This window comes from Kitasatospora sp. NPDC032121 (assembly GCF_055580145.1).
Map to the genome: position 1 here is coordinate 499138 of NZ_JBVILX010000002.1, position 56522 is coordinate 555659.

Annotated in this window: 51 protein-coding genes and 1 tRNA gene (2 of these 52 only partly in view); 32 read left to right on the forward strand and 20 right to left on the reverse strand. The window is 73.8% G+C overall.

What is annotated here, in order from left to right; translation table 11 throughout:
- The 6 genes from ACZ5OX_RS08125 to ACZ5OX_RS08150 all read left to right on the forward strand — a co-directional run.
- On the forward strand, window positions 1-198 hold the 3' end of the coding sequence (locus ACZ5OX_RS08125) for a DUF5063 domain-containing protein (RefSeq protein ID WP_449788472.1). The gene continues 558 nt to the left of window position 1, outside the view; the window shows 198 of its 756 coding nt (coding positions 559-756); its start codon lies off the left edge, out of view; its stop codon occupies window positions 196-198.
- A 385-nt stretch (window positions 199-583) separates the two neighbouring features.
- The gene (locus ACZ5OX_RS08130; RefSeq protein WP_316522622.1) at window positions 584-1864 is read left to right on the forward strand and encodes an aspartate kinase; all 1281 of its coding nucleotides are present in this window, start codon (window positions 584-586) and stop codon (window positions 1862-1864) included.
- A 60-nt stretch (window positions 1865-1924) separates the two neighbouring features.
- Window positions 1925-2992: an aspartate-semialdehyde dehydrogenase gene (locus ACZ5OX_RS08135; RefSeq protein WP_465629212.1), complete on the forward strand. Its 1068-nt coding sequence runs from the start codon at window positions 1925-1927 to the stop codon at window positions 2990-2992.
- Window positions 2993-3263: 271 nt separating this feature from the next.
- Complete coding sequence (locus tag ACZ5OX_RS08140) at window positions 3264-3809, forward strand: SigE family RNA polymerase sigma factor (RefSeq protein WP_392868345.1); 546 nt, start codon at window positions 3264-3266, stop codon at window positions 3807-3809.
- Window positions 3802-5085 carry a hypothetical protein gene (locus tag ACZ5OX_RS08145; RefSeq protein ID WP_465629213.1) on the forward strand — a complete coding sequence of 428 codons (1284 nt, stop codon included), beginning with the start codon at window positions 3802-3804 and terminating at the stop codon, window positions 5083-5085. Before ACZ5OX_RS08140 ends, ACZ5OX_RS08145 begins: the two co-directional genes overlap by 8 nt.
- Before the next feature lie 106 nt (window positions 5086-5191).
- Entirely contained in the window at window positions 5192-5971 is a 780-nt protein-coding gene (locus ACZ5OX_RS08150) for an SURF1 family protein (RefSeq protein WP_465629214.1), read from the forward strand.
- A gap of 26 nt (window positions 5972-5997) precedes the next feature.
- Here the strand turns inward: ACZ5OX_RS08150 and ACZ5OX_RS08155 are convergent, their stop codons facing one another.
- The gene (locus tag ACZ5OX_RS08155) at window positions 5998-6651 is read right to left on the reverse strand and encodes a hypothetical protein (protein ID WP_465629215.1); all 654 of its coding nucleotides are present in this window, start codon (window positions 6649-6651) and stop codon (window positions 5998-6000) included.
- A complete protein-coding gene (locus tag ACZ5OX_RS08160; RefSeq protein WP_465629216.1) occupies window positions 6648-8516 on the reverse strand; it encodes a S9 family peptidase in 1869 nt (622 codons plus the stop codon). The genes ACZ5OX_RS08155 and ACZ5OX_RS08160 overlap by 4 nt, the downstream gene beginning before the upstream one ends.
- 544 nt (window positions 8517-9060) lie before the next feature.
- On the opposite strand from ACZ5OX_RS08160, the gene ACZ5OX_RS08165 reads away from it, so the two are divergent.
- Window positions 9061-9318, forward strand: a complete 258-nt coding sequence (locus ACZ5OX_RS08165) for a helix-turn-helix domain-containing protein (protein ID WP_465629217.1) — start codon at window positions 9061-9063, stop codon at window positions 9316-9318.
- Between the two features lie 202 nt (window positions 9319-9520).
- Here ACZ5OX_RS08165 and ACZ5OX_RS08170 read toward each other — a convergent pair.
- From ACZ5OX_RS08170 to ACZ5OX_RS08180, 3 genes are all read right to left on the reverse strand, one after another.
- Window positions 9521-9594, reverse strand: a tRNA-Pro gene (locus ACZ5OX_RS08170).
- A 100-nt stretch (window positions 9595-9694) separates the two neighbouring features.
- The gene (locus tag ACZ5OX_RS08175; protein ID WP_392914264.1) at window positions 9695-10639 is read right to left on the reverse strand and encodes a metallophosphoesterase; all 945 of its coding nucleotides are present in this window, start codon (window positions 10637-10639) and stop codon (window positions 9695-9697) included.
- A 171-nt stretch (window positions 10640-10810) separates the two neighbouring features.
- Window positions 10811-12097, reverse strand: coding sequence for a helix-turn-helix domain-containing protein (locus ACZ5OX_RS08180; RefSeq protein WP_465629218.1), 1287 nt, complete (start codon window positions 12095-12097; stop codon window positions 10811-10813).
- Window positions 12098-12838: 741 nt separating this feature from the next.
- On the opposite strand from ACZ5OX_RS08180, the gene ACZ5OX_RS08185 reads away from it, so the two are divergent.
- On the forward strand, window positions 12839-13300 hold the full coding sequence (locus tag ACZ5OX_RS08185) for a GatB/YqeY domain-containing protein (protein ID WP_465629219.1): 462 nt from the start codon (window positions 12839-12841) through the stop codon (window positions 13298-13300).
- 130 nt (window positions 13301-13430) lie between these two features.
- Here ACZ5OX_RS08185 and ACZ5OX_RS08190 read toward each other — a convergent pair whose 3' ends face one another.
- Window positions 13431-15794 (reverse strand): transglycosylase domain-containing protein, encoded by a 2364-nt coding sequence (locus ACZ5OX_RS08190; RefSeq protein WP_465629220.1) that lies wholly within the window; start codon window positions 15792-15794, stop codon window positions 13431-13433.
- Between the two features lie 424 nt (window positions 15795-16218).
- Here ACZ5OX_RS08190 and ACZ5OX_RS08195 point away from each other — a divergent pair, with 424 nt between their 5' ends.
- Window positions 16219-16542, forward strand: a complete 324-nt coding sequence (locus ACZ5OX_RS08195; RefSeq protein ID WP_195911063.1) for a WhiB family transcriptional regulator — start codon at window positions 16219-16221, stop codon at window positions 16540-16542.
- Between the two features lie 174 nt (window positions 16543-16716).
- On the opposite strand, the gene bagB is transcribed toward ACZ5OX_RS08195, so the two are convergent.
- Both bagB and bagA read right to left on the reverse strand, forming a co-directional pair.
- Window positions 16717-17889 carry an ATPase BagB gene (gene bagB, locus ACZ5OX_RS08200; RefSeq protein ID WP_465629221.1) on the reverse strand — a complete coding sequence of 391 codons (1173 nt, stop codon included), beginning with the start codon at window positions 17887-17889 and terminating at the stop codon, window positions 16717-16719.
- The gene (gene bagA / locus ACZ5OX_RS08205; RefSeq protein WP_449788459.1) at window positions 17886-18959 is read right to left on the reverse strand and encodes an ATPase BagA; all 1074 of its coding nucleotides are present in this window, start codon (window positions 18957-18959) and stop codon (window positions 17886-17888) included. Before bagA ends, bagB begins: the two co-directional genes overlap by 4 nt.
- Window positions 18960-19171: 212 nt before the next feature.
- Here bagA and ACZ5OX_RS08210 point away from each other — a divergent pair, with 212 nt between their 5' ends.
- From ACZ5OX_RS08210 to ACZ5OX_RS08230, 5 genes are all read left to right on the forward strand, one after another.
- Window positions 19172-19330: a DUF4177 domain-containing protein gene (locus tag ACZ5OX_RS08210; protein WP_094743074.1), complete on the forward strand. Its 159-nt coding sequence runs from the start codon at window positions 19172-19174 to the stop codon at window positions 19328-19330.
- The gene (locus tag ACZ5OX_RS08215; protein ID WP_465629222.1) at window positions 19327-19794 is read left to right on the forward strand and encodes a RidA family protein; all 468 of its coding nucleotides are present in this window, start codon (window positions 19327-19329) and stop codon (window positions 19792-19794) included. The genes ACZ5OX_RS08210 and ACZ5OX_RS08215 overlap by 4 nt, the downstream gene beginning before the upstream one ends.
- A gap of 116 nt (window positions 19795-19910) precedes the next feature.
- The gene (locus ACZ5OX_RS08220) at window positions 19911-20777 is read left to right on the forward strand and encodes an NUDIX hydrolase (RefSeq protein ID WP_449808644.1); all 867 of its coding nucleotides are present in this window, start codon (window positions 19911-19913) and stop codon (window positions 20775-20777) included.
- A 198-nt stretch (window positions 20778-20975) separates the two neighbouring features.
- Window positions 20976-21149 carry a hypothetical protein gene (locus tag ACZ5OX_RS08225; RefSeq protein ID WP_449788456.1) on the forward strand — a complete coding sequence of 58 codons (174 nt, stop codon included), beginning with the start codon at window positions 20976-20978 and terminating at the stop codon, window positions 21147-21149.
- Window positions 21146-21979, forward strand: coding sequence for an MBL fold metallo-hydrolase (locus tag ACZ5OX_RS08230; RefSeq protein WP_465629223.1), 834 nt, complete (start codon window positions 21146-21148; stop codon window positions 21977-21979). Before ACZ5OX_RS08225 ends, ACZ5OX_RS08230 begins: the two co-directional genes overlap by 4 nt.
- Window positions 21980-22034: 55 nt before the next feature.
- Here ACZ5OX_RS08230 and ACZ5OX_RS08235 read toward each other — a convergent pair whose 3' ends face one another.
- Window positions 22035-22709 carry a Crp/Fnr family transcriptional regulator gene (locus ACZ5OX_RS08235; protein WP_030288117.1) on the reverse strand — a complete coding sequence of 225 codons (675 nt, stop codon included), beginning with the start codon at window positions 22707-22709 and terminating at the stop codon, window positions 22035-22037.
- 242 nt (window positions 22710-22951) lie between these two features.
- Window positions 22952-23740: an alpha/beta fold hydrolase gene (locus tag ACZ5OX_RS08240; protein WP_465629224.1), complete on the reverse strand. Its 789-nt coding sequence runs from the start codon at window positions 23738-23740 to the stop codon at window positions 22952-22954.
- A 157-nt stretch (window positions 23741-23897) separates the two neighbouring features.
- Between ACZ5OX_RS08240 and ACZ5OX_RS08245 the strand changes: the two genes are divergently transcribed.
- Window positions 23898-25550 carry an FUSC family protein gene (locus ACZ5OX_RS08245; RefSeq protein WP_465629225.1) on the forward strand — a complete coding sequence of 551 codons (1653 nt, stop codon included), beginning with the start codon at window positions 23898-23900 and terminating at the stop codon, window positions 25548-25550.
- Between the two features lie 42 nt (window positions 25551-25592).
- Window positions 25593-26093, forward strand: coding sequence for a MarR family winged helix-turn-helix transcriptional regulator (locus ACZ5OX_RS08250; protein WP_392914273.1), 501 nt, complete (start codon window positions 25593-25595; stop codon window positions 26091-26093).
- A gap of 23 nt (window positions 26094-26116) precedes the next feature.
- On the opposite strand, the gene ACZ5OX_RS08255 is transcribed toward ACZ5OX_RS08250, so the two are convergent.
- Window positions 26117-26287, reverse strand: coding sequence for a hypothetical protein (locus ACZ5OX_RS08255; protein WP_465629226.1), 171 nt, complete (start codon window positions 26285-26287; stop codon window positions 26117-26119).
- A 171-nt stretch (window positions 26288-26458) separates the two neighbouring features.
- On the opposite strand from ACZ5OX_RS08255, the gene nth reads away from it, so the two are divergent.
- From nth to ACZ5OX_RS08275, 4 genes are all read left to right on the forward strand, one after another.
- A complete protein-coding gene (gene nth / locus ACZ5OX_RS08260; RefSeq protein ID WP_392868237.1) occupies window positions 26459-27337 on the forward strand; it encodes an endonuclease III in 879 nt (292 codons plus the stop codon).
- Window positions 27334-28107, forward strand: a complete 774-nt coding sequence (locus ACZ5OX_RS08265) for an NUDIX hydrolase (protein WP_465629227.1) — start codon at window positions 27334-27336, stop codon at window positions 28105-28107. The genes nth and ACZ5OX_RS08265 overlap by 4 nt, the downstream gene beginning before the upstream one ends.
- Before the next feature lie 46 nt (window positions 28108-28153).
- Window positions 28154-29341: a MarP family serine protease gene (locus ACZ5OX_RS08270; RefSeq protein ID WP_392914276.1), complete on the forward strand. Its 1188-nt coding sequence runs from the start codon at window positions 28154-28156 to the stop codon at window positions 29339-29341.
- Window positions 29342-29606: 265 nt separating this feature from the next.
- Window positions 29607-30308, forward strand: coding sequence for a metal-dependent hydrolase (locus ACZ5OX_RS08275; RefSeq protein WP_465629228.1), 702 nt, complete (start codon window positions 29607-29609; stop codon window positions 30306-30308).
- 156 nt (window positions 30309-30464) lie between these two features.
- On the opposite strand, the gene ACZ5OX_RS08280 is transcribed toward ACZ5OX_RS08275, so the two are convergent.
- The 7 genes from ACZ5OX_RS08280 to ACZ5OX_RS08310 form a co-directional block, all read right to left on the reverse strand.
- Window positions 30465-30674 (reverse strand): hypothetical protein, encoded by a 210-nt coding sequence (locus ACZ5OX_RS08280; protein WP_392868227.1) that lies wholly within the window; start codon window positions 30672-30674, stop codon window positions 30465-30467.
- Window positions 30675-30886: 212 nt separating this feature from the next.
- Window positions 30887-32002, reverse strand: a complete 1116-nt coding sequence (locus ACZ5OX_RS08285) for an alpha/beta fold hydrolase (protein ID WP_465629229.1) — start codon at window positions 32000-32002, stop codon at window positions 30887-30889.
- Between the two features lie 300 nt (window positions 32003-32302).
- Window positions 32303-32779, reverse strand: a complete 477-nt coding sequence (locus ACZ5OX_RS08290) for a phage holin family protein (RefSeq protein WP_402409487.1) — start codon at window positions 32777-32779, stop codon at window positions 32303-32305.
- 209 nt (window positions 32780-32988) lie between these two features.
- On the reverse strand, window positions 32989-34494 hold the full coding sequence (gene nhaA, locus ACZ5OX_RS08295; protein ID WP_465629230.1) for a Na+/H+ antiporter NhaA: 1506 nt from the start codon (window positions 34492-34494) through the stop codon (window positions 32989-32991).
- 413 nt (window positions 34495-34907) lie between these two features.
- The gene (gene acs / locus ACZ5OX_RS08300; RefSeq protein ID WP_465629231.1) at window positions 34908-36866 is read right to left on the reverse strand and encodes an acetate--CoA ligase; all 1959 of its coding nucleotides are present in this window, start codon (window positions 36864-36866) and stop codon (window positions 34908-34910) included.
- 242 nt (window positions 36867-37108) lie between these two features.
- Window positions 37109-39541: a SulP family inorganic anion transporter gene (locus ACZ5OX_RS08305; protein ID WP_465629232.1), complete on the reverse strand. Its 2433-nt coding sequence runs from the start codon at window positions 39539-39541 to the stop codon at window positions 37109-37111.
- Window positions 39542-39999: 458 nt separating this feature from the next.
- On the reverse strand, window positions 40000-41007 hold the full coding sequence (locus ACZ5OX_RS08310) for an ATP-binding protein (protein WP_392868212.1): 1008 nt from the start codon (window positions 41005-41007) through the stop codon (window positions 40000-40002).
- Window positions 41008-41221: 214 nt separating this feature from the next.
- Here ACZ5OX_RS08310 and ACZ5OX_RS08315 point away from each other — a divergent pair, with 214 nt between their 5' ends.
- Window positions 41222-42112 carry a Fic family protein gene (locus ACZ5OX_RS08315; protein ID WP_465629233.1) on the forward strand — a complete coding sequence of 297 codons (891 nt, stop codon included), beginning with the start codon at window positions 41222-41224 and terminating at the stop codon, window positions 42110-42112.
- 444 nt (window positions 42113-42556) lie between these two features.
- On the opposite strand, the gene ACZ5OX_RS08320 is transcribed toward ACZ5OX_RS08315, so the two are convergent.
- On the reverse strand, window positions 42557-43471 hold the full coding sequence (locus tag ACZ5OX_RS08320) for an HAD family hydrolase (RefSeq protein ID WP_465629234.1): 915 nt from the start codon (window positions 43469-43471) through the stop codon (window positions 42557-42559).
- 722 nt (window positions 43472-44193) lie between these two features.
- On the opposite strand from ACZ5OX_RS08320, the gene ssd reads away from it, so the two are divergent.
- From ssd to ACZ5OX_RS08355, 7 genes are all read left to right on the forward strand, one after another.
- The gene (gene ssd, locus ACZ5OX_RS08325; protein WP_392868203.1) at window positions 44194-45318 is read left to right on the forward strand and encodes a septum site-determining protein Ssd; all 1125 of its coding nucleotides are present in this window, start codon (window positions 44194-44196) and stop codon (window positions 45316-45318) included.
- Window positions 45318-46655, forward strand: a complete 1338-nt coding sequence (locus ACZ5OX_RS08330) for a TadA family conjugal transfer-associated ATPase (RefSeq protein ID WP_465629235.1) — start codon at window positions 45318-45320, stop codon at window positions 46653-46655. Before ssd ends, ACZ5OX_RS08330 begins: the two co-directional genes overlap by 1 nt.
- A gap of 145 nt (window positions 46656-46800) precedes the next feature.
- Window positions 46801-47859, forward strand: a complete 1059-nt coding sequence (locus ACZ5OX_RS08335) for a type II secretion system F family protein (RefSeq protein WP_465629236.1) — start codon at window positions 46801-46803, stop codon at window positions 47857-47859.
- A 176-nt stretch (window positions 47860-48035) separates the two neighbouring features.
- Window positions 48036-48632 (forward strand): type II secretion system F family protein, encoded by a 597-nt coding sequence (locus ACZ5OX_RS08340; RefSeq protein WP_465629237.1) that lies wholly within the window; start codon window positions 48036-48038, stop codon window positions 48630-48632.
- 81 nt (window positions 48633-48713) lie between these two features.
- Window positions 48714-48986 (forward strand): DUF4244 domain-containing protein, encoded by a 273-nt coding sequence (locus ACZ5OX_RS08345; protein ID WP_465629238.1) that lies wholly within the window; start codon window positions 48714-48716, stop codon window positions 48984-48986.
- 226 nt (window positions 48987-49212) lie between these two features.
- On the forward strand, window positions 49213-49575 hold the full coding sequence (locus ACZ5OX_RS08350; RefSeq protein WP_465629239.1) for a TadE family type IV pilus minor pilin: 363 nt from the start codon (window positions 49213-49215) through the stop codon (window positions 49573-49575).
- Window positions 49563-50087: an Rv3654c family TadE-like protein gene (locus tag ACZ5OX_RS08355; RefSeq protein ID WP_465629240.1), complete on the forward strand. Its 525-nt coding sequence runs from the start codon at window positions 49563-49565 to the stop codon at window positions 50085-50087. The genes ACZ5OX_RS08350 and ACZ5OX_RS08355 overlap by 13 nt, the downstream gene beginning before the upstream one ends.
- Here the strand turns inward: ACZ5OX_RS08355 and ACZ5OX_RS08360 are convergent.
- The gene (locus tag ACZ5OX_RS08360) at window positions 50082-52508 is read right to left on the reverse strand and encodes a DEAD/DEAH box helicase (RefSeq protein ID WP_465629241.1); all 2427 of its coding nucleotides are present in this window, start codon (window positions 52506-52508) and stop codon (window positions 50082-50084) included. The genes ACZ5OX_RS08355 and ACZ5OX_RS08360 overlap by 6 nt on opposite strands.
- A gap of 222 nt (window positions 52509-52730) precedes the next feature.
- Between ACZ5OX_RS08360 and bldG the strand changes: the two genes are divergently transcribed.
- The 4 genes from bldG to ACZ5OX_RS08380 all read left to right on the forward strand — a co-directional run.
- Entirely contained in the window at window positions 52731-53072 is a 342-nt protein-coding gene (gene bldG / locus ACZ5OX_RS08365; RefSeq protein ID WP_316522720.1) for an anti-sigma factor antagonist BldG, read from the forward strand.
- Between the two features lie 158 nt (window positions 53073-53230).
- Window positions 53231-53650, forward strand: a complete 420-nt coding sequence (locus ACZ5OX_RS08370; RefSeq protein ID WP_465629242.1) for an ATP-binding protein — start codon at window positions 53231-53233, stop codon at window positions 53648-53650.
- A gap of 359 nt (window positions 53651-54009) precedes the next feature.
- A complete protein-coding gene (locus ACZ5OX_RS08375) occupies window positions 54010-54783 on the forward strand; it encodes a hypothetical protein (protein ID WP_465629243.1) in 774 nt (257 codons plus the stop codon).
- Between the two features lie 818 nt (window positions 54784-55601).
- On the forward strand, window positions 55602-56522 hold the 5' portion of the coding sequence (locus ACZ5OX_RS08380; RefSeq protein WP_465629244.1) for a DUF7059 domain-containing protein. Its footprint extends 612 nt past the window's final position; only the first 921 of its 1533 coding nucleotides appear in the window; the start codon lies at window positions 55602-55604; its stop codon lies off the right edge, out of view.

The window sequence follows — 56522 nt, forward strand, 5'->3', positions numbered from 1 at the left end:
TCGTACCTCTCCAACTGGGGCACGACCTGTACGGCGGTGCTGCGGGCCCTGCAGTCGCTGATCGCCCACGTCCGGCTGGACAGCCCGATCGGCGCGGTGCCGGACGGCGCGGACACCGACGACGATGGGCTCACCGACGAGCAGCTGGAGCAGCAGGCGGGCGACCTGATGGCGGCCGAGCTCGGTCTGGGCCGCTAGGCAGCAGGTCGCAGCCGGTACAGGAACGTCGGCAGGCGGCCAGGCGGCCAGGCGATAGGCGGCCACGCGGCGGGCGACCGGCGGAATTCCGCAATGGCGGGCCCGGATTGTGACGGATGCCTCAGCGGCCGGCCGGAAAAGAAAATCCGGCCGGATCACCGCCCCCCGATCCGCCGATTCTTCGGAACCGCGCCGAATCGCCCGCAGACCTGACGGCGGAGCCACCTACACGGCCGCTCACGTGCTGAAACTACCGTCTCACCATATGGAAAGCGCCAGTCGGAGCACCCCTGCTCGGTAGACTGACGACGACCGCACCCCCCTCTTCCCAGGGGGGTACGGGGGCCCGTAGCCCCCGGAAAAGACTTCGAGTCGAGGAGCGCACGTGGGCCTTGTCGTGCAGAAGTACGGCGGCTCATCCGTTGCGGATGCCGAAGGCATCAAGCGCGTGGCCCGCCGAATCGTTGACGCCAAGAAGGCCGGCCATGAGGTCGTCGTCGTGGTGTCCGCGATGGGCGACACGACGGACGAGCTCATCGAACTCGCCGAGCAGGTGTCACCGCTGCCTGCCGGCCGTGAGTTCGACATGCTGCTGACCGCTGGAGAGCGCATCTCCATGGCGCTGCTGGCCATGGCGATCAAATCCCTGGGGCACGAAGCGCAGTCCTTCACGGGCAGCCAGGCCGGTGTCATCACCGACTCCGTCCACAACAAGGCGCGCATCATCGACGTGACGCCGGGCCGCATCCGCACCGCCCTGGACCAGGGCAACATCGCGATCGTGGCCGGTTTCCAGGGCGTCTCCCAGACCAGCAAGGACATCACCACGCTGGGCCGGGGCGGCTCGGACACCACCGCCGTGGCGCTCGCCGCCGCGCTCAAGGCCGAGGTCTGCGAGATCTACACCGACGTGGACGGCGTGTTCACCGCCGACCCGCGCGTGGTGAAGAAGGCCCGCAAGATCGACTGGATCGCCTACGAGGACATGCTGGAGCTGGCCTCGTCGGGCTCCAAGGTCCTGCTCGATCGGTGTGTCGAGTACGCCCGTCGCTACAACATCCCGATTCACGTACGCTCGTCCTTCTCGGGTCTTCCCGGGACGATCGTCAGCAATGACAACCCGAACCAGCCCGAAGGGGGCGAGATGGAGCAGGCCATCATCTCCGGAGTCGCCCACGACACCTCCGAGGCCAAGGTCACGGTCGTCGGCGTGCCCGACAAGCCGGGCGAGGCGGCGCGCATCTTCCGCGCCATCGCCGACGCCGAGGTCAACATCGACATGGTGGTGCAGAACGTCTCCGCCGCGTCGACCGGCCTGACCGACATCTCCTTCACCCTGCCCAAGACCGAGGGCCAGAAGGCCATCGACGCGCTGGGCCGGGTCAAGGAGGGCATCGGCTACGAGTCGCTGCGCTACGACGACGCGATCGGCAAGATCTCGCTGGTCGGCGCCGGCATGCGCTCCAACCCCGGGGTCACGGCGACCTTCTTCGAGGCGCTGTCCGCCGCGGGCGTCAACATCGAGCTGATCTCCACCTCGGAGATCCGCATCTCGGTGGTCACCCGCGCGGATGACGTCCCGGAGGCCGTCCGGGCCGTGCACAGCGCCTTCGGCCTGGACAGCGAGAGCGACGAGGCCGTCGTCTACGGCGGCACCGGGCGATGACCCGGGAGCGGAGCGGGAGCGCCGGGCGATGACCCGGGCACCGGGCCGGGACGCCGGGCGATGACCCGGCGGCCGAACCTCGCCGTCGTCGGCGCCACCGGCGCGGTCGGCGAGGTGCTGCTCGGGCTGCTCTCCCTCCGCCAGGACGTCTGGGGCGAGATCCGTCTCGTCGCCTCCCCGCGCTCGGCCGGCCGTACGGCGGTGGTGCGCGGGGAGTCCGTCCGGGTCGTCCCGCTGGCCGAGGAGGCCTTCGAGGGGGTCGACGTGGCGGTGTTCGCCGTCCCCGACCAGGTCTCCGCCCAGTGGGCGCCGATCGCGGCGGCCAAGGGCGTCGTGGTGATCGACGACTCGGCCGTCTTCCGCACGGCCGAGGACGTGCCGCTGGTCGTCCCCGAGATCAACGCGGCCGCGCTGCGGATCCGCCCGCGCGGGATCGTCGCCAGTCCGGCCGGCACCACCCTCGCGATGATCGCCGTACTCGGCGCGCTGCACGCCGAGTACGGGCTGGCGCAGCTGGTGGTCGCCTCCTACCAGGCCGCCGACGGCGAGGGCCGCGCCGGAGAGGCGGCGCTGCGCGCGCAGACCGCTCTGGTGGCGGGCGCCGAGGTCGGCCGGCAGACCGGTGACCTGCGCGCGCTGATCGCCGATCAGGGTCCGTTCGCCGCCCCGCTCGCGTTCAACGCGGTGCCCTGGACCGGCGGGTTGCGCGAGGGCGGCTGGTCCGCCGAGGAGATGGGCATCCGCGACGAGTCCCGCAAGGTCCTCGGCCTGCCCGCCCTGAAGGTCTCGGCGACCTGCGTCCACATCCCGGTCGTCCGCACCCACGCGCTGGCGGTGCACGCCCGGTTCGAACGGGAGGTCTCCCAGGAGCACGCGCAGGACATCCTGCGGGACGCGCCCGGCGTGGTCCTCTACGACGACCCGGCGGCGGGCGAGTTCCCGACGCCGAACGACGTGGTCGGAACGGACCCGGTCTGGGTCGGGCGGATCCGGCGGGCGCTGGACGAACCGGACGCGCTGGACCTCTTCCTGTGCGGGGACAACCTGCGCAAGGGCGCGGCGCTCAACCTGGTTCAGCTGGCCGAGCTGGTGGCGGCGGAGCTGACGGCGGGCCAACCGACCGAGTAGGCACCGGGTTTCCCCACCTGTGTCCCCAGCTGTCCATACCTGTGTCCGCTCCTCGACACAATCTGTCCGGAATCCCGTGGGAATCCCCTGGAGCCCGCTTCCGCCGATGCGGAAGAATGGGCCCCGGGCCGGGCAACCATGACAGGGGATCGAGTGTCCAACGTGCGTGGCGAACGTGATGGTGGGGGCAAGGGCGGGCATCCCGGCGAGAGCCGCGGTGTCCTTCCCGTCGCGCGCCCCGTGGCCTGCGAGTAGGCCGGAAGAAGACCAGATGACGGCGGCCGCACCCGGTGCGGCGGACTCCGGCGCGGGTACCGACGCGGGTACCAGCGAGGACCTGCTCACCGCGACCTACCAGGCGCACTACCGCTCGCTGCTGCGGCTCGCCGCGCTGCTCCTCGACGACCTCTCGACCTGCGAGGACGTCGTCCAGGAGGCGTTCATCCGGGTGCACGCCGCCCGGCGCCGGGTGCGAGAGCCCGAGAAGACCCTGGCATACCTCAGGCAGACGGTCGTCAACCTGTCCCGCTCCACGCTGCGCCGCCGCATCCTCGGGCTGCGACTGCTGCCGAAGCCCATGCCTGACATGGCCAGTGCAGAAGAAGGTGCCTACGATGCCCTGGAGCGCGACCAGTTGAAGGCCGCGCTACGTGGTCTGCAACGCCGTCAGCGGGAGGTTCTGGTGCTGCGTTACTTCGTGGACATGACGGAGGCGCAGGTCGCCGAGACCCTGGGCATCTCGCTCGGCTCGGTGAAGGCCTACGGCTCGCGTGGACTCGCCGCCCTCCGCGTCCAGATGGAGGCCGGACATGGCTGAGGCGGACGGCGCCTCCGGCCCGAACGGGCCTGACGCCTCCATCCCGAACGTGCCCGCCCCGAACGCGCCCGGCGCCGCGAACGTGCCCGCCCCGAACGCGCCCGGCGCCGCGAACGCGTCGTCGTCCGAGGCCGACTCCCTGACCCCGGAGCTGCCGGACCTCTCCACCGAGGAACGGGCACTGCGCGAACTGCTGCACGGCGCCGTCTCCGGCATCCAGCCCGCGGCCGAGGCGCTGCCGCGGATCCGCCGGGCGGTGCCCCGCCGCCAGGCCGCCCGGCGCGGTGCCTGGACCGGGGTGGCCGCGCTCGCCTTCGTCGTCGCGATCGGCCTGCCCGTCCTGCACGAGGGGGAGCACCTCGGGCTCTCCGGCGGCCCCGGATCGGCGGACGCCAAGAGCCCGGCGGCCACCTCCTCCAGCGGCGTCACCGGAAGCGCCGGCGGCACCGGCGGGGCCTCGCACGGGGACCCGAGCGGCACCGGCGGGGTCACGTCGCCGTCCGGTTCGGCCACGGCCCCGCACACCCCCGGCGGCGGGCTGACGCACACCGACGGCGGCGTCGCGCCCTCCGGCACCGGCGGCGCCGACGGCGGCGGCATCGTTCCGCTCTGCACCCGGAAGGACCTCGGCGAGGGCGTCTCACAGGTCGGCGCGGCCGACGGTACCGGGCGGATCTACGGCTCCTTCACGGTCTACAACGTCTCCGGGCACAGCTGCCGGCTCGGTGGGCCGGGCTCGGTGGCGGTCACCGCCGTCAGCGGCGGCGACCGCGGCCGCGTCCACTCCGCCGACCACACCCCGGGCGACCCGGCCGCCGACCTGCCCGCGATGGACGGGGAGCCGCCGGTGCTCGCGCCGCGGGCCGGGTACCGGGTGCCGTTCGCCTGGGTCCCCGAACGGACCTGCACCGGCTCCGGCTCCCTGACCACCCCGGCGTCGAACGGCGTCAACCAGGTGGCCCTGCGCTCGGACGTCCCGGCCGTCGAGCCCGGTGCCCCGGGCTCCGTCACCAGCGACGCGCCCAGCGCCAACCCGCCGGCCTCCTCGTCCCCGTCGGCGGATCCCACCACGGCCCCCAGCCCGAGCGCGAGCCCGACCGGGAACCCGCCCACCACGGCGCCCACCGTGACCATCGCCCACACCCCCGCCCCCGGCAGTCCGGCGGTCGCCACGGCGACCCTGCCCGTGTCGTGCGGCGGCACCGTCTACCGCGGCGGCGTCCAGGGCCTGGGCGGCCCGGCGCCGCAGCCGTCGGGTTCACCGACGGCGGGGTGACCGCCCGGCGGTGCCCGGCGTGCTCGGCGGGTCGTAGCGGGTCGGAGGCCGCCGGGTTCGGGGCCCGGGGGGCGGGCCGGGTGTGAGGAGTGGATACCGTGGGGGTGTGTACCGGTTCCTCCTGACTCCGCGCTGGCTCGGCGGCACCGTCGTGGCCGTGGCGGCCGTGGCGGTCTGCCTGTTCCTGGGCTCCTGGCAGCTCGGCCGGTTCGAGGACCGGGTGTCCACGCACCAGGAGACCAAGCAGGCGATCACCGCTTCGAGTGATGCCCGGCCGCTCGACGCGCTGCTCAACCAGGCGACCCCGCAGGTGACCACCGAGACCGTCGGCAGGACCGTCACGGTGACCGGCAGCTACGACACCGAACACCAACTGCTCGTCCCCAACCGCGTGGTGGACGGCAAGCAGGGCTACTACGTGCTCACCCCGCTGCGCACCCCCGACGGACACGCCGTCGCCGTGGTGCGCGGCTGGGCGCCCGGGACCCCGGCCGCCGCCGGGCCGCCGCCGGGCGGAGAGGTGACGGTGACCGGGCGCCTGCAGGCCAACGAGGCCGTGGGCAGCAACGGCGCGGTGGCGGGCGGCCTGCCCGCCGGGCAGCTCGGCATGATCAACCGGGCGTCGCTGCTGAACGTGCTGGAGTACGACGGCTGGTACGACGGCTGGGTGGCCGCCGACGACGTGCCCGCCGGGCTGACCTCCGTACCGAGCGTGCAGCCGCAGGGCGGGGACGGGCTCACCCTGCGCGCCTTCCAGAACCTGGGCTACACCCTGGAGTGGTTCGTCTTCGCGGGGTTCGTCGTCTTCATGTGGTTCCGCCTGGTGCGCCGCGAGGCGGAGGCGGAGCAGGACCGGGCCCTCGGACTGGACCCGGTCCTGGACTGACCGGCGGAGCCCCGCTCCGCCCCGGCTCAGCGCTTGGTCGGCAGGGCCGGCGCCGGCGTCGGCTTGACCGCCGGCGGGGGCGGCGTCGGAGTGGGCGTCGGGAGGGCCGGCTGGGTCGGGAGCAGCGACTGGGTCGGCGAGGACGAGCCGGTGGGCAGCGGCGTCGGGTCGCTGTGGCAGTGGCCGTTGCCGCTGCCGTTGCCGCCGTGGTCGTCGTCGGAGTCGTAGTGGTCGATGTGGTGGTGCACGGTGCGACCGCTCTTCGACCCCTTGGAGCCCTTCGAGCCCGAGGAACCCGAGGAACCCTTGGAGCCGCTGGACCCCTTCGATCCCTTGGCGAGTTCGACTGTGCCGTCAGGGTCGGTCGGCTCGTACGCCGTCAGCAGCACGGACGCGCCCGCGGCCCCGCCACCGACCGTGCTCCCCGTGCTCCCCGCGCCCGGTGCGCTCGCCTTGGTCGCGGTGGCGGGCGGTGCCGCGGGCGGTGTGGCAGTGGGTGCTGCGGGCGGTGCGGCGGGCGGTGTGGCGGCCGAGCTCGTGGGCACGACCGCCGAGGGGCTCGGCACCACCGGGCCCGCCGGGGGCGGGCAGGAGGCGTCGTTCTGCTGCGAGCCCGAGCAGCCGGTGAGCACCAGGGCCCCGGCGACCGCCGCCCCCGCGAGCATCAGCAGGCGTCTCACGCCTCCCCTCCGGCGCCGCTCGCGTCGGCCTCCGCCGGCGCAGCGCCCAGGTGCCGCCGGACGAAGTCGATCTCCAGCCGCAGCTGCTTGATCCGCTCCTCCACCACCAGAGACCCGTGCCCCGCGTCGAAGCGGTACACCTCGTGCGGCTTGCCGAGCCGCTCCAGCTGCTCGACGTAGTTGTCGATCTGCCGGATCGGGCAGCGCGGGTCGTTGACCCCGGCGCTGATGTACACCGGCACCCGCACCTGCTCGACGTAGGTCAGTGGCGAGGAGGCGGTGAAGCGCTCCGGGACCTCCTCCGGGGTGCCGCCGAAGAGCGTGCGGTCCAGCGACTTGAGCGCCTCCATCTCGTCGGCGTACGCCGTGTGGTAGTCCGCGACCGGCACGGCGGCCACGCCGAGGGCCCAGCTGTCGGGCTGGACGCCGAGGCCGAGCAGGGTCAGGTAGCCGCCCCAGCTGCCGCCGGTGAGCACCAGCCGGGCCGGGTCGGCGAGCCCGCTGTCGACGGCCCAGGCGCGGACCGCCGCGATGTCCTCCAGCTCGATCAGGCCGACCCGCTCGTGCAGCGCGTCCGTCCAGGCCTGGCCGTAGCCGGTCGAGCCGCGGTAGTTGACCCGGACCACAGCGAAGCCGTGGTCCAGCCAGGCGGCCGGGCCGGCGGCGAAGGAGTCGCTGTCGTGGTGGGTCGGGCCGCCGTGGATCTCGAACACGGTCGGGTACGGGCCCTGCGCGGGCGTCGTCGGCCGCTGCACCAGGGCGTGCACCCGCCCGCCGGGGCCGTCCACCCAGACGTCCTCGACCGGCACCGAACCGGGCGGCACCGTGCCAGGCGCCCGCAGCACGACCGTCCCGGCGGTGGAGCGGACGGCGGAGGGCTCGGCGGCGGAGGACCACAGGTACTCGACGGTGCCGTCCGGGCGGGCGGTGGCGCCGCCGACGGTGCCGCGCGGGGTGTCCAGGCGGGTCAGCAGGCCGTCGGCGAGTCCGTACGAGAACAGCTCGCTGCGCGCCTCGTACTCGTGCTCCACCAGCAGTTCCTCGGCGCCGGGGCGCCACTGCGCGGAGACGTCGCCGGGCAGTTCGCGGCCCTGCTCGTCGCGCAGCGGGAGGGCGGTCTCGACGCCGGTGGCGACGTCCCAGATCATCGGCTCCCAGCGGCCGGTGCGCTGGTGGGCGACCAGCAGGCGGGTGTCGCCCTCGACCGGGGCGAAGCCCAGGCAGGCGACGCCGCGCGGCTCGTCCCGGCCGGTGACCTCGTCCAGCTCGGCGACGGTCTCGACGCCGCCCTCCCCGGTGATCCGGACGACCCGGATCGCGGAGTGCATCGCGTCGCCGTGCTCGGTGTGGTCGATGGCGAGCAGTGTGCTGTCGTGGCTGAGGTCGCCGACGCCGCCGTACTCCTCGTGCCGGTAGATCTCGACCGGCCCGGCGCTGCCGGGGCGGTACAGGTGCAGGGTGGTGCCGTCCTCGTCGGTGGAGCGGCCGACGACCACGGTGCCGTCGCGGCCGAGCGCCAGGCCGGCCGAGTAGGAGGCGGCGAGGCCGGGCACGGCCTCCTCGTCGGGACCGCCAGCGAACGGCTGGCGGCGCCAGACGCCGAACTCGTCGCCGTCGTGGTCGTCGAACCACCAGACCCAGTCGCCGTCGGGGGACAGCTCGGCGTCGGTGGTGCCGTTCGGACGGTCGGTGACCTGGCGGTGGGCGCCGGTGGCGCGGTCCCAGGCGTAGACCTCGTAGGTGCCGGTCGCGTTGGACACGTACAGCGCCCGGTCCGGGGCGTCCTCGGCCCAGTCGGGCAGCGACACCCGGGCCGCCCTGAACCTCTGCTCCCACGCCGGGACGGCGCTCTTCTCCTCGCTCATCCGACCATCCAACCCGATCGGGGGGAGGGAAGGGAACGGGCGGGCGGGCTTCGGCCCGCCCACCCGGGGTGCCGGCGGGCGCGGTGAAGACCGGCCCGGCGCCGAGGGCATCCAGACCGCGGCCGAACCTGAGGTGCAGGCCGAGCACCAGGAAGAAGGAGCCCTGGCCGAGCCAGAAGGCGAGTTGGGCGAGCAGACCGCGGCACCGAAGGAGCGGCTGCGGAACAGCCGGGTGTCGACCAGCGGGGTGTCGGCGGTAGCGCCTTGACCGGTGGCGCTGGAGGTGGCGTTCGGGCTCTTCGACGGGGGAGCCGGTGGCAGCGCGGCCGGTGACGGACCGGCGGCGGCGGGGCGAGGCCGACCGGCTGCTGGTCGGCCTCGCCGCACTCGGACTGCTCGCCGAACTCGCCGCAGACCAGCCGCTGTTGTGCGTCCTGGGCGACGTCCAGTGGCTGGACCGGTCCTCACTGGACGCGCTGCTGCCGGCCGCCCGTCGGTTCCAGGCAGAGAGGGCGTCCTGCTGCTCGCCGCCCGCACCGGCGGGGTGTCCGCGTCCGGGGCCGCCCGCGCCCGCACCGAACTCTCCGCCACCGGCACCCCGGCCCTCACCCCGGCCGGCACCCCGCAGCGCCCCCTCACACCCCAGGAACTCCGGATCGCCCGCCTCGCCGCCCAGGGCCTCACCAACCGCGATATCGCCGCCCAGCTCTTCCTCAGCCCCCGTACGGTCGCCCACCACCTCTACAGGGCCTACCCGAAGCTCGACATCACCTCCCGCGCCGAACTCACCACCGTCCTCTGACCGGACCCCGGCCACGACGCGGGCGAACCACGCGCGGGCCCGGACCGGCGGAACGCCACGGAAGGAAGTGCGCGGGGCACGGAAGGAGGAAGGTGCTCGGACGGATCCCCGTCGCCGGGTCGGCTGAGGCACGGTCACCCGGTGGGCCGGGCACAACGACAGAGGCCCTGCCGGATTTCTCCGGCAGGGCCTCTGCACTGGGTCGGGGTGGCGGGATTTGAACCCACGGCCTCTTCGTCCCGAACGAAGCGCGCTACCAAGCTGCGCCACACCCCGGTCTTTCTGTTTGTCGCTCCGTCTCCTTCGCGACGAGTAGAACTCTACCGGACGCTCGCCTAGACACGAAATCCGGTTCCGGGCGGGCGTCCGGCGGGGGTCAGCGGGGGGCCGGGGTGAGGGTGAGGAGGGTGGCCTCGGGCGGGCAGGCGAAGCGGACGGGGGTGTAGCGGTTGGTGCCGCAGCCGGCCGAGACGTGGAGGTACGAGCGGTGGCCGCCGGCGGTGTGGGTGGAGAGGCCCTTGACCCGCCGGGTGTCGATGTCGCAGTTGGTGACCAGGGCGCCGTAGAAGGGGATGCAGAGCTGGCCGCCGTGGGTGTGCCCGGCCAGGATCAGCGGGTAGCGGTCGGCGGTGAAGGCGTCGAGGACGCGCAGGTAGGGCGCGTGGACGACGGCGAGGGAGAGGTCGGCGTCGGCGGAGGGGCCGCCGGCGACCTCGCTGTAGCGGTCGCGGCGGATGTGCGGGTCGTCGAGGCCGGTGAACTCCAGGTCGAGGCCGTTCACGGTGAGGCGGCCGCGGGTGTTGGTGAGGTCGAGCCAGCCGGCCCCGTCGAAGCCGTCGCGGAGCTTCTCCCACGGGTTGTGGACGGCGCCGGTGATGCCGCGGCGGGCGGTGCCGTCGGGGTTGTTCAGGCCGTGGGCGCCGCTGCGCATGGCCTGGAGGTAGCGGGCCGGGTTCTTGCGGGCCGGTCCGTAGTAGTCGTTGGAGCCGAAGACGTAGACGCCCGGGAACTCCATGAGCGGCCCGAGCGCGTCGAGGGTGGCCGGGACGCCGAGCGGGTCGGAGAGGTTGTCGCCGGTGTTGACCACCAGGTCGGGGCGCAGGCCGGCCAGGCTCTTCAACCAGCGCTGCTTCTTGCCCTGCCCGCTCACCATGTGGATGTCGGACACCTGGAGGATCCGGATCGGCCGGGCGCCGCGCGGGAGGACGGGGACCTCGATCCGGCGGAGGCGGAAGGCCCGGACCTCGTACCCGACGGAGTAGGCGAGACAGGCGGCGCCGGTGACGGCGATGCCGAGGGGAACGGAGTGCAGCGGTCGCATCAGGCCATGCTCTCAGACGGTCGATCAGCCGGCGCACGCCCGGCGTCGGTGGTGAGAGCGGCGGCGGCCGGCCCACCGGCCGTGCCCGGAGCGGCATTCCGGGCACGGCCGGCATTCCTGGCGCGGCGGTTGCGGAGGGGTACGGAGGGGTACGGCGGTGCGGGCCGGTCCTCAGGCCGGGATGGCGTTGACGTACTCGCGCATCATCCGGGGGACCCGGTACGCGTACTGGTGCCCGCGCTTGACCTGGACGACGGAGAAGTCGACCAGCTCGGCCAGGACGTCGAGGTTGCGGGCGGCCTCCCGGCCGCCGTCGACCGGCTCCCGGCGGACGTCGTCGATGGAGAACTCCTCGGGGAACCGGGAGAGCCGTCTGAGCGCCCGGCGCTGCCGTTCGTCGAGCAGCCCGTACGCCCAGGCGAGGCTGCGGTGCAGCGAGCGGTGGTGGGAGAGCCCGCCGACCTCCTCCTGGCCGAGGATCGGCAGCACCCGGCACTCCTCCACCAGGACGTGCAGGGGCACCGAGCGCATCCGGACGGCCGCGTTCTCGATCGCGAGCGCCAGGCCGCCGAGGCGCCGGCAGAGCTCGACCACCTGCGGCATCTGGTCGCGGAGGTCGAGGGTGGGGACGACCGAGTGCACCCGGCGGCAGAACAGTTCGGCGGCGGGCGGGCAGCCGTAGGGGCCGTCCGGATGGTCGACCGGCAGCGGTGAGACCTCCCACAGGTCGGCGGGGACCCCGGCGGGCGCCCGCAGCGAGGTGATCATGATGTGGAGCGCAGGGTGGCGCGCCAGCAGCGCCCTGACCTGCCGGGCCACCGTGTCGATGACGTGCTCGGCGTTGTCGATGACCAGCAGCAGCTGGGGCTCGGGCGTGGTCCGCGGGTCGCGGTCGAAGCTCCGGAAGAGCGTGTCGAGCGCGCGCTGGGCCTGCGCCGCGGCGGCGGCCGGGTCGACGCCCTCGGGGGTCACCGAGCCGAGCTCCAGGACCACGACGCCGTCCCGGAAGCGGTCCAACAGGTGGGCGGCCGAGTCCAGCGCCAGCCGGGTCTTGCCGACCCCGGCGGGGCCGGTGAGCACCAGCGGCCGGCCCGGCCGCAGGGCGGTCACGACGTGCAGCAGGTCGGCCCGGCGGCCGACGGTGATGTCCGTCTTGGGGCGCAGGCCCCGCCAGCGCGCGTTGTCCGGGAGTTCGGCGACGTGGGTCGGCCATCCGGCCTCCGGCCGGGCGGACAGCAGCTCGGCCGGAGCGCCCGCCTGGACGGCCCGGGAGAGCACGGTGTCGTTCCGGTCGGTCGCCGCGGAGAACAGCGCGCCCACCAGGAGTTCCACGGAACTGCGCCGCGGATTCTTGATGGCGCCGGTTTCCAGGTTACGGATGGTGCGGACACTGACGGTGGAGTGCTCGGCTAATTGCTCCTGGCTCCATCCGATCATCTTCCGTTGGGTTACCAGCATCGAGCGAAGCTGATTGTTGTCCATTCCCCCGCGCTTCCTGCCGTCGTGAGCAGAATAAAAGTCAGAACTCGATGCGCCGTTTTGCCGGCGCCAATCACTCCGAAAAACGATCACTGCCGGCCGGGCGGTCGGGCAGCCGGGCGGAGCGCAGGCGTGAACGCTCGTGTCGGCTTGGGCCGCAAGGCGCCCGGACGCAAGGTGTCAGGGTCGCACGGTGCTCGGGCGGCAGTGTGTCAGTGCTGTGGAATAATGAATCGGGGACGTGGTGACGGTTTGTCGCAGCTGTTCGTGGCGGCCTTCGGCGGTGATTCGGCGTTGATTCGACGTGAGTCGATCGCCGCCATCGGGCTACTCGAGCGACGCGCGAACGAGTGTACTACGCGGACTTTTTTCGGCGAAGTGGTCACAACGTTCGATTTGCCCCTTTGTGACCGGCAACTTCGCGCCGACCGCGGCGGTTTTCGGCATTGCGGCCGAAATTGTACGAGCATTATCGGCCATCTTGGCCGAATCCATTCGTCCGCCCCCGGTCCCGGACGTCGATTGTTCACGGATTCGACCGCCGTGCGTTCCCGACCCGGATCGTCGCCCGCTTCCGAGCGGAACCGCCTGCGACCCGTGCGCTGTCGGGCGACGGCCGGCCGGGACCGTCGGGGATACTCGTTCAACTGCGGAAATCCCGGTGGTTGCCCAGCGGAAACCTGGTTGAGCCCACCCACGGCCGAAGGATAAGAAGAGGAAATGACAACGCTCAAGGAGCAGCTGCAAGCGGACCTCACGGCTGCCATCAGGGAACGGGACGAGCTTCGCGCGTCCACCATCCGGCTCACCCTGACCGCCGTCACCAGCGAGGAGGTGGCGGGCGAGCAGAAGCGCGAGCTGTCCGACGACGACGTGCTGAAGGTGATCGCTCGCGAGGCGAAGAAGCGCCGGGAGGCGGCCGAGGCCTTCGACACCGCCGGCCGGACGGACCAGGCGGCCCGCGAGCGGTCCGAGCGCGAGGTGCTGGCGGTCTACCTGCCCAAGCAGCTCTCCGACGAGGAGCTGGCCGCGATCGTCGCGGCCGCCGTGGCCACCGTGGCCGAGGGCGGCACGAGCGGCCCGCAGGCGATGGGCGCCGTCATGAAGCTGGTGAAGCCCAAGGTCGACGGCCTGGCCGAGGGCGGCCGGGTCGCCGCCGCGGTGAAGGCCGCCCTGGCCTGAGCCGGCGCGCCCGGCCGCTCCCGCGGGCACGTCCCGCGGGCACGCCCCGGGAACACGCCGAAGGGGCGCCCTCCGCACTGGAGGGCGCCCCTTCGGCATGTTCCGGAGGGCCGGTCACCCGGCCACCGGGTCAGCCGTTCCCGTTCCCGTTGCCGCCGCCGTGCCGGCCGCCGTTCCCGCCCCCGGGGAGGGGCGGCAAGGTGAACCCGCCCGGGAAGCCGCCCGGCAGCCCGCCGGGCTGGCCACCGGCCTGGCCGGGGTTGCCGCCCTGCTGCGGCGGCGGGGGGTTGGCGCCGGGCTGCGGGGCGTTCGGGTCGGCGGCCGGCTGGGTGGCGCCGGCCGCGGGGGTGCCCGGCGCGGGAGCGGCCGGCTGCGGGTCCGGGATGCTGGCGGTCTGGATCGGCTCCAGCGGGGTGCCCTTGAGCGCCTGGTTCATCGCCATCGCCCAGATCGGGCCGGGGCCGTCGGCGCCGAACACCTCGGTGAAGGGCTTGCCGCCGATGGTGATGTTCTTCATCTTGACGCCGCCGGCCGGGCCGCCGAGCCAGACCGCGGTGGCCAGCGACGGGGTGTAGCCGCTGAACCAGGCGGCCTTCTTCTCGTCGGTGGTACCGGTCTTGCCGGCGATCTTGCGGCCGTCGTCCATGGTCAGGGCGGCCGCGGTGCCCTTCTCGGTCACGTTCAGCAGGACGGCGTTGAGCGAGTCGGCGGTCTGCTCGGAGAAGGCCTGGCTGCACTGGGACTGCGGGACCGGGATGTCCTTGCCGTCCACCGTGGTGATCTTGTTGATCGCGACCGGGGTGCAGTACTTGCCGCGGGCGGCGAAGGTCGCGTAGACGTTCGCCATGGTCAGCGGCGAGAGCTCCAGGGTGCCGAGGACCATCGAGGGCACCTCCTGGAAGGCGTCGCCCTTGGCGGACTGGGTGATGCCCAGCTTGTTGGCCATCTGCTTCATCGCGCAGAGGCCGACCTGCTGCTCCATCTGCACGAAGTAGGTGTTGACCGAGCGGGCCATCGCCTCCTTCAGCTGGTACGGCCCGACCTCGCTGTCCTGCTCGTTCTTCACCGTCTCCTTGGGCTTGACGGTGTTCTTCCAGGTGCCCGAGCAGGTGGACATCTGCGGGTACTCGATCTTGTTCTCGGACGGGAACGACTGGGTGTTCGACATGCCCGACTCCAGCGCGGCCGCGGCCAGGATCGGCTTGAAGGTCGAACCGGTCTGGAACCCGTTGCCGCCGCCCATCGCGGCGTCCACGTTGAGGTTGACGACGGTCTGGTTCTTGTTGGAGTCCAGGCCGTACGGGCGGGTCTGGGCCATCGCGAGGATCTTGCCGGTGCCCGGCTCCATCATGGTCGCGGCGGCCGACACCGTGTCGGTCACGTAGACCTTCTTGGTGACGGCGTTCTGGGCGGCGGCCTGCTTGTCCGGGTCCAGCGTGGTGTAGATGTTCAGGCCGCCGGTGTTCCACACCTTCTTGCGCTCGTCGGCGCTCTTGCCGAAGGCCGGGTCCTGCTTGACCACGTGGCGGACGTAGTCGCAGAAGAAGCCCATGCCGGCCTGGGCGGTGATGCAGCCGTTCTGCGGGTCCTTGTACTTCAGGCCCAGCGGGGCGGCCTTCGCCTCCTTCGCCTGGTCGGCGGTGATGTGCTTGTTCTCCAGCATCTTGTCGATCACGACGTTGCGGCGCTTGACCGTGTTCTCGGGGTAGCGCACCGGGTCGTAGGACGACGGGTTCTGCACCATGCCGGCCAGGGTGGCGGCCTCGGCGATGGTCAGGTCCTTGTTGCTCTTGCTGAAGTAGCGCTGGGAGGCGGCCTCGACCCCGTAGGCCTGGTGGCCGTAGAAGGTGATGTTGAGGTAGTTGGTGAGGATCTGGTCCTTGGACAGGTCCTCCTCCAGCTTGATGGCGACCTTGAGCTCCTGGATCTTGCGGCCCAGGGTCTTGCGCTGGGCCTCCAGGACGGCCGCCTGGTCGTCGCCGGCCTTCTCCACGTTGACGTTCTTCACGTACTGCTGGGTCAGCGTCGAAGCGCCCTGCGCGGTGGTGCCGCTCTCCGCGTTCTTGCTGATCGCGCGGAGCACGCCCTTGAGGTCGACGGCGCCGTGCTCGTAGAAGCGGGCGTCCTCGATGTCCACCTGGGCGTGCCGCATGAACGGCGACATCTGGTCGGCGGTGATGACGGTGCGGTCGCGCTCGTAGACCTTGGCGATCAGGCCGCCCTTGGCGTCGAAGATCTGGGTCGCCTGGGTCAGCGGCGGCGTCTTGAAGTCGTCGGAGATGTTGGAGAAGCTCTCCGCCGTGTCCTTGGCGGTCAGCCCGATGGCGCCGACCGCGGGCAGGGCGAGGCCTGCCAGCAGGACTCCGGAGAGCACGCTGACGCCCAGGAACTTGACGCCGTTGCCGACGTGCTCCATCGGGGATCCGTCGGCCTTGCCGCGCGGAGCTCCGGTGTTGCCTGGGGGCTGGGATGCCTGAGGGCGCTTCGGTGCCATGAGGAGAACCCTACGTTGCGGATTCCCGCACACCGGGGCAGGTGTTCGCCTAGGCTTGTCACAAGCTTGCGACAGCTTCGGTGCGTCAACATCATTCACTCTTGTGGGCGAGGAGAGTTGCCCGGATTGCCCGCCGATGGCCGGGTTCTGAGGCGACTGTGGCCTGTTGTGCCCGTGTGGCCGGTTGCTCTCCGTGACGACTCCTGTGGCGAGCGTGGGGGCGCCGCTCTTGGCGAGGTGTGCGACCTGCGATCACTCCAACGAGTGAGCTGATCGCCACCCATAGTCCGATTGGGTCATTCGAGATTGAGCCCGAAGGGGCTGTTGCAAGCTCTCGTTCTTCCGTAACGTCCTCAACTGGCAACGGTGAATATGCCGTTGCCGCCGTGGGGGAGCCTCGAATACGGGAGAGGACGGCGCCGGCATGGGCTGGGTTGACGACTGGAGTGCGCAGGCCGCCTGTCGCACGAGTGATCCGGACGAACTGTTCGTCCAGGGGGCGGCACAGAACCGCGCGAAGGCGGTGTGCAGCGGCTGCCCCGTCCGGACGGAGTGCCTCGCGGACGCCCTGGACAACCGGGTGGAGTTCGGGGTGTGGGGCGGGATGACGGAGCGGGAGCGCCGGGCGCTGCTGCGCCGCCGCCCGACCGTCATCTCGTGGCGGAAGCTGCTGGAGACGGCGCGCACCGAGTACGAGGAGTCCCTCGCGACCGGGGTGATACTGACGGACTACGCCCAGGCGGGCTGAGCCCGGCCGCACCACGCGGTCCGGGCCGGTCGGCCCTCGGGCGCGGGCCACCGCGCGCCGGCGGTCACCCCCGAGCCGTCAACCGGGCCGTGGCTCCGGCCAGATCGCACCTCCGGCGAGACCGTGGCTCCGGCGGGATCGTGGCTCCGGCGAGAGGCCACGCCACACCGTCGGCTACTCGGCGCCGTTGAGCCGCTCCCCGATGGCCCGCAGGCCGTCCAGGTCGTGCACGTCCCCCGGCAGCGCCGGCACCTCCACGATCGGCACGTCCGGGTACACCGAGACGAAGCGGTCGCGGGTGCGGCGTTCGCGCCCCATGATCTGCATCCGCTCGGCGTGCAGCCGCAGCAGCCCGGCCGCGAGCAGCTCGGCCTCCGGCGAGGCGTGCTCCGAGCCGTTCTCCTCCAGCGTCTCGGCGGCCGCCAGCGCCCGTTCCGCCGTGAGCTGCGGTGCCCCGGTGCCGTGCACCCGGTTGAGCACCAGCCCGGCCAGCGGCATCCGGTCCGCGGCCAGCCGGTCCACGAAGTACGCCGCCTCGCGCAGCGCGTCCCGCTCCGGCGCGGCCACCACCAGGAACGCCGTGCCCGGCGCCTTGAGCAGCTGGTACGTGCGGTCCGCGCGCTCCCGGAAGCCGCCGAACATCGAGTCCATCGCGCTGACGAAGGTCTGCACGTCGGTGAGCAGTTGGGCGCCGAAGATCTTGCCGAGGGTGCCGGTGAGCAGACCCATCCCGGCGTTCAGGAAGCGCATCGCGCTGCGCCCGCCGACCTTGGCCGGGGCGGTCAGGATCCGGATCACCCGGCCGTCCAGGAAGGACCCGAGCCGGTTGGGCGCGTCCAGGAAGTCCAGCGCCGAGCGGGACGGCGGGGTGTCCACGACGATCAGGTCCCACTCCTCGGCGGCGCGCAGCTGCCCGAGCTTCTCCATCGCCATGTACTCCTGCGTGCCCGCGAAGCCGGCCGACAGGGACTGGTAGAAGGGGTTCTCCATGATCGCCCGGGCCCGTTCGGGCTCGGCGTGGGCCAGCACGACCTCGTCGAAGGTCCGCTTCATGTCCAGCATCATGGCCTGGAGTTCGCCCTCACCGCTGACGCCCTTGACCACCCTGGGGGTGTTGTCGAGCTCGGTGAGGCCCATCGACTGGGCGAGCCGGCGGGCCGGGTCGATGGTCAGCACCACGACCTTGCGGCCGCGTTCGGCGGCCCGCAGACCGAGCGCCGCGGCGGTGGTGGTCTTGCCGACGCCGCCGGAGCCGCAGCAGACGATGATCCTGGTCTTCGGGTTGTCGATCAGCTCGTCCACCGCGAGCCGCCGCCCGGTGCTCCGCACCCCGCTGTTCGAGGTCATGCCGCCCCCTGCCGCTTCAGTTCGCCCGCCAGCCGGTACAGCCCGCCGAGGTCCACGCCCTCGCCCAGCAGCGGAAGTTCGTACGTGGGGAGCCGCAGCTGCTGGATGTCGGCGCGCTGCGCGCGTTCCAGCTCGACCCGCTCGGCGTGCTCCCTGGCCTGGTCCAGCAGCGGGTCGAGCAGCGGCTCCACCGCCGCCCTGACCTTCTCCGCGGTGCGCGTGCGGCCGCCGAGCCCGGCCTCCCCGAGCGCCAGGGCGACCTCCTCGCGGTGGTCCCCGTCCACCGCGGCCACCGCCGCCGCGTCCAGCACCGGGGGCCGGACCATGTTGACCATCACCCCGCCCACCGGGAGCTTCGCCTCGCGCAGCTCCGCGATGCCGTCGACCGTCTCCTGCACCGGCATCTCCTCCAGCAGGGTGACCAGGTGCACCGCGGTCTCCGGCGACTTCAGCACCCGCATCACGGCCTGCGCCTGGGTGTGTATCGGGCCGATCCGGGCCAGCCCGGCGACCTCGGAGTTGACGTTCAGGAACCGGGTCAGCCGCCCGGTCGGCGGGGCGTCCATCACCACCGCGTCGTAGCGCCGCCGGCCGTCCTGGTCCTTGCGCCTGGTCGCCTCGCAGGCCTTGCCGGTGAGCAGGACGTCCCGCACGCCGGGCGCGATGGTGGTGGCGAAGTCGACGAAGCCGACCTTCTGGAGCGCCTTCCCGGCCCGGCCGAGCTTGTAGAACATCTCCAGGTACTCCAGCAGCGCCAGCTCGGTGTCGATCGCCAGCGCGAAGACCTCGCCGGGCCCGCCCTCCCCGGCCGGGAGCCCCAGTTGGGGGCGGGAGACCGAGGCGATCCGGCGCTCCTCGTACGGGAGTGCGGCGATCCCGAACAGCTCGGCGACGCCCTGCCGGCCCTCGACCTCGATCAGCAGCACCCGTCCGCCGTCCGCGGCGAGCGCCAGGGCCAGCGCCGCGGCCAGCGTGGTCTTCCCGGTGCCGCCCTTGCCGCTGACCACGTGCAGCCGGACGCCCTCCCAGTCGGGGTCGCGCCGGGCCGCCTGGTCGGGGGTGCGTGCCACGCTCCGTCTCCGTCCGTCTCCGTCCTACGGGCGTCCCCTCCTGACGAGGGTGCCCCTCACCAGGGTGCCCTCTCGCGAGGGTAACCAGGGAGCGCACCGGATGCCCGGAGCACCTGGGCCGTCAGGCCCGATCATGCCCTCTTTGTGCCCCACCTCACACGCCCGGGGGCGGGCGGCGCGGTTCGCCGCGACGGCTCGTCTAGAGTCTGGCCATGACCAAGTGGGAATACATGACGGCGCCCCTGCTGGTGCACGCCACCAAGCAGATCCTGGACAACTTCGGCGAGGACGGCTGGGAGCTCGTCCAGGTCGTGCCCGGCCCGAACCCGGAGCAGCTGGTGGCCTACTTCAAGCGGGAGAAGAACGCATGAGCAAGGTCGAGGAGAAGCTCGCCGAGCTGGGCCTGACCCTGCCTCCGGTGGCCGCCCCGGTCGCCGCCTACGTGCCGGCCGTGGAGTCCGGCGAGTTCGTGTTCACCTCCGGCCAGCTCCCGGTCGTCGGCGGCAAGCTGCCGACCACGGGCAAGGTCGGCGCCGAGGTCTCCCCGGAGGAGGCCAAGGAGCTCGCGCAGATCTGCGCGCTGAACGCCCTGGCCGCCGTGAAGTCGGTGATCGGCGACCTCGACCGGATCGAGCGGGTCGTCAAGGTCGTCGGCTTCGTCGCCGCCGCCCCCGACTTCATCGCCGTCCCGGCCGTCGTCAACGGTGCCAGCGAGCTGCTCGGCCAGGTGCTGGGCGACGCCGGCGTGCACGCCCGCAGCGCCGTCGGCGTCGCTGTGCTGCCGCTGGACGCCCCGGTCGAGGTCGAGCTCGTGGTGCGCGTCAAGGCCGCCTGAGCCTGATCGCGGAGGCGGGGCCGGACACCTTCCGGCCCCGCCTCCGTGTGGCCGGAGGGTGTCCGATCGACCGGTGAGCCTGGCGGGAATCGTCGGACACGCCCTAGCATCCGGGCATGGACCATCGAGCGACGACGCTCCCGATGCCGCCCGGCTGGCCCGCCCGGATCCGGGCGGTCGAATCCGGCGCGGTGACCCCGCCGGTGCCCAAGGCCGCCGCGACGGTCGTGCTGCTGCGCGACGCCGCCGACGGGCCCGAGGCCTACCTGCTGCGCAGGCGCACCTCGATGGCCTTCGCGGCCGGGATGTACGCCTACCCGGGCGGCGGGGTGGACCCGCGGGACGCCGAGGTCGAGCCGGGCTGGGCCGGACCGGCTCCCGAGGAGTGGGCCCGGCGGCTCGGGCTGGACGCCCGGACGGCGCGGGCGGTGGTCTGCGCGGCGGTCCGCGAGACCTTCGAGGAGGCCGGCGTGCTGCTGGCCGGCCCCGACTCCGACAGCATCGCCGCACCGCGCGACTGGTCCGCCGAACGGGCCGCGCTGGAGGCGCACGAGCTGTCCTTCGCCGAGTTCCTCCGCGACCACGGCCTGGTGCTGCGCAGCGACCTGCTGGGCGGCTGGGCCCGCTGGATCACCCCGGAGTTCGAGGAACGGCGTTACGACACCTGGTTCTTCGTCGCCGCGCTGCCGGCCGGCCAGCGCGCGGCCCTGGAGGTCGGCGAGGCCGACCGGGTCGCCTGGCTGACCCCGGCCGAGGCGGTGCGGGGCTACCGGGAGGGCCGGTTCGGCATGCTGCCGCCGACCGTGACGGTGCTGCGCGAGCTGTCCTCGGTGCGGACCGCGGCCGAGGCGCTGGCCGCGGCGGCCGACCGCCGGCTGGCGCCGGTCCTGGGCCGGGCCGAGGTCCGCGGCGACCGGCTGACGGTCCGCTGGCCCGGTCATGAGGAGTTGACCATCGACGGGGAGTTCCCGGAGGGCTCCTGACCGTTCCACCCACGGGGACCATCCGTACGACCCGCAGGACCCGTGGGACCCGCAGGACCCGTGGGGCCCGTCGGGGTCGCGAGGCCGCACGAACCCCGCGAGGCAGCACGACCCCGCGAGGCCCGTACGACCGCGCGGGCCCGTGTTCCCGCACGACGTGACCGACCCGTACCGACGCAGAGAAAGGACCGACGCCCGATGACCCACAACGACGTGGCTCGCCGGACGGCGCCAGAGATGCCCGCCCGCCGCCTGACTCCCCGTACCCCCGCCTGTGACAGCCAGGTCCCGTTCGCCGAGGTGGCGCAGCGCGCCCTCACCCGGGTGCTGCCGCTGCGGGCCCTGCACCGAGACGGCGGAGGCGGCCGGTGAGCGGAATCCTGCCGGGCGACCCCGCCGCCGTCGTCGGCGGCGAGGCGACCCCTCGGGCGCTGTGCGTGCTGGCACCGAACCCGTCGCCGATGACGCTGGACGGCACCAACACCTGGCTGCTCTCCGAGCCCGGCTCGGACCTCGCGGTGGTGATCGACCCGGGCCCGTTGCACGAGGGCCACCTGCGCCGGGTGATCGACCTCGCGGAGGAGCGGGGCAAGCGGGTCGCGCTGACTCTGCTCACCCACGGCCACCCCGACCACTCCGAGGGCGCGGCCCGCTTCGCCGAGCTGACCGGCACCGAGGTGCGGGCCCTGGACCCGGTGCACCGGCTGGGCTCGGAGGGCCTGGTGGGCGGCCAGCGTCTGGACGTCGGCGGCCTGGACCTGCGGGTGGTGGCCACCCCGGGGCACACCTCGGACTCGCTGACCTTCCACCTGCCGGACGACGGCGCGGTGCTCACCGGCGACACCGTGCTCGGCCGCGGCACCACGATGGTCGCGCACCCCGACGGCCGGCTCGGCGACTACCTGGACTCGCTGCGCCGGCTGCACACCATGGCCTCGCACCACGGCGTGCGGACCGTGCTGCCTGGCCACGGCCCGGTGCTCGCGGACGCGCTCGGCGCCGTCGACTACTACCTGGCCCACCGGGCGGCCCGGCTCGCCCAGGTGGAGACGGCGGTCGAGACGGGCTGCCGGACCGCGCCCGAGGTGGTGGCCAGGGTCTACGCCGACGTGGACCGGGCACTCTGGCCGGCCGCCGAGCTGTCGGTGCGGGCCCAGCTGGACTACCTGGAGGAGCACGGGCTGATCCCCGAGCTCGACTGACCGCGAACGCGGAAGGGCCCGTCCGATCGGACGGGCCCTTCCGCGTTCGCGGGCGTCAGCGCGAGCGGCGCGACAGCCGCTCGACGTCCAGCAGGACCACCGCGCGGGCCTCCAGCTTCAGCCAGCCGCGGCCGGCGAAGTCGGCGAGCGCCTTGTTGACCGTCTCGCGGGAGGCGCCGACCAGCTGGGCCAGCTCCTCCTGGGTGAGGTCGTGGGCGACGTGGATGCCCTCCTCGGACTGCACGCCGAACCGGCGGGAGAGGTCCAGCAGGGCCTTGGCGACGCGGCCGGGCACGTCGGAGAAGACCAGATCGGACATCACGTCGTTGGTGCGGCGCAGTCGGCGGGCGATGGCCCGCAGCAGCGCGATGGAGACCTCGGGGCGGGCGTGCAGCCAGGGCTGGAGGTCGCCGTGGCCGAGGCCCAGCAGCTTGACCTCGGTCAGCGCGCTGGCCGTCGCGGTGCGCGGGCCCGGGTCGAACAGCGACAGTTCGCCGATCATCTCGCTGGGGCCGAGCACGGCCAGCATGTTCTCGCGGCCGTCCGGCGAGGCGCGGTGCAGCTTGACCTTGCCCTCCGCCACGACGTACAGCCGGTCGCCCGGGTCGCCCTCGTGGAACAGCGACTCCCCACGGGCGAGGGTGACCTCGGTCATGGAAGCGCGCAGCTCGCCGGCCTGTTCGTCGTCGAGTGCCGCGAAGAGTGCGGCGCGCCGCAGAACGTCGTCCACGTGCTTCCTCCTTCTCGGCCGTACGGCGGGTGGGCCGTCCGGCGCAAGTTCCGTTCAGTGTTCTGCGTCACCAAGCATGGCGCATGTCGCTCCGATCATATGAGGAGGGGGTGTGCCGAGGTGTGCCGTGCGGGGCCATTCGTACCGGCCGGTTACCGGGCGGAGCCGGTGCCGGGAGCCTTTGATCGAATCTCTGTACGATTTGACCGAACGGGCGGCCGCCCTGCGGCACCGGCCGTGGGTCAGGCGTAGAACGCCACCAGTTCCGGCGCCAGCACCTCGGCCACCACCTCGTGGGTCTGGCCGTCCAGCGTCCGGTGTTCGGCGCCGGGCACGGCCGCCGCCACCGCGCGGGCCGGGGCCCGCAGCATCTCCGGGCTGTCGCCGCCGTCCAGGGACAGGGTCGGCACGGCGACGGTGGCCAGCAGGTCGACCGGGACGGCCGAGTCGGTCCGGTCGCCGAGTGCCGCCGCGTCGTAGGCCAGGGTCGGTGCGACCGCCTCGAACAGCGACCACCCGGGCGCGCCGCGCATCCCCTCCACCGCCTCCGCCGGCGCCCCGGCGTAGGCCATGAGGGCCGCGACGGCGTCCCCGCGGCGCCCCTCGGCGAGCGCCGCCGTCAGCTCGGCCACGTACTCGCGGAAGCGCTCGCTCTGCGCCTCCTCGGTGCTGAACGGCGGCTCGTAGACGGCGAGCCGGGTGATGCCGATGTCCGCGGCGGCGGCCCGCAGGGCGAGCGCGGCGCCGGCGGAGTGGGCGAAGACGCGGGCCGAGCCGCCCGCCGCCGTGATGACGGCGGCCAGGTCCTCGATCTCGCGTTCCACCGCGAAGGGCCCGTTGTCCCCGCTGTCGCCGCGCCCGCGCCGGTCGTAGGTCCACACGGTGTGGTGCGCCGCCAGCTGCTCGGCGATCGCGGCGCTCGGCCCCACGCCGCGGTGGCACAGCGCGCCGTCGACCAGGACGACGGCCGGGCCGGAGCCGGTCACGGAGCAGGCGAGGACGGTGCCGTCGGTGGAGACCACGGTGCTCATCGGGTGTTCCTTCGGTCGTGCGAGTCGGTCAGGGGGATGGACCGGGGTTCGCCGCGCAACTCATCGGTCCGGCGGCAATCTACTGTCCGGGGCCTGGTGCGCGCGGGGAGTCCGAGAGGATATGTTTTACAGGTAAATTACCTGCTAATCTTTTCGTATGGTCACAACCGCCCAGTTCCGTCAGGCAGTTCGGGTCGGTCCGGCCGGAGACGGCTGGCACAAGCCCGCGCTCAGCGCCGTGGTCACCCTGGGCGCGCTCAACCTCACCCTGCTCGGCCTCGGGCGGCTCGACCTCGCCCTCTACACCGCGGCCGGCGGCCTGGGCGCGCTGTACGGGCACGGCCTGCCCTACCGGGCCCGGGCCCGGACACTGGCCGGCGTGCTGCTCGGCACCGTGCTCAGCACCGGCGCCGCCCTCACCGCCGCCGCGCTGACCCGGGACGCCGCCGTCCTGGTCGCGGTGGCGGCGGCGCTCGCCGCCCTGCACAAACTGCTCTGCGACGCCGCCAGGGTCGGCCCGCCCGGCAGCCTGATCATCACCTTCACCTCCGCCAGCTGCGCCTTCGTCCCGCAGCGGCTCGTCGAGGTCCCGCCGCACCTGGCACTCACCGTGCTCGGCGCCACCCTGGCCTGGCTGGTCTGCATGGCCCCGGCCCTGGTGCGCCCGTACGGGCCGGAGCGGATCGCCACCGCCCGCGCGCTGGAGGCCGCCGCCCGGCTGCTGCGGACCGGGCCCGGCGCGCCGGACGGGGCCGCCCGTACCGCCCTGGTCGGCGCGGTCGAGGCGGCCTGGCAGAGCCTCGCGCTCTCCGCCCCGGCCCGGCGGCGCGCCCTCGGCGACGCGCCCGAGCGGCTGCTGGTGCGCGCGGAGGCCGCACTGGCCGGACCGGCCCGGCCCGAGGACGCCGCGCGGTACCTCGGCTGGGCCCGCGACCTGCGGCGCGGCCGCCCGCTGCCATCGCCGGACCTCACCGAGGCGGAGGCCGTCGAGCCGGCCGCCCGCCGCCCCGGCACCCGGCCACCGCTCCGGCGGGCGCTGCGGCCCGGGTCGGCGCTGCTGCCGATCGCGCTGCGCGTCGCGGTCGGCTGCGCCGCCGCCGGGTGGCTCTCGCTGGCGCTCGGCGTCGGCCGGCCGTACTGGGCGGTGGTCACCGCGGCCTCGGTGTTCCAGGCCAACAGCACGCTGTCCTGGCAGCGCGCCCTGCAGCGGGTGCTGGGCAACCTGCTCGGCCTGCTGCTGTTCACGGCCGTGCTGCCCCTCGCGCACTCGGGCCCGGCGGCGCTGATCGGGCTCGGGCTGGTCTGCCAGTTCGGCGCGGAGGCGACGATCGCCCGCAGCTACTGGCTGGCGACGGTCTTCGTGACCCCGCTGGCGCTGCTGATGACGGAGTTCGCGGGCCCCCAGCCGGCCGGGGCGCTGGTCGCCGACCGCTGGCTGGACACCTGCGTCGGCGCGCTCACCGGCCTCGCGGCCTGCCTGCTGGTCACCAACCGCCGCACCGCCGCCCGACTGGCCCGCGCCCTGGCCGGAGCCGAGGCCGCCGGACAGCGGGCGCTGGCCGCCGTCCGCGCCGACCAGGCCGTGAGCGCCCCGGAGGCGCGCGCCGCCCGTACCGGCCTCGCCACCGCCCTGCTGGAACTGCGCGAGGCCACCGACACCGCCGCCGGCGAGTGGCGCCGCCCCGACCTCCCGCACCAGCGCGCCACCGCCACCGAGCAGCAGGCCCACCACCTGCTGGCCGCCCTGCTGGAACGCCGCGGCCGCGGCCGCCTTCCCGACCCGGCCGGGCCCCTGCCGGACACGGCCTAGGATCGAAGCCGATCGGCAGGCCGCAGAACGGGAGCAGCACGCGTGGAGGACGTCGTCGCAGGTGTGCTGCGCCAGTGGGAGCGGGCCTACCCGGGGCTGGACACCGGCCCGATCGCCGTCCTCGGCCGGATCAACCGCTGCGCCGCGCTGCTCCAACAGACCCCCGACCCGCTCACCCGGGCCGGCCTCACCCGCGCCGAGTTCGACATCCTCGGCGCCCTGCTCCGCCTCGACCGCGAGCTGACCCCCACCCAGCTGGCCCGGGAGAGCTTCGCCTCCGGCGCCGCCGTCACCAAGCGGCTGCGGCTGCTGGAGGAGCGCGGCCTGGTCAGCCGCCGCACCGACGACCGGGACCGCAGGGTCGCCCACCTCGCGCTCACCGAGCAGGGCCGGACGCTGGTGGACGGACTGATCCAGGAACTCGTCGCCTACGACCGCGCCCTGCTGGCCGGCCTCACCCCCGCCGAGCAGGACCGGCTCGCCGAGGCCCTCAGCGGGCTGCTGAACAGCCTTGAGGGGACGATCGGCCGCACCCTGGGCTGAGCCGCCGAGGCGGTGACGAGGCGTCAACGGCGCCGCCCCGGCGCCGGTGGTGCCCGGGCGTCCTTGCCGGGGAGACCGAGCGCGCGGGCGGCGAACGCGGCGCGCAGGCGGGCGCGGCGCACCGGTCCGGTGTGACCGGCCTCCGGGACGGCGACGAGCTCCGCGTCCTCCTCGTACGCGAGGAGGGCCGTCAACGCGCCGCGCACCACGCCCTGGCCCTCCGCCGGCAGGACCCCGGTCCTCCGCGCCCTCCCCCTCACAGGTGACGGCCGCGGGCGGAGTTCATCGGACAACAGGCCTTGCCAGGGCCGGTTTCCGTGCTTGATCGGCCACGAGCGGTCCGCCGGTCGGCGTAGCCTTCGTGCATGGCAGAGAGCAAGGTCCGGAAGGCCGCGGCGAAGAAGCCGGTGGCGAAGAAGGCGGCGGTGAAGCCGAGGAAGCCGGAATCGCACCTGGCGATGGTGCGTCGGGCCCGGAGGATCAACCGCGAACTGGCGGAGCTGTACCCGTACGCGCATCCCGAGCTGGACTTCGAGAACCCCTTCCAGCTGCTGGTGGCCACCGTGCTATCGGCGCAGACCACCGACCTGCGGGTGAACCAGACCACGCCGGCGCTGTTCGCGAAGTACCCGACGCCGGAGGACATGGCGGCGGCGAACCCGGAGGAGCTGGAGGAGATCATCCGCCCGACCGGCTTCTTCAGGAACAAGGCGAAGTCGCTGCTGGGCCTCTCGATAGCGCTGCGCGACGAGTTCGGCGGCGAGGTCCCGGGCCGCCTGGCCGACCTGGTGACCCTGCCGGGCGTCGGCCGCAAGACCGCCAACGTCGTCCTCGGCAACGCCTTCGGTGTTCCCGGCATCACCGTGGACACCCACTTCGGGCGGCTGGCCCGACGGTTCGGCTGGACCACCGAGGAGGACCCGGTGAAGGTCGAGGCGGCCGTCGCCGAGATCTTCCCGAAGTCGGAGTGGACGATGCTCTCGCACCGGGTGGTCTTCCACGGCCGCCGGATCTGCCACTCCCAGAAGCCCGCCTGCGGCGCGTGCCCGATCGCGCCGCTCTGCCCCTCGTACGGCGAGGGGGAGACCGACCCGGAGAAGGCACGCAAACTGTTGAAGTACGAGATGGGCGGCCAGCCCGGGCAGCGGCTGCGGCCGCCGGCCGACTTCCCCGGTGAGGCGGCCGCCCGCGCGGACGCCGCCGTCCACCAGGGACGGGTCGCGGACCTGGCGGTGGACGCGTGAGCGGGCGGTGCGGGCACCCCGGGCCGGAAGCCGGGGGAGTCGCGCGGGGCATCGAGCCGGACGGGCTGCCGGCCTGGCTGGAGCCGGTCCGGGTGGCGGCCGAGCGGGTGCTGCCGGAGCAGCTGAGCCGCTTCCTGCCGCCGGCCGAGGGCGGCCGTCCGGCGGCCGTGCTGATGCTGTTCGGCGAGGGGCCCCAGGGGCCGGACCTGCTGTTGATCGAGCGGGCCCGTTCGCTGCGCTCGCACGCCGGGCAGCCGTCCTTCCCGGGCGGTGTGCTGGACCCGGAGGACGGCGATCCGAACGGCCCGGGCCCGATCGCGGCGGCGCTGCGCGAGGCCTGGGAGGAGACCGGCCTGGACCCGGCGGGGGTGCAGGTGTTCGCGGAGCTGCCCCGGCTGTACATCCCGGTGAGCAGCTTCGTGGTGACCCCGGTGCTCGGCTGGTGGCGCGAGGAGACGCCGGTGCGCCCGGTGGACACGGCCGAGACCGGCGCGGTGTTCCGGGTCCCCATCACGGAGCTGGCCGACCCGACGAACCGGGTGCGGCTGCGCCAGCCGTCCGGGCACCTCGGCCCGGCCTTCTCGGTCGCCGGGCGGCTGGTCTGGGGCTTCACCGCCGGGGTGATCGACCGGGTGCTGCACCACAGCGGCCTGGAGCTGCCCTGGGACCCGTCCCGGATCGTCGACCTCCCGGACGACGCGCTGGCGCTGGTCCGGGGCGACCTCGAACACTCCCGGATGCTGCCGGGCGGCGAAGCCGACGCTTCGTGACCGGCCGTCGGCGCGTCCGGCGCGCGGACCGTGGGAGGGTGTCCGAGTGAACGTCCTGGATGTGCTGCTGATCGCCGCGGCCGTGGCATTCGCCGTGTCGGGCTACCGGCAGGGCTTCGTGGTCGGCGTGCTCTCGCTGGTCGGCTTCCTCGGCGGCGGCCTGCTCGCCGTCGAGCTGCTGCCGCTGCTGGTGCTCGACCACATCGGCCCCGGCACCACGGCCTCGGTGGTGGCGGTCGTGGTGGTGATCGTCCTCGCCGCGATCGGCCAGGCGATCACCGCGCACTACGGCTGGAAGCTGCGCGGGCACATCGGGCGGCGCCCGGCCAGGGTGCTGGACGCGAGCGGCGGCGCGGTGGTGAACGTCGTCTCGATGCTGCTGGTGGCCTGGCTGATCGGCTCGGCGCTGGCCGGGGCGTCCCTCCCGACGGTCTCCCGGCAGGTCCGCTCCTCGGCGGTCCTCGGCGGAGTGCAGAACGCGCTGCCCGACGACGCGCCGAACTGGTTCTCGGACTTCTCCAAGGTGCTCGCCCGCAACGGCTTCCCGCAGGTCTTCAACCCGTTCGAGCACGAGCCGATCACCCAGGTCGACAGTCCCGACCCCGCGCTGGCCGCCAGCCCGGCGGTGGCACGGGCCCGGCAGAGCCTGGTCAAGGTGGTCGGCACCGCGACCTCCTGCGGCAAGACCCTCGAGGGCAGCGGCTTCGTCTTCGCCCCGCACCGGGTGATGACCAACGCCCACGTGGTCGGCGGGGTCAACGAGCCGACCGTGCAGATCGGCGGCGTCGGGCAGCTGTACGACGCGACGGTGGTCCGCTACGACTGGCAGCGCGACATCGCCGTCCTGGACGTGCCCAAGCTGAACGCGCCCGCGCTGGCCTTCGCGGGCGAGGCGAAGACCAATGACAGCGCGATCGTGGCGGGCTTCCCGGAGAACGGCGCCTTCAACGTCCAGCCGGCCCGCATCCGCGGCCGGATCCAGGCCAACGGCCCGGACATCTACCACCGCGGGCAGGTGGTCCGCGACGTCTACTCGGTGCGCTCGGTGGTCCGGCAGGGCAACAGCGGCGGCCCGTTGCTCACCCCGGACGGCGAGGTGTACGGCGTGGTCTTCGCCAAGTCCCTGGACAGCGCGGACACCGGCTACGTGCTGACCGCGTCCGAGGTGCGCGAGGACGTCGAGCAGGGCGGCGCCGCGACCGCCCGGGTGGACACCCAGGGCTGCGCGCTCTGACCGGACGGGGTCGGGGAGGGTGCGGGAGCGGCCGGGAGGGTGCGGGCCCGGCTCCGGGAACGGCCGGGGAGGGTGCGGGCCCGGCTCCGGGAGCGGCCGGGCAGGGTTCGGGCCCGGATCCGGGAGTGGCCGGCGGGCGCGCCGGGCCGGACCGTCCGATATCCGTCGCTCCGTCAGGTGGCCCTGGTAGCGTCGGCCGCGCTCACCCGTTCGGCTCAACCGGGCGCCGTCCCGGTGTGGGCCGACGGGAGGGACCGACAGTCCGATGATGGGTCATTCGCACGCGGTGAGCGGGGCGATGCTGTACGCCGCCTCGGCCCCCTTCCTGCCCCCGCTGCTGCTGCACACCACGCTGCAGCCGGCGGACATACTGATGGGTACGGTGCTGTGCGCGGGCGCGGCCCTGCTGCCCGACCTCGACCACCACGACGGCTCGATCGCCAACTTCCTCGGGCCGGTCTCCAAGGTGCTCTGCCGCTTCGTGGCCTGGATCTCCGGCGGCCACCGGCACGCCACCCACTCGCTGCTGTTCGTGGCGCTGATGGGCGGCGGCACCTGGGCCGGGGTCACCTACCTGGGCCGCAACTTCACCCTCGGGATGACCTTCTTCCTGCTGGCGCTCGCGATCCGGGCCCTGCGGCTCTGCCCGCCGGGCGACGGACCGGAGGCGTGGATCACCGTCATCGGCCTGGCCGCGCTCGGCACCTTCGGGATGAACACCTGGATGCCCAACTCGCCCGGCTGGCTGCCGTACGCGGTGGCCCTGGGCACGCTGGCGCACCTGCTCGGCGACTGCCTGACCAAGAAGGGCGCACCGCTGCTCTGGCCGCACAAGGAACGCTACGAGATCGTGCTGATCAAGCGCAGCGGCAACAGCGTCGAGACCAAGGTGCTGGTGCCGATCATGTCGGTGGCGACCTTCGTCCTGCTCTGGTTCACCGCGCTGTCGCCGACGATCGTCAACTGAACGGGGTGCCGGGCGGGGCGCTCGGCCTGTGGGCGGCCGGTGCGTGCGGCCCGGTGTGGGCGGCCCGGCGCTTGTGGCTGGTGCGTTCGGCCGGTGCATGTGGCCGGGTGCGTTCGGCCCGTGCGGTCGGCCCGTGGACGGATGCGGCGCGAGGCCTCAGGTCTCGCGCCGCAGTCGTGCGCCCACCCAGCGGGCGCGCCGGCCGAGGATGCGGGGGATGCCGAGCTGCCGCCGCTCCGAGCGCTGACGGCCGTCGGGGCCGTCGAAGCCGAGGTCGTCCGCCCGGTCGGGACGGTGGGCGGAGCGCTGGGGGCTGTTGTGACGTCGGCCGCGCGGGGCGCCGCCGCTTTCGGGCATCCAACTCATACCGGAATGGATGCCCCTGGGCCGGTGGAGGTAACCGCCCGGGCTTCGCCGAAATTGGCCTATGCGGTTGTCATATGAGCGACAAAGTAAGGGAGTTGGGGCCAAGGACCCTTCCGGCCGACCGCACGTACGGCCGTGTCCGGCCCCGTGCCGGCCCCGTGCCGGCCCCGTGTCGGGCTCCGTGCCGGCCCCGTGTCCGGCTCCGTGCCGGGTCACTCCTTGTGGCGGCCGACCCAGTCCAGCAACTCGGCGGTGAACTCCTCCGGCGCCTCCTCGTGCGGGAAGTGCCCGACCCCCGGCAGCAGCCGCCAGCGGTACGGCGCCGCGACGTACTCGCCGCCGCCGAGCGCGGTGTGCGACAGCAGCACCGGGTCCGCCGCGCCCTGGACGTGCAGGGTCGGCGCGGTGATCGGCTTCTTCATCCGCCGGGCGAACTGGATGCCGTCCGGCCGGGCCATCGAGCGCAGCAGCCAGCGGTACGGCTCGATCGAGCAGTGCGCGGTGCTGGGAATCTGGATCGCCTGCCGGTACGCGTGCACCGCGGCCTCGTCCAGACCGTTCGGGCCGGTCCAGGACGTCAGGTAGTGGCCGACCAGCTCGGCGTCGTCGGCCACCAGACGGCGTTCGGGTATCCACGGCCGCTGGAAGCCCAGCACGTGCTCGAAGGCGGCGAACTGCCGGCGGTCGGTCAGCAGCGCCCGGCGCAGGTCCCTCGGGTGCGCTGCGGAGACCACGGTGAGGCTCTGGATGACGGACGGTCGCATCACCGCCGCCACCCAGGCCAGGGTGCCGCCGGAGGCGTGCCCGACCAGGTGGGCCCGGCGCTCGCCGAGCGAGCGGATCACCCCGGTGATGTCCAGGGCGAGGTTGCCCGGGTCGTACCCGCGCGGGGTGCGGTCGCTGCCGCCGATGCCGCGCAGGTCGAGCGCCACCGCGCGGTAGCCGGCCTCGGCGAGCGCGGTCAGCTGGTGCCGCCAGGCCCACCAGTACTCGGGCCAGCCGTGCACCAGCAGCACCAGCGGGCCGGAGCCCAGCTCGGCGATGTGGAAGCGGGCGCCGTTGGCCGCGAGGTCGCGGTGCGTCCACGGGCCGGGCTGCCGGATACTCCAGGCCTCGTCGCCGTTCGCCGGGGACCCGGCGGATGCCGCCGCGCGGGGCTCCCGGTCGGGCTCCCGCGCGGGAGCCAGGCCGGTGCCCTCGGGGGTGCCTTTGGGAGCGGCGCCGGGCTCGTCGGGGTCGACGGAGCCCTCGGGGGTGAGTCCGGCGTCGGAGTCGGGGCCGGAGTCGGCGGACGGCTGCGCGGGCACGGGCTTCTGGTCAAGCGGCATACCGAGAGCGTGTCACATTCGCGGGCCCGACACGTGCCCGGCACTCGCTGTCGGCGGGTTCGGTGCCTTCGGTGCTCGTTGATGCGGGGCCGCTGGGGCCGTCGGGGCCGCTGGGGCCCCGGCCGCCTCGGCGGGCCCAGGGCGTCCGGGGTGTCCGGGGCGTCCGGAGTGCCGAGGCCGGCGTACCGACGGTCCAGCAGGTGCCGGTCCGTCGGTACGCCGGTACGCCGGTGTGCCGGTGTGCCGGTGCGCGCTGTACCGGTGCGTCGTTGGGCCCGGTGTGTCGGTGGGCCGGGCCGGTTACGGGATGCGGCCGAAGGCCCGGTCGATCTCCTCCTGGGTGGCCGGGCGCGGCCGGGCGTTCTTCAGCACGTCGGCGGTCTTCTGGGCGCCCTCGATGGTGCGGACCGGCTTCTCGATCTTCTTGAACGAGCGCCAGGCCAGCATCCCGAGCAGCACCGCGAGCAGCAGGTAGGCGCCCGCCACGACCAGGAACGACCAGCCCAGCGACAGGCCCAGCGCGTGGATGCCGAAGGCCGCCGCGGCGCTCAGCATCGGGATGGAGAACAGCGCCACCACGCCGGCGACGATCAGCGAGACGCCGCCGGAGACGCCGCGCTTGACGTCCGCCCGGATCTCGGCCTTGGCGAGCGCGATCTCGTCGTGGACCAGCGCGGACAGGTCGGCGGTGGCCGCCGCGAACAGCTGCCCCACCGAACGCTCGCCCTCGTAGGGCACCCGGCCGTTGCTGGACGGGTCTGCGGCTCCTGTGGGCATCAGCTGTTCTCCTCTGCGGCTGTGCGGCGTGACGCCGCCGCGGGTAGCGGTTCCGGGCCGGTGGGGGGTCCCGGAGGCGTCTGGGGTTGTCGACAGCTCAGAATCATGCCCCTACCGGTCAGTCGGACACCACTCCGGGGCCCCGCGGGAGGGACGTGTCCCGGCGGCGGGAGGCTTCCGGGCGCCGTCGCCGGGAGCCTGCGGGCGCCTCAGTCGGGCTGTCCGGGGCGGCCCCGGTGACCGGAGCCGGAGCGCGGGTCGGAGGCGGAGCCCGGGTCGGCGCCGGAGCGCGGGTCGGAGGCGTGGCCGGAGTCGGGGCTCGGGTCGGGACCGGGGCTCAGGTCGGGGCCAGGGCTGTGTTCCTCGCCGGCCCGGTGGGCGAACTCGCCGACCCGCGCCCGCCAGGCCGGGTCGTCCTCCTGGTAGATGTCCGGGATGCCGTCCCCGTCCACGTCGCGGTCCTCCTCCTCGCACAGTGCGCGGTAGTGCCGGTTGCGCAGCTTCAGCAGCACCGTGGCGACCACCGCGGAGAGCACCGAACCGACCAGCACGGCCGTCTTGGCCCGGGCGGCGAGCGCCGGGTCGTCCGGGAAGGCCAGCTCGCTGATCAGCAGCGAGACGGTGAAACCTATGCCCGCGAGCACCGAGACCGCGACCATGTCGGCCCACTTGAGCTGCGGGTTCAGCTCGGCCCTGGTGAACCGGGCGGTCAGCCAGGCGCCGCCGAGCACGCCTATCGACTTGCCGACCAGCAGACCGATCACGATGCCGAGCGGGGCGGCCTGGGTGAACACCTCGCGCAGCTTCGGTCCGGAGACGGCCACCCCGGCCGAGAACAGCGCGAACACCGGGACGGCCAGGCCGGCCGAGAGTGGGCGGACCAGGTGCTCGATGTGCTCGCCGGGGGAGTGCTGCTCGTCGCCCTCCCGGTGGCAGCGCAGCATCAGGCCCATCGCGACGCCCGCCACCGTGGCGTGGATGCCGCTCTCGTGCATCAGCGCCCAGGTCACGAAGGCCAGCGGCACGAAGAGGTACCAGCCGTGGACACCGCGCCGGTGCAGGAACCAGAACAGCACCAGGCCGGCGAAGGCGAGGCCGAGCGCCCAGAACTTGATGCCGTGGCTGTAGAAGATCGCGATGATCAGGATCGCGATCAGGTCGTCGACCACCGCCAGGGTGAGCAGGAAGGCGCGCAGCGGGGAGGGCAGGTGGCTGCCGACCACGGCCAGTACCCCGAGTGCGAAGGCGATGTCGGTGGCGGTCGGGATCGCCCAGCCACCGGGATGCCCGCCGCTGCCGGAGTTCACCAGGACGTAGAGGATCGCGGGCAGCGCCACCCCGCAGACGGCGGCGATGACGGGCAGCAGCGCGGCGCTGGGCGTGCGCAGCTCACCCGCGACGAACTCGCGTTTGAGCTCGATCCCGGCGACGAAGAAGAAGATCGTCAGCAGGCCGTCCTTGGCCCAGGTGGCCAGGGAGAGGTCGAGGTGGAGCGGGGCGGAGGGGCCGACGGTGTAGTCGAGCACGCTCTGGTAGGCCTGAGGCCAGGCGTTGGCCCAGATCAGTGCGACGACGGCGGCGCCCAGCAGCAGCATGCCGCCGACCGTCTCGGTGCGCAGGGCGTCGGTGATGAAGGTGCGCTCGGGTAGTGACAGCCGACCGAGGAACTGCCGGCGGCGGGTCGTCGGCTCGTGGACGGGCGGCTGATCGGTCACGCGGGACCTCCTGGGACTGGGAGCGGCAACGGATGCACGGGTGGTGCAGTTGCCGACCAGACTTCCCGGCGCGCCCTGTGACGCCCGCGACTCCTGTCAAGGGTCTTGATGCGTCCTTAATAGTCTAGCGGGACGTTCGGGTGACATCCGGATTGTCTTACTAAAGGACTTAAACCCTGTGGACTGGTTCTGCACCCCGGGGCGCAGCGGTCACGGAGGGTGCTGACGTAGCGGCTGTCGGATCCGGCTCTGGGAAACGGCTGCCGGAACGGCTGCGGTAACGGCCACGGGAGACAGCTGCGGGAAACGGCTGCGGGAAACGCCTGCGGGAAACGGCTGTGCCCCGGGCGGTGGTCGCCGCCCGGGGCACAGCCGTTGTCTCAAGGGGCTCGGCCGTCACCGGCCGGGTGGGTTCAGCCGTTGCCGTTGTCCGAGGACGGCAGCTGGGCCTGGATCTGGCTCATCACCGTGCTGTCGGCCAGGGTGGTGGTGTCACCGACCTCGCGGCCCTCGGCGATGTCGCGCAGCAGGCGGCGCATGATCTTGCCGGAGCGGGTCTTCGGCAGCTCGCCGACCACCTTGATCTGCTTCGGCTTGGCGATCGGTCCGAGTGTGCGGCCGACGTGCGCCCGCAGTTCCTCGACCAGCTCGGGGCTGTCGGCGACGCCGCCGCGCAGGATCACGAAGGCGACGATGGCCTGACCGGTGGTGGCGTCGGTCGCGCCGACCACGGCGGACTCGGCCACGGACGGGTGGCCGACCAGGGCCGACTCGACCTCGGTGGTGGAGATGTTGTGGCCCGAGACGAGCATGACGTCGTCCACCCGGCCCAGCAGCCAGATGTCCCCGTCCTCGTCCTTCTTGGCACCGTCACCGGCGAAGTAGCGGCCCTCGAAGCGCGACCAGTAGGTGTCGATGTAGCGCTGGTCGTCGCCCCAGATGGTGCGGAGCATGGACGGCCACGGCTCGGTGAGCACGAGGTAGCCGCCGGAGCCGTTCGGCACCTCGACGGCGTTGTCGTCCACCACGGTGGCCGCGATGCCCGGCAGGGCGCGCTGGGCCGAGCCCGGCTTGGTCTCGGTGACGCCCGGCAGCGGGCTGATCATGATGGCGCCGGTCTCGGTCTGCCACCAGGTGTCCACGATCGGGCACCGGCCGCCGCCGATGTGCTCGCGGTACCAGACCCATGCCTCCGGGTTGATCGGCTCGCCGACGCTGCCCAGCACGCGCAGCGAGGACAGGTCGAACTTCGCGGGGATGTCGTCGCCCCACTTCATGAAGGTGCGGATCGCCGTCGGCGCGGTGTAGAGGATGCTCACGCCGTACTTCTGGACGATCTCCCAGAACCGGCCCTGGTGCGGGGTGTCCGGGGTGCCCTCGTAGATGACCTGGGTGGCGCCGTTGGAGAGCGGGCCGTAGACGATGTACGAGTGGCCGGTGACCCAGCCGATGTCGGCGGTGCACCAGTAGACGTCGGTCTCCGGCTTGAGGTCGAAGACCGCGTGGTGGGTGTAGCTGGCCTGGGTGAGGTAGCCGCCCGAGGTGTGCAGGATGCCCTTGGGCTTACCGGTGGTGCCCGAGGTGTAGAGGATGAACAGCGGGTGCTCGGCGTCGTGCGCCTCGGGGGTGTGCTCGGTGGACTGGCGCGCGGTGATCTCGTGCCACCAGACGTCGCGGCCCTCGGTCCACGGGATGTCCTGCCCGGTGCGGCGGACCACCAGGACGTGCTCGACGCCGTCGGCCTTGGTGAGTGCTTCGTCGATGGCCGGCTTGAGGGCGGAGGGCTTGCCGCGGCGGTAGCCGCCGTCGGCGGTGATGACGAGCTTGGCCTGGGCGTCCTGGATGCGGGAGGCGACGGCGTCGGAGGAGAAGCCGCCGAAGACCACCGAGTGGGTGGCGCCGATCCGGGCACAGGCGAGCATCGCGATGACCGCCTCGGCGATCATCGGCAGGTAGACGGCGACCCGGTCGCCCTTGCGGACGCCGAGCTCCAGCAGCGCGTTGGCCGCCTGCGAGACCTCGTCCTTGAGCTGGGCGTAGGTGATCGAACGGCCGTCGCCGGGCTCGCCCTCGAAGTGGATGGCGACCCGGTCGCCCAGGCCGTTCTCCACGTGGCGGTCGACGCAGTTGTACGCGACGTTGAGCTTGCCGTCGGCGAACCACTTGGCGAAGGGCGGGTTGGACCAGTCGAGGGTCTCGGTCGGCTCGACGGCCCAGGTGAGGCGGCGGGCCTGCTCGGCCCAGAAGCCCAGACGGTCCTCGGAGGCCTGCGCGTACGCGGCCGCGGTGACGTTGGCGGCTGCGGCGAGCTCTGCCGGCGGGGCGAAGCGCCGCTCCTCCTTGAGCAGGTTGGCCAGGCTCTCGTTGCTCAACGCGCACTCCTCATCGAGTCATGATCGGGGGCGATCCCGTGCGTGGGGATTGTCCCGTGTGTCCCAGCGCACAGCTCACCAGGCGAACGGGGCAGTTGACAAGAGGCTCCTGGGAATTGGTGTAGACCTTTGATCGGCGGTCGACCGGCCTCCGGTGCGGTCCGCCGGGGAGGACCGGACGACCGCGCGGGGGCGGATGGGCCCGTGCCCCGGCCCGCCCGGCGGGGACACGGGCCCGGCTCTCAGGCAGCCAGCCGGGGGTCCTCCTCACCACCCTCGACCGGAACCCGATCGTCCTCATTCACCCGTTCGGCCGATGCCGCGTTCGGTCGGACGCCGGGGTCGGTTCCGATCGGAGCCTCGGCGTGGCGTTCGATCGCGTTCGGGTGCTTCCCGGGGTGGGCCTCGACCGGGCTGAACGTCCCGGCCGCCCGGTCCAGGACGTAGGCCTGGGCCGTCGCGAAGTCGAAGTACATCCCGACCAGCCGCAGGGTGCCCTCCTCGACCCGGCGCTCGACCGCCGGGTTCGCCATCAACTGGTCCAACTGCTGGACCACGTTGGTGATGCAGAGCTGCTCCACGACGTCCACCACGGGCCGGGAGGCGAACTCCGCCGGGACGCGTCGGAGCCGGTCCAGCGAGCCGCGGCCGTTGCGCAGCCAGCGGGCCAGCGGGGTGGGCGGCCCGGGGCGCTCGTGCACGCCGTCCAACAGGGCCTGCATCGCACCGCAGCCGGAGTGGCCGCAGACCGTGATCGACCGCACCTCCAGCACCTCGACCGCGTACTGCACCGCGGCGGCCACCGAGTCGTCCGCCGCGCCGGGTTCGTGCGGGGCCGGCACCAGGTTGCCCACGTTGCGCACGGTGAACAGGTCACCCGGACCGCTGTTGGTGATCATGCTGGTGACCATCCGGGAGTCCGCGCAGGTCAGGAAGAGCTGGGAGGGCGTCTGCCCCTCGCGCGCCAGCCGGGCGAGTTCCGGCCGGATCAGCGGGGCGGTGTGCAGCTGGAACACCCGGACGCCGTCCAGCAGCCGGCCGTGCGGGTCCTCCTGCTGCTCGATGCAGTGGTGGCCGACCCAGGGCGTCCAGGCCCGACAGCGGTGCGGGCCCGGTGAACTGCCCGCGCGCACGGTGCCGTCCGGGTCGAGCACCTCGCCGTCCTGGCGGCGCGTCACCAGTGAGACCCGGCCGCCCGTGTCCTGGTGCCCGGCCCGCCAGGTGTGCAGCGTCTCGTACGCGGCGTGGTCCAGGAAGGAGCCGTCGTGGACCACGGTGACCTCGGCTCCGGCCGGGATGCCGGCCAGCGCCCGGCCGAGCCTGGGCACGGTGGTGAAGGTGAGCGGGCCGTGGGTGTGGACGGTGACCGTGCCGCCGGGGCCGGTCTCCACGTCCACGTGGGCGCGGGTCAGCCGGTAGAGGGCGAGCAGCATGGCGGTGCCGGCGCCGATCGCCACGCCCCACAGCACGCCGGCGGCCACCACGCCGAGCACGGTGATCAGGTAGACGGGGAACTCGCGGTGCCGGTGCACCTTGCGGATGTGCGCGAAATCCACCATCTGCAGCCCGACCGCCAGCACCAGCGCGGCGAGCGCGGCCAGCGGGATCCGGCGCAGCCCGCCGGTCAGCGCCAGCGCGGCGGCCAGCACCCAGACGCCGTGCAGTACCGAGGACCACCTGGTCTGGCCGCCGGCCCGTACGTTGGCGGTGCCGCGCACCGCGCCGCCGGCGACCGGCAGCCCGCCGACCAGGCCGCTCGCCAGGTTCGCGAGGCCCTGGCCGCGCAGTTCGCGGTCGAGGTCGCCGGTGCGGCGGGACATCCGGTCGATCGCGACGGCGGACAGCAGCGACTCCACGCTGGCGACCGCGGTGACGGTGAGGACGGCGGCGAGCAGCCCCAGCACCGGGCCGTGCGGCAGCGCGGGCAGGAACGCCTGCGGCCGCCAGGCGGGCAGTTCGATCCGGGCGAGCCGCAGGTCCAGGGTGAACACGAGCGCGGTGGCCAGTGCGACCCCGGCCAGCGGACCGGGCACCTTGGCCAGCCGGGCACCGAACTCGCCCGCGCGGCCCGGCAGTCGGCCGAGCCGGGGCCAGCCGAGCAGGACGGCCACCGTCACCGCGCCGGCCAGCAGCGCCGGCGGGTGCGGGCCGGCCAACTGCCCGGGAAGGGCCAGGAGGTTGGCGATCGTGGAGCTCTGCGGCGAGCCGCCGAGGACGACGTGCAGCTGCGCGACGGCGATGGTGATCCCGACGCCGGCCAGCATGCCGTGCACGATCGCGGGCGAGACGGCGAGCGCCGTCCGGGCCACCCGGCGTGCGCCGAGCAGGAGTTGGAGCAGGCCGGCGGCGACGGTGACGGCGCAGGTGGCCCGCCAGCCGTACTGGGCGATCAGCCCGGCGGTGATCACCGTCAGCGCCGCGGAGGGGCCGCTGACCTGGAGCGGTGTGCCGCCGAACAGCCCGGCGACGATCCCGCCCACGGCCGCGGCGGCCAGTCCGGCGGTGAGCGGGGCGCCGGTGGCGAGCGCGATGCCGAGGGAGAACGGCACGGCGATGAGGAAGACCACGAGGGAGGCGGAGAGGTCCTGGGCCCAGCGGATCCGGGGGCCGGGGCCCGGCGGTGCGTGGTCGGTGGTGTCGGAGGCGATGGGGGCACTGGAGATGTCGAGGGTCATTGTCTTCCCGTCTGTCCGGGGGAGCGAACGCAGTCAGGTCCGGCGGTGAGTCCGGGGGTGGGGCTCCGGGGCGGATCGGCTGTCGTGGGCGCGACGGTGTGGCGGGATGGCGTGGGCGCGGCGGGGGAGTGCGGGCGCCACCGGCCGGCGTTGACCATCAGGCCCGCCAGGACTCCGGGCGAGGTGCGGGACGTCTCACCGGGGCCGCCGGACGAACCATCAAGACTCGGTAAACCGAGGGTAATGAAAGCTTTGCACAGCGTGGTTCCGGGAGGGAAGCGGAAAACCCCCTGGTTCACTCCAATGGGTGGTGGCCGAACGGTCGGGAATCTGCTGGTGGCGGTGGGTCGGCCGGCCTCGGGAGCGTGGCGGCGCGTGGACGCGCCCGGGCACGAGGAACGGGCCGCGGCCTCCCCGGGGTGGGGAGGCCGCGGCCCGTTCGACTGCGGCGGTGCCGGTCAGACGTGGGCGCCCGCCGGGGCCGTGCGCTCGCCGTCGTCCGCGAGCCCGCCCAGGACGAAGTCCTCGTCCACCTGGGTCGCGAGGTCGATGCCGACCTTGGAGTTGGCCCAACTCTCCGCGTTGCGGCGGTGGAAGAGCACCGCCTGCTCGGTGTAGCGGCGGGCGTCCCGCCGTCCGTACGCCGCGTCGGCCTCGATCCGCAGCTCCTCCAGCACCGTCCGGTTGGCCGGCTCCAGGGACTTCAGCGGCGGTTCGGCACCCTGCTCCAGGCGGCGCACCCAGTCCGACTGCCCGAAGGTGGTGAGCAGGTCGTCGCCGACCTCGCGGCGCAGGAAGGCCAGGTCGTCCGGGCCCTGCACCTTGTTGCCGATGACCTTCAGTCGCACGCCGAAGTCGCGGGCGTAGTCCCTGTACTGGCGGTAGACGGAGACGCCCTTGCGGGTCGGCTCGGCCACCAGGAAGGTCAGGTCGAAGCGGGTGAACAGGCCGGAGGCGAAGGAGTCCGAGCCCGCCGTCATGTCGGTCACCAGGTACTCGCCCGGGCCGTCCAGCAGGTGGTTGAGCAGCAGCTCCACCGCGCCGACCTTGGAGTGGTAGCAGGCCACCCCGAGGTCCTCCTCGGTGAACGCGCCGGTGGCCAGCAGCCGGACCGAGCCCTCGTCCAGCGCGATCGGGCGGGCGCAGGAGGCGTAGACCGGATTCTCCTCGACGATCCGCAGCAGTCGCGAACCGCGGCCGGGCGGCGTGGTTTTGATCATCTCGTCGGAGGAGCGGATCAGCGGGTTGCTGCCGCGCAGGTACTCCTTGATTTCCGGCAGGCGGCTGCCCAGCGAGGGCAGTTCGGCGGCCTGGTCGTCCGTCAGGCCGAGGGCCGGGCCCAGGTGCTGGTTGATGTCGGCGTCCACGGCGATGACCGGTCGGCCCATGGCCGCCAGGTGGCGGATGAACAGTGCGGACAGCGTGGTCTTCCCGCTGCCGCCCTTGCCGACGAAGGCGATCTTCATCTGGGGACTCCGGCTCTCACTCAGGGCCCTCGGGACGGGCCGCCTGCCCAGGGCGCGCGACGCGTTCCCCAGTTGGAAATCGTTATCGTCTCCGATAGTGGTCATGCTAGCCGGGGTTTGGGTTTCGCCGGGGGCGGGAAGTGAGGATTGCCTCTAACGGGTGATGCGGGGTTGCTGTTCCGGGAGGGGCGGCCCGTTCATTACTCTCGGGTAGGTGAGCACTGGAACTGATCCCCTCGCCCCGCTGGCCCAGCTCCCCGGGGTGCCCGACGCGGTGGCCGAGGTGCGCAAGGCCGTCGACCGGCTCTACGGCCACCGGGTGATGCGCCGCCGCGCGGCCGAGGTCACCTCCGAGTCCGCGCTGCGCGGAGCCCGCGCGTCGGCGGCCCTGGCCGGGGCCGACTGGCCGCTGGAGGAGGTCCGCCGCCGCAGCGACTTCGGCGCGGACCCCGAAGCCCGGACGGTCGGCGCGGCCCTGCGGATCGCCGCCGAGGCCGGCCAGCTGCTCAGCATCTGGCGGCACTCGCCGCTCCAGGTACTGGCCCGGCTGCACCTGCTAGCGGTCGGTGACGGCGATCCGGCCGCCGGTCGTCCGCGGCGGGCCGGGGAGGGCGCCGAGGAGCTGTTCCCGCTGGCACTGGAGCCGGTGGAGAGCGTCGAGGTCGACGCCGCGGACGGGCCGTTGCCCGCGCTGCCGCCGGCGCCCGGTGCGGAGGAGGTCGCGGCCCGGCTCGACCAGCTCTCCCGACTGCTGGTGGCGCGCGCGGAGGGCCAGGGCGTGGGCACGCCGGCCCTCGTCGTGGCCTCGGTGGTGCACGGCGAACTGCTCGCGCTGCGGCCGTTCGGCACCCACAACGGGGTGATCGCGCGGGCCGCCCAGCGGATCGTGCTGATCGCCGAGGGGCTCGACCCGAAGTCGATCTGCCCGGCCGAGGTCGGCCTGGCGGAGCTCGGCACCGCCGCCTACCGCCGGGCCCTGGCCGGCTACCTGGCGGGCACCCCGGACGGGATGGCGTCCTGGATCGCCCACTGCGGCCGGGCGCTGCGGCTCGGCGTGCGGGAGAGCACGGCGGTCTGCGAGGCGATGCAGCGCGGGATGGTCTGAGCGGCCGGACGTGGAGCGGCGCGCACGCCCCGCGAGGGGCGTGCGGACGTCGGGAAGCGCGCGGGAACCGTGGAGGCGTGCGGAGGTCGCGGAGGCGCGCGGAAACGAAGATGCGGCGGCACCTGATCCTGCCGGGTGCCGCCGCTGGTGCAGATACCGGGTGACCATGCATGCACCGGAAGTGCCGATCAGACGGGGATCCTGCCCGTTCGTCTGGTCCGGCGGCCCGACAGCGGGTCGGCTGCATGTGGGTGCCCGGATATCTGTACGTGCGGTCCGTGGGGCCTGAACTGCGTTGTCGGTTTGACCTCTTAGGTCCTGACCGGGTCTCGCGGGCCGTGCTTCATTTGTATCGCGTTTCGGGCGAAAGGGGAACCCGAAACGAGAAGTCTGTCCCGATTGCCCGTTTTGGCCAAGGATTCCGGGGGTGTGGGCCCCGGAGCCTCAGGCGAGCGGGCGCCGCCGGCGGGCCAGGTACCAGATCACCCCGGCGGTCACCGCGGCCGTCCCGACCGCCACGGCGGTCAGCACCGAGCCGCTCGGAGCGGAGAACTCGGGTAGCCGCCGCCGCAGTTCCACCGGCTTTTCGAAGACCAGCACCGGCCACTCCCGGGCCTGCGCCTCCTTCCGCAGTGCGCGGTCGGGGTTGACCGCCGACGGGTGGCCGACCGCCTCCAGCAGCGGCAGGTCGGTGGAGGAGTCGCTGTACGCGTACGAGGCGGCCAGGTCGTAGCCCTCGGTCGCGGCCAACTCCCGGATGGCCGCGGCCTTGTTCTCGGCGTAGGCGTAGTACTCGATCTCGCCGGTGTAGCAGCCGTCCTCGACCTTCAACCGGGTGGCGATCACGTGGTCCGCGCCGAGCAGCCGGCCGATCGGCTCGACCACCTCGGAGCCCGAGCTGCTGACGATCACCACGTCCCGGCCGGCCGCGTGGTGCTGCTCGATCAGCGAGGCCGCCTCGTCGTAGATGATCGGGTCGATCAGGTTGTGCAGGGTCTCGGCGACGATCTCGCGGACCTGCTGGACGTTCCAGCCCCGGGTGAGTGCGGAGAGGTACTCGCGCATCTTCTCCATCTGGTCGTGGTCGGCGCCGCCGACCAGGAAGACGAACTGGGCGTACGCGCTGCGCAGTACGGCCCGACGGTTGATCAGACCGCCCTGGTAGAACGGGCGGCTGAAGGCCAGCGCGCTCGACTTGGCGATGATGGTCTTGTCGAGGTCGAAGAAGGCCGCCGTGCGCGGCCCTCCGGGCCTCGGGCGAACGGGCGGGCGGAGCTCTTGCGGGCGGAGCTCTTCGGCGCCGGTGGTGTCGCCCTGGGACTCGTCGGCGTGGTCGTCGGCGTTCTCGGTGGTGTCCACGGGAACCGAGGATAGAGGGAGTCGCAAAACACCCCGCCATTCGGCGTACTCGCGGGCGTGCGGGTTTGTGTTTCTGGCCGCTCGGGTACACCATGGAAGTCACGGATCGTTCGCGACCGTGCTAACCCGGTCCGGCTCCTCCCCCCCGAGCCGGGCTGTGGATAGACGACCCCCGCTCTCCCCCCCGGCGGGGGTCGTCGCACGTCCGGGGCCATTTTCAGGGCCTGAACGCCTCTCGCGGCGGATCCGCCGTCGTGGCCCCGACGGCCTACAGGGGGTGTCGACACCTCGGCCCGCCGATCGACTTCCGTCACTCTGCGTTGCCATTCGCTCATGTCCGTCGGAGATCGAACGGCTGGTTCCGATCGGTGCCGCGATCCCGCCCGGAGGCGGTGTCCGGAAGGCGGCGGGCGGGGGTCGGAGAGATCGGTCGAACGGGGTGCGACGGACCGCCGGTTCATCTCGGTGACCCCTTTTCGTCAATTCTTCGCCGATTAGCCCCCCGCCCGGGTGAACGATTTCATCCACAGCCCACGAGTTATCCACAGGCAATCGAATGCCGGATGACGGAATCCGGATCTCCCCCCACCGTGATGACCGGCGGCGGTCGCCGGGCAGGGCCTCACCCCTTCCTCCCTCAGAGGCCTGTCGGGCGGCCGCCCGCCGGAATCGTCCGACGTGCGTCGCCGGCCTGGTGGCAGGCGGCGCGGAGGGGAGCATCCATGTCGACGCCGATCGCCGACCACATCACCGCCGAGGGCCCCGCGGTCGCCGGGCCGCTCATCGTCACCGAGGACGAGGGCCTGGCCGAGCACCTCCTGCGGGTCTGCGCGGCGGCGGGCACCGAGCCGAGGCTGGTCCGGGGCGCCCCGCCGACGCGGGCCCTCTGGGAAGGGGCCTCGCTGGTCCTGGTCGGGGACGACCAGGCCGTCCGCTGCTCCGCGCTGGGGCGGCGCGGCGGGGTGCTGCTGCTCGGGCTGGACCTGGACGACCCCGGGGTGTGGGTCAGAGCCGTCCAACTCGGGGCCGAACACGTGCTGTTCCTGCCCGACGCCGAGGCCTGGCTGCTCGACCGGATCGCCGACGCGGCCGAAGGCGTCGGCTGCCCGGCGGTCACCGTCGCGGTGCTCGGCGGCTCGGGCGGGGCCGGGGCCTCGACCCTGGCCTGCGCGCTGGCGGTCACGGCCGCGCGGGCGGGCCGGCGGACGATGCTGCTGGACGGCGATCCGCTGGGCGGGGGCCTCGACATCCTGCTCGGCGGCGAGCGGGTCAGCGGGCTGCGCTGGCCCGATTTGGCGGGCTCCCGCGGGCGGGTCAGCGGGGCCGAGCTGGCCCGGGCGCTGCCGGTGCTCAAGCGGCTCTCCGCGCTGTCCTGCCTCTCCTGGGACCGCGGCGACACCCTGACGGTGCCGCCGGAGGCCATGCGCAGCGTGCTGGCCGCCTCCAGGCGGCGCGGCGGGCTGGTGGTGGTCGACGTACCCCGACACCTCGACGCGGCCGCGGGGCAGGCGCTGGAGCAGTCCGACCTGGCGCTCCTGGTGGTGTCCGCCGAGTTGCGCGCGGTGGCCGCTGCCGACCGCGTCGCCGCGGCGGCCCGGATGCGGCTCGGGGACGTGCGGGCCGTGGTGCGGCCGGTGCGGGCCGGCGGGCTGCCGGCCCGGCAGATCGTCCGAGGGCTGCGGTTGCCGCTGGCGGGGGAGCTGGAGCCGGAGCCGGGTCTGGCCCAGGACGTCGTGAAGGGCGTCCCGCCCGGCATCCGGGAGAGCGGCCCGCTCGCGCGCTTCTGCGCGAGCTTCCTGAACGAGGTGCTGCCGCCGGTGCCGGCGGTCGGGGGAGGTGTGTACTGATGGGCCGTCTGCGTGGAACGGTCCTCCGGGGTGGCACGCCCGGCCAGGACGGCGGTGCGCGGGAGCACCGGCCGCTGCGGAGCGTGCCGGTGCCCGGCGTGCCGCCGGAGCCCGGGCACGGGCCCTGCCCGTACGGCCGGACGGCCCGCGAGCAGCGGACGGCGGCCCTGGTGGACGCGGTCCGGCTGCGACTGGCCGAGTCGGGGGCCGCCCCGACGGTGGGCTCGGTCGCGGCCGCGCTGCGGGCCACCCGCCCGCCGCTCGGCGGGGACGAGGTCCTGGACACCGTGCGCTCGCTGCGCGCCGAACTGGTGGGTGCGGGCCCGCTGGAGCGGCTGTTGGCGGCACCCGACGTCACGGACGTCCTGGTGAACGGTCCGGAGGAGGTGTGGGTCGACCGTGGCGGCGGCCTGCAGCGAGCCACCGGTGTCCGCTTCGCCGACGCCGAGGCGGTGCGGCGGCTGGCCCACCGGCTGGCCACCGCGGCCGGCCGGCGGTTGGACGACGCCCGCCCCTGGGTGGACGCCCGGTTGCCGGACGGCACCAGGCTGCACGCGGTGCTGCCGCCGATCGCGGCCGGCTGCACGCACATCTCGCTGCGGGTCTGCCGCTCCCGGCCGTTCACGCTCGACGAGTTGGTGGCGGGCGGGTCGCTTCCACCGGAGGGTGCGGAACTGCTCGCGGGCATCGTGCGGGCCCGGCTGTCACTGCTGGTGTCCGGTGGGACGGGCTCGGGGAAGACCACGCTCCTGTCAGCCCTGCTCGGCCTGGTCGGGCCGGACGAGCGGATCGTGGTCGCCGAGGACTCCGCCGAGCTGCGACCGGCCCATCCGCACGTGGTCCGGCTCCAGGGCCGGCCGCCCAACCAGGAGGGGCTGGGCGAGTTCACCCTGCGCGACCTCGTCCGCCAGGCGCTGCGGATGCGCCCGGACCGGCTGGTGATCGGCGAGGTCCGCGGGCCCGAGGTGTCGGACCTGCTGGCCGCGCTGAACACCGGGCACGAGGGCGGCTGCGGCACGGTCCACGCCAACACGGCGGCGGACGTGCCGGTCCGGCTGGAGGCCCTGGGCGCGCTCGCCGGTCTCGACCGCGCGGCGCTGCACAGCCAGCTGCGGGCCGCACTCGACGTGGTGGTGCACCTGGTCCGCGATCCGGGTTCGGGGCGGCGCCGGGTGGCGGAGGTCCACACGTTGGCCGGGGCGGGAGACGGCTCGGCCGTGACCACACCCGCCGTGGCCTTCCCCGCGGCCGGCGGCATGCGTCCCGGTGCGGGCTGGGCGCGGCTGGTCGGACTGCTGGCGGCGCGCGGGGTGTCGCTCGGGCCGGGGCGGTCGTGATCGCGGCGGCGGCGAGGGCGGTCGGAGCGGACGTGCGGGTGATGGAACTCGCCTTCGCCCTGTTGCTGGGCGGGTGCGCCGTGGGCGCCCTGGTGCTGCTTGGTGGCCAGGGTCGGAAGGACTGGAGGCAACGGAGGTGATCGACATGATGCAAAGTCAGATCGCGCTGGGCTGGACGGTGGTGCTGTGCCTGGTGGCCGCCGCCGCGTGGCGGGCGGTGCAGGAGCAGTTGCCGGGTGGGCGACGCTCCAGGCTGGTGTTGGCGGGCAGTGGGCCTCCGGTGCGGTGGCCGGGCCCGGAGGTCGTGGAGCGGGGCCGAGGGCGGAGGCAGATTGTTCGGGGGCGGAGCCGGGGTCAGTTGCCGGAGTTCCTGGCACCCGAACTCCTGCTCCTGCCACTGGGGTTGGCTGCCGGGCAGGCCACCGCCTCGGCGGTGCCGGCGCTCGCGGCAGTCCTGGCCGTCCTGCCGCTGCGCAGCTGGCGGCTGCGGCGACGCCTGGCGGCGGAGGCCGGGCACCGGGCCGCGGCCGTGGTGGACCTCTGTGCGGGCCTGGCAGGGGAGTTGCGTGGCGGGGCGACGCCGGAACAGGCGCTGCACCTGGTCACCGCGCGACTCGCCGCCGCCCCGGAGGCGCTGCGCAGGCTCGGCGAGGAGCCGGTGGCCCGATTGGCGGCGGGCCGGTACGGCGGAGACGTGCCCGCCGCGCTGCACCTGCTGGCCGAACTGCCGGGCGGTCGTGGGGCCGCGGCCATCGCGGCCTGCTGGCGGGTGGCCGCGGACAGCGGGTCGGGGCTGGCCGCCGCCCTGGACCGGGTCGCGGAGGCGCTGCGCGGCGAGCGGGCACTCGCGGAGGAGATCGCCGGGGAACTGGCCGGGCCGCGCGCGACGATCGCCGTCCTGGCCGCCTTGCCGGGCGTCGGACTGTTCCTCGGTGCCGCGCTCGGGGCGCGTCCGCTGGAGGTCCTGTTGCACACCCCGTCCGGGCTGGGCTGCCTCGTGGCGGGGGCGGTCCTGGAGGGTCTGGGTGTGCTCTGGACGGCGCGCATCGTCCGGGCTGCGGCCCGAGGGGCGCTGGAGGAGCCCCCGGGGCGGGGCGGGCGACGTCGACTCGCCGATCGTGTCGCACCGGGTCCGCGGGCGGGCGAGCGGCACTGCGGGCTGTCTCGGGTGCGCGCACGAGTGCTCGGGGCGGGGGCGGGGTGATCCGGGGCATCGAGTGGGCGGCGGCCGTCCTCCCGGCGGGTGCGACTGTCCTGGGATGGGCGTGGGTGCGCGGCCGGGTGAGGCGCCGAGGGGTGTTCGCCCGGGCCCGTGAGCGGCAGGAGGCTCGGAATCGAACCGGGCTGACGGCCTTGGGGGTTGGGCATCGGCGGCAGGCGGTGGCGGCGGTCGTCGTCGGGCTCGCGGCGACGGCACTGCTCGGTGGCGGCACCGGGCCGGCCGTCGGGGTGCTGCTGGCGGTGGGCGTCCACCGGTGGTCGGCCCGGGCGCCGTCGACGGGCGCTCGCAAGGCGGTCCGCGAGGAGGAGCTTCTGACGAGGCAACTCCCCCTGGGTGCCGAGCTGTTGGCCGCCTGCCTCGGCTCGGCGGCGCTGCCCTCGGAAGCCGTGTCGGCGGTGGGCCGGAGCGTGGGGGCGCCACTGGGGCCCCGGCTGGTGGCGATCGGGGCCGAACTGGCCCTGGGCGCTCCGCCGGAGCTGTGCTGGCACCGACTGGGAGAGCAGCACCCGTCGCTGGCACCGCTGGCCCGTTGCCTGGAGCGCAGCAGCCTCGGCGGTGTCCCCGCCGCCGGCCCATTGATCGGGCTGGCCCAGGGGCAGCGCACGGCGGCCGCTCGGGCGGCCCACGCCCGGGTCCGCCGGGCCGCGGTGCTCGCCACCGCGCCGCTGGGGCTCTGCTTCCTCCCGGCCTTCGTCCTGATCGGCGTGGTGCCGGTGGTCGTCGGCCTCACCAGCCGCTTCGCCCAGGCGATGTGAACAAGAGCCGGGCGCGGGACAGCAGCAGACGACGACCGGCAGCAACAGACAGCAATGGACATCGAGCGACAGGAGAGTTTCATGACCGCAGTGATCGCGATCGGGCCCGGTGCCGGGCGTCCGCTCCGCCCGTCGGCCGGCACGTGGCGGCGGAGGAGCCGCCGGGTGGCCTGCCGGGTGCGCAGGGTGGCCCGGCTCCGGGGCCGCTCGGACGCCGGGATGACCACGGCCGAGTACGCCGTCGGGACGCTGGCCGCGTGCGCCCTCGCGGCCGTGCTGTACAAGGTGGTGACCGGCGATGCCATCACGAGTGCGCTGACCGACATGCTGGTGCGGGCGCTCCATGCGGCGTAGGGCCGGAAAGCCTTGGGGCGCGGATGGTGTCGGCCGCCGACTTCTGTCGGCCCGGCGGGCGATGGACGGCCCCGCCTCCGCCGTGCGAGGCGGACACCTCGACCCCGCCCCGCCCGCGCTCCGGGCGGGTGGTGGGGGCCCGGACACAGGCCGGGGCCGCACGGGGGAGGGCGGCGCCCGCCGGGTGTGGTCGCTGCGCCCGGGGCGGCGCGGCGACGCGGGCTTCGTGACGGCGGAGACGGCGGTGGCGCTGCCGGCACTCGTCCTGCTCGCGGCGATGCTGATCTGGGGCGTACTCGCGGCGGCCGCACAGATCCGCTGCGTGGACGCCGCCCGGGTCGGCGCCAGGGCGGCCGCGCGCGGGGAGGCGGACGCGGCCGAACTCGCCCGCGCGGCGGCCCCGCCGGGCGCACGGGTCCGGGTGGCCGTGGCGGCCGACACGGTCCGGGTCGACGTGGAGGCGCCGTGCGCGGGGCCGGGCAGACTCGGCGAGTTGTTGGCCGTCCGGCTCGGTGCGGCGGCCGTGGCGGCGCGGGAGGACGTCCTGATGGCGGCCACGGAGGGCGGTGGTGGCCCATGGCCGTCCTGATCGGGCTGCGGGAGACGGCGGAGCGGGTGCTGCGCACTCGTGCGGCCCGAGTGGCGGCGCTGGGCGGACGAGGGCCGGACGCCGGCTCGGCGACGGTCTGGCTGCTCGCCCTGGCGATGTCGGGCACGGCGGTGTTCGCCGGGACACTCGCGGTCGGCTCGGTGGTCGCCGCTCGGCACCGGGCCGAGTCGGCGGCCGACCTCGCGGCCCTCGCCGCCGCGGACCGGCTGCTGCTGGACCAGGACGGCGGCTGCGGCCGGGCCGCCGGGATCGCCGCCGCTCAGGGCGCCGGGCTGGTGTCCTGCACGGTCGACCGGTCGGCGGACGCCGTCGAGGTGGTGGCCGAGGCGGAGGTCCGCGGGCTCCCGGCCCGAGTGCCGGTCGGTCCGGCCCGGGCGAGCGCCCGAGCCGGACCGGTACGGGCTCCGGTCACCGGCTCCGAGGACGCGCCGGGCGGCGGGCCGGGCGGATCCCCGGCCGGGGCTCCGAGCGCAGCGGCGGCGGCCTCATGAACCGGTCGGCGCTCCACCGTCCGGTCCCGAGGGCGCCTCCGGCTCGTCCGTCGCGGGCTTCCGCCCGCCGTCCGGCTGCGGTCCGTCGTCCGGTGCCTCGGCGGCGCCAGGTGCTCCGGCCAGCAGGACGTCCAGGAGCCGGACAGCGGCGGACTTGTCCAGCGGGTCGTTCCCGTTGCCGCACTTGGGTGACTGGACGCAGGACGGGCAGCCGCGCTCGCACTCGCAGGAGGCGATCGCCGTCCGGGTGGCCGTCAGCCACTCGACGGCCCGCTGGAAGCCGCGTTCGGCGAAGCCGGCCCCGCCCGGGTGGCCGTCGTAGACGAACACGGTCGGCAGCCCGGTGTCCGGGTGCAGCGGCACGGACACGCCACCGATGTCCCACCGGTCACAGGTGGCGAACAGCGGCAGCAGGCCGATCGAGGCGTGCTCGGCGGCGTGGGCGGCGCCGGGCAGTTGGTCGAGCGGGATGTCCGCGTCGAGCAGCTGGTTCTCGGTGACGGTCCACCAGACCGCGCGGGTGCGCAGCGTGCGGGGCGGCAGGTCGAGCTTGGTCTCGCCCATGATCTCTCCGGTGGAGATCCGCTTGCGGAGGTAGCCGACCACCTGGTTGACGACCTCCACCGAGCCGAAACAGAGTCGGCCCTCGCCCCAGTCCACGGTGGTGTCGGTGTCGAGGACGGAGATGGAGGTGATGTCGCGGGCGGCCGTGGTGTACGGAGGGTCGGCCGGTTCGACCAGCGCCACGGAGTTCTCCAGGTCGAACTCCCTGACCAGGTACGTGCGGCCCTGGTGCAGGTGGACGGCCCCGGTGTGGACGGTGGTGTGGGCGGCCGCGGCGTCCACCGTGCCGAGCAGCCGGCCGGTGTCGGCCTCGACGATCTGCACCGGGCTGCCGCCGCTGCCGCGCAGGTCCACCGCGTCGGCCGCGCGCTCGCGGCGGGTCCAGTACCAGGAGCCGTCGCCGCGCCGGCGCAGCAGGCCGCGCCGCTCCAGAACCGGCAGCAGCGGCTCGGTGGAAGGCCCGAAGAGCTCCAGGTCGGCCTCGGTGAGCGGGAGTTCGGCGGCGGCCGCGCACAGGTGCGGGGCGAGCACGTGCGGGTTGTCGGGGTCGAGCACGGTGGCCTCGACGGGGGCCGCGAACAGTGCCTCCGGGTGGTGCACCAGGTAGGTGTCCAGAGGGTCGTCCCGGGCGATCAGGACGGCGAGCGCGCCCTGGGCCTCCCGGCCCGCCCGGCCCGCCTGCTGCCAGAGCGAGGCCCGGGTGCCGGGATAGCCGGCCATCAGGACGGCGTCGAGACCGGAGATGTCGACGCCGAGTTCGAGAGCGGAGGTGGAGGCGAGGCCGAGCAGTCGGCCGGTGTGCAAGTCGCGCTCCAGGGCCCGGCGTTCGTCGGCGAGGTAGCCGCCGCGGTAGGCGGCCACCCGTCCGGCGAGCGGACGGCCGAGCTGGTCCTGGGCCTGGAGTGCGACGAGCTCGGCGGCCCGCCGGGAGCGCACGAAGACGACGGTGCGGGTCTCCCGCTCGACCAGGTCGGTCAGCAGGTGCGCGGCTTCGGCGGTCGCGGTGCGGCGCACGGGCGCGCCGTGCTCGCCGACGTTCTCGGTCAGCGGCGGTTCCCAGAGGCCGAAGACCATCGGCCCGCGCGGCGAGGCGTCCTCGGTGACGGCAACGGCGGGCAGGCCGGTCAGCCGCCGGGCGGTCGCGGCCGGGTCGGCGGTGGTGGCGGAGGCCAGCAGGAAGGTGGGTGACGAACCGTAACGGGCGCAGATGCGGCGCAGCCGCCGCAGCACCTGGGCGACGTGCGAGCCGAACACGCCCCGGTAGCTGTGGCACTCGTCGACGACCACGTAGCGCAACGCCTTGAGGAAGGAGGACCAGCGGGCGTGGCCGGGCAGGATGCCCCGGTGCAGCATGTCCGGGTTGGTGAGCACGTAGGAGGCGTACTGGCGGACCCACTCGCGCTCCTCGGGCGGGGTGTCGCCGTCGTACAGGGCGGCGCGGACCCTCGGCGGGGCGAGTTCGGCGGCCCGGCGGCGCTGGTCGGCGGCGAGCGCCTTGGTCGGGGCCAGGTAGAGCGCGGTGGCGCCGCGGCCGTTGCGGGCCTCGGTGCCGTCCAGCAGGTCGCTGAGCAACGGGGCCAGGTAACCCAGCGACTTGCCCGAGGCGGTGCCTGTGGCGATCACCACAGTCTGGCCGCTTTTGGCCAGGTTCATCGCTTCTGCCTGGTGCGCCCACGGCTGTTCCACCCCGACGGCGCGCGCCGCGGCCACCACCTCAGGACGGATCGAGTCGGGCCACGGTGAATAACGTGCAGGCCGGGCGGGAAGGTGCTCCGTATGGGTGAGCCGGTCGGACCGCCCCCGACTGGTGGCCAGGGTCGTGAGCAGTGCCTCGGGCGGGCTGTGTCGGGGCGGCATGAGGACCCAGTGTGTCACCGGCGTGACGGAGAATCGTCGTAAGCCATCGTGCGGGCATGGCCGCAGGTGGTTGAATGTGGCCGTGACGGCCGTATGGCCGTGGGTCGCAGCGCTGAGGCTTGCCACGCGTTGGCTGGGCGCGCCCGGGCTCGCGACCATGCGGTGGCGGCCGTCCGGCCGAGGATCGCACATGACGTAGCAAGGCAAGGTGCTGGAGGTTCCGTGGACCTGTCCCTGTCGACCCGTTCAGTCGGCGATCGTACGGTCGTCGAGGTTGGCGGCGAGATCGATGTGTACACCGCCCCGAAGCTGCGGGAGCAGCTGGTCGAGCTCGTCAACGACGGCAAGTACCACCTCGTCGTCGACATGGAGGGCGTTGACTTCCTCGACTCGACCGGCCTCGGTGTGCTGGTGGGTGGTCTGAAGCGGGTGCGCGCTCACGAGGGCTCGCTGCGCCTCGTCTGCAACCAGGAGCGCATCCTGAAGATCTTCCGCATCACCGGCCTGACCAAGGTCTTCCCGATCCACACGTCGGTGGACGACGCGGTCCAGGCGACCGACTGACGCGGCCGGGCCGGTCCGTGCGGCCGGCCCAGCTCGTTACCTCGCGTCCGGGGCCCGGGCCCGTGTGGCCCGGCGTCTCCCGGGCGCCACTGGGCCGGTGCAGCCGGCCCGCAGGGGCCGGACCTCCGGCCCCGGTCGGAGCACCCCGAGGGGGAGAGATGGCAACCGTCGAACTTCGATTCAGCGCGCTTCCCGAGCACGTGCGGACGGCCAGGCTGGTCGCCGCGGCCGTCGCCAGACGGGCCGGGGTCGACGAGTCGGTGCTCGACGAGGTGCGGCTCGCGGTCGGTGAGGCCTGCTCCCGTGCGGTCGGGCTGCACCAGCGCGGAGGCATCGGTGGCGCGGTCAGGGTCGCGTTGATCGATCAGGAGAAGCGTTTCCTCATCGAGGTCGAGGACGAGGCCGGCCCTGCCGCCGTCCCGGCCTCCGGCGACGCCGAGGGCGGCGAGCCGGAGGAGGACACCCTGGGTCTCGCGGTGATCACCGGCCTGGTCGAGGACCTGGAGGTCACCAACGGCACGGACGGTGGCCTGATTCGGATGAGCTGGCCGGTTTCGGTCGCTTCCGTCGCTGTCTGAGGCGCCTTTCCCGAGTTCGGCGTTTCGCGTTTCCGCGTGTCCGTGTTTCCGCGCTCCCTTGTTGTTTCGGCGCTCCCTCGTTCCCTCGCGATGCCGGGGGCTGGAGCCCGCTCCCCGGGCACGCGGTGGCAACTCGGTGATCCCGGCGATCCACCGCTTCCGGCATGTCCGGGCCCGGTGCACCGCGCACGCCCGTGGCCGCCTCCGGCGGGCTGGACGAGGATGCCCGGGTGCCGCCGCGGACGCGGCCCGGTCGGGGCTCGGCCGACGGGCGGGCAACAGTGCAGGGAACCGGGGGACGGACACCGGCCGTGTAGGTTCGACGACCGATGACGACCGAAACCGAAAGGCCTCTCCCGGTGAACAAGCGACTGCTGGCCGTACCCGCCCTCGGCGTGCTGCTCGCGTTCGGCGCCGTCGGCTGCGGCGGCGACGACAACAACAGCAAGCAGCTGGAGTCCTGGGCGTCGACCGTCTGCGGCGCGGCCAAGGACCCGATCGCCCAGGCACAGGCCGCGCTCGCCGACACCGGCCAGGTGAAGACCGGCGAGGCTCCGGCCGACCTCCAGAAGCGGCTCTCCACGGACATCGGGCGGTTGGCCAAGACCAACCAGGACATAGCCGCCGCCATCGACGCGGCCGGGGCGCCCAAGGTGCAGGACGGTGCGGCCCTCCAGAAGGACACCGTCGACGAGCTGAAGAAGGCGGCCGACGGCTACGTGGAGGTCCAGAAGAAGCTGGACGCGCTGCCCAACACCGACCAGGCCAAGTTCGCCGACGGGCTGCGCAGCGTGGCCGACCAGGTGCAGCAGCTGGCCTCGCTCTCCACCCAGGCGCAGAGCAAGCTCCAGCGCGGTGACCTCGGCGCGGCGATGGCCAAGCAGGAGGGCTGCAAGCCGTCCTCGACGACCGCCCCGACCGCTGGTGCCACCGGTGGCGCGGGTGCCGGCGCGAGCGGCACCCCGGCGCCGGGCGGCGCGGCCACGACCCCGGCGGCGCCCGGTACCCCCGGTGCCACCGACACCCCGGCGCCCGGTGCGACTGATGGTGCGAGCCCGGCCGCGCCCGGTGCGACCACCGCTCCCGCGGCGTCGCCCGCCACTGGGGCGAGCCCCGCGCCCAGCGCGAGCTGAGCCTGGGCGGGCCGGATGACCGGTCGCGTCCGTCCCGGTACCGGCCTGGTCCGGTGCCGGGTGGCGGGCCCGTGGCCCGCGCGGAAAGTGGTGTCCGTGGGTGGGCCGCCGCCCCGGAACCGCCGTTTTCTGCGGGCCCTGGCGCCCGGTGTGACTGCCGCTCCCGCGATGCCGCCTGCGGCTGCGGCGAGCCCCGCGCCCAGCGCGAGCTGAGCCTAGGCGGGCCGGACGATCCGCCGCGTCCGTCCCGGTACCGGGGTCACGTCCGGTGGCAGGCGGTGCGTCGGCGACGGTGGTGGCGCGGGCCGGTGGTTCGCGCGGAGGCGGTGCTCGCGGTGGGTCAGCCCCGGAGCCGTCTTCCGCGGGCCCCGGCGCCCGGTGCGACTGACCGTGCGAGCCCGGCCGCGCCCGGTGCGACCACCGCTCCCGCGCCGCCGCCCGTCACTGCGGCTAGCCCCGGGCCCAACATGGGCCCAGCACGGGGCCCAGCACGGGCCGAGCGGCGGGCCGGACGATCCGGCGCGTCCGTTCCGGTACCGGTCACGGCCGGCGCTGGGCGGCGCGGGCCTGCGGGCCTTGCGGAGGTGGTGTCCGTGGTGGGCCGCTGCCCTGGAACCGCCGTTTTCCCGCGGGTCGGCGCCATCGGAGGGGTGGTTCCCGAGAGCCGGCAGGCCCAGGGCGGCCGCGGAACGACTTGATGTGCGCCCAAGGGCGGCGCGTGGGGGCTTTCGGGGGCGCGCGGGGTGGTGTGGGCTTCGGTTGGGTGGGCGCGGGGCGCAGGGGCGGCCGCGGGGTGGGCGGCGGGGGACAATGGCGGGGTGATCAGTAGCCCCGTTCTCGACCCGACCCGCCTCGCCAAGTTCCGTGAGGCGCTGCTCGCCGCCTCGTTCACCGCCGACGGGTGCCTGGACCTGCTCGGGCCCACCGGCTATTCGGCGTTGGCCCGCAGCGAGGCGGTCCCGGCGCTGCGGGCGACCCGTGGGGGCAGCCCGCTGGAGACGCTGGTGCGGCTGTTCCTGCTCCAGCAGCCGGTCCCGTACCGGGCGGCCGCCGCCGCGCTGCCGGTGGAGGACTGCCTGGCGGACGGCTGGCTGCGCTCCGACGGCGATCTGGTGCGCGCCACCGTCGACGTCCGACCGTACGCCAACGAGGTGGCCGGGATGCCCAGTTCGGACGCCTGGGTGGTTTCCGACCTCGGTTGCGCGGTGGGCGGCGCCGGCGGCATCGGCTCCGGCGAGACCGCGCACGGGGTGGCCCGCAAGGACCTGGTGCTGGGCGTCGGCGGTGCCTCCACCACGCTGGCCAACATCACCGTGCGTCGCCCCGTCCGGGCCGCGCTGGACCTCGGTTCGGGCTCCGGCGTGCAGGCGCTGCACGCGGCCCGGCACGCCGGGACCGTCACCGCGACGGACGTCAACCCGCGTGCGCTGCGCTTCACCGAGCTGACCCTGGCGCTGTCCGGCTTCGACAACATCGAGGCGTCCGCCGGAAGCCTCTTCGAGCCGGTCGGGGAGCGGAAGTTCGACCTGATCGTCTCCAACCCGCCGTTCGTCATCTCGCCGGCCGGCCGGTTCACCTACCGCGACGGCGGCATGGCCGGCGACGACCTGTGCCGCAAACTGGTCCGCTCGGCCGCCGAGCACCTGGAGCCCGGCGGCTACTGCCAGCTGCTCGCCAACTGGCAGCACGTCAAGGGCGAGGACTGGCACGAGCGGCTGGCCGGCTGGGTCGCGGGCACC

Bases quoted from the DNA above. Each gene is read 5' to 3' on its own strand.
- ACZ5OX_RS08135 (WP_465629212.1), top strand. From the start codon at position 1,925: ATGACCCGGCGGCCGAACCTCGCCGTCGTCGGCGCCACCGGCGCGGTC.
- ACZ5OX_RS08140 (WP_392868345.1), top strand. From the start codon at position 3,264: ATGACGGCGGCCGCACCCGGTGCGGCGGACTCCGGCGCGGGTACCGAC.
- ACZ5OX_RS08145 (WP_465629213.1), top strand. From the start codon at position 3,802: ATGGCTGAGGCGGACGGCGCCTCCGGCCCGAACGGGCCTGACGCCTCC.
- ACZ5OX_RS08160 (WP_465629216.1), bottom strand. From the start codon at position 8,516: ATGAGCGAGGAGAAGAGCGCCGTCCCGGCGTGGGAGCAGAGGTTCAGG.
- ACZ5OX_RS08175 (WP_392914264.1), bottom strand. From the start codon at position 10,639: ATGCGACCGCTGCACTCCGTTCCCCTCGGCATCGCCGTCACCGGCGCC.
- ACZ5OX_RS08180 (WP_465629218.1), bottom strand. From the start codon at position 12,097: ATGCTGGTAACCCAACGGAAGATGATCGGATGGAGCCAGGAGCAATTA.
- ACZ5OX_RS08185 (WP_465629219.1), top strand. From the start codon at position 12,839: ATGACAACGCTCAAGGAGCAGCTGCAAGCGGACCTCACGGCTGCCATC.
- ACZ5OX_RS08190 (WP_465629220.1), bottom strand. From the start codon at position 15,794: ATGGCACCGAAGCGCCCTCAGGCATCCCAGCCCCCAGGCAACACCGGA.
- ACZ5OX_RS08195 (WP_195911063.1), top strand. From the start codon at position 16,219: ATGGGCTGGGTTGACGACTGGAGTGCGCAGGCCGCCTGTCGCACGAGT.
- bagB (WP_465629221.1), bottom strand. From the start codon at position 17,889: ATGACCTCGAACAGCGGGGTGCGGAGCACCGGGCGGCGGCTCGCGGTG.
- ACZ5OX_RS08210 (WP_094743074.1), top strand. From the start codon at position 19,172: ATGACCAAGTGGGAATACATGACGGCGCCCCTGCTGGTGCACGCCACC.
- ACZ5OX_RS08215 (WP_465629222.1), top strand. From the start codon at position 19,327: ATGAGCAAGGTCGAGGAGAAGCTCGCCGAGCTGGGCCTGACCCTGCCT.
- ACZ5OX_RS08220 (WP_449808644.1), top strand. From the start codon at position 19,911: ATGGACCATCGAGCGACGACGCTCCCGATGCCGCCCGGCTGGCCCGCC.
- ACZ5OX_RS08225 (WP_449788456.1), top strand. From the start codon at position 20,976: ATGACCCACAACGACGTGGCTCGCCGGACGGCGCCAGAGATGCCCGCC.
- ACZ5OX_RS08240 (WP_465629224.1), bottom strand. From the start codon at position 23,740: ATGAGCACCGTGGTCTCCACCGACGGCACCGTCCTCGCCTGCTCCGTG.
- ACZ5OX_RS08245 (WP_465629225.1), top strand. From the start codon at position 23,898: ATGGTCACAACCGCCCAGTTCCGTCAGGCAGTTCGGGTCGGTCCGGCC.
- nth (WP_392868237.1), top strand. From the start codon at position 26,459: ATGGCAGAGAGCAAGGTCCGGAAGGCCGCGGCGAAGAAGCCGGTGGCG.
- ACZ5OX_RS08275 (WP_465629228.1), top strand. From the start codon at position 29,607: ATGATGGGTCATTCGCACGCGGTGAGCGGGGCGATGCTGTACGCCGCC.
- ACZ5OX_RS08280 (WP_392868227.1), bottom strand. From the start codon at position 30,674: ATGAGTTGGATGCCCGAAAGCGGCGGCGCCCCGCGCGGCCGACGTCAC.
- ACZ5OX_RS08285 (WP_465629229.1), bottom strand. From the start codon at position 32,002: ATGCCGCTTGACCAGAAGCCCGTGCCCGCGCAGCCGTCCGCCGACTCC.
- ACZ5OX_RS08290 (WP_402409487.1), bottom strand. From the start codon at position 32,779: ATGCCCACAGGAGCCGCAGACCCGTCCAGCAACGGCCGGGTGCCCTAC.
- ACZ5OX_RS08305 (WP_465629232.1), bottom strand. From the start codon at position 39,541: ATGACCCTCGACATCTCCAGTGCCCCCATCGCCTCCGACACCACCGAC.
- ACZ5OX_RS08310 (WP_392868212.1), bottom strand. From the start codon at position 41,007: ATGAAGATCGCCTTCGTCGGCAAGGGCGGCAGCGGGAAGACCACGCTG.
- ssd (WP_392868203.1), top strand. From the start codon at position 44,194: ATGTCGACGCCGATCGCCGACCACATCACCGCCGAGGGCCCCGCGGTC.
- ACZ5OX_RS08330 (WP_465629235.1), top strand. From the start codon at position 45,318: ATGGGCCGTCTGCGTGGAACGGTCCTCCGGGGTGGCACGCCCGGCCAG.
- ACZ5OX_RS08335 (WP_465629236.1), top strand. From the start codon at position 46,801: ATGATGCAAAGTCAGATCGCGCTGGGCTGGACGGTGGTGCTGTGCCTG.
- ACZ5OX_RS08345 (WP_465629238.1), top strand. From the start codon at position 48,714: ATGACCGCAGTGATCGCGATCGGGCCCGGTGCCGGGCGTCCGCTCCGC.
- ACZ5OX_RS08355 (WP_465629240.1), top strand. From the start codon at position 49,563: ATGGCCGTCCTGATCGGGCTGCGGGAGACGGCGGAGCGGGTGCTGCGC.
- ACZ5OX_RS08360 (WP_465629241.1), bottom strand. From the start codon at position 52,508: ATGCCGCCCCGACACAGCCCGCCCGAGGCACTGCTCACGACCCTGGCC.
- ACZ5OX_RS08370 (WP_465629242.1), top strand. From the start codon at position 53,231: ATGGCAACCGTCGAACTTCGATTCAGCGCGCTTCCCGAGCACGTGCGG.